Below are 55,686 nucleotides of genomic sequence, written 5' to 3'. Positions count from 1 at the left end.
CAGCAGATGGCGCATCACCTCCCACAGCAGCGCGGCGGTGACGCCGCCTATCAGCGCGTGGCGCAGCGACAGCTTGCCGACGGGCATCACCATGTACACCGAAGTCAGCAGCAAGATTTCACCCACCAGACCCAACAGGTAAAGCAGCACGCCTGAAAAACCGCTGAGCGACCAGCTGTAGCCGAGAAACTCCATACTCTTGTCGCCCAGGGCCTCAAAGCTGCCAGAGACCAATGTCACCATCAGCAGGCCGATGCCCAGGCACAGGATGTAGGCGTAAGGAAGCAGCGCAGAAACCACGAAGTGCCGCCTGCGTATCGCGACGCGATGCAGGAAGATCACCGACATCGCGTTTTCAAGCACGGTGAACGCCAGCGAACTGAAGAACAGCATGGTCACCAGCAGCAGCCAGCCCACCACTTCACGGTGCGCCAGAAAGTTGGCAAGCTCGGCAACAATGAACTCGGACTGCCCCGGGGCCAGCCAGCCGATGTATCGGCCCAACGCCTCCAGCAAGGCCGACTGGTCAATCACATGCGACAGCGCAATCGCCATCAGGATCAGCAGCGGCACGATGGACAGCAAGGCGTAGTAAGCCACGGCACCGGCCAGCAGCAGGCCCTGGTTGGCGCGAAAGCCCAGCAACACCCGCAAGGCGAAGGCGCCGGGGTGGCGAAACACATAGGCAGCTTGGGGTCCGGGGGTCATGGGCGGCCTTTTCTACAATAAAAACTGCCTCAGGCCCTTATCTTACGGGCGCCAGTAGCTATATTTATCATAGCAAATCCTCTCGCGGAGCCCTCACACGTCAATGGCCGCGGCAGATCCGGCCTGCTTGCGCAGCTCGAATTTCTGGATCTTGCCGGTGGCGGTTTTCGGCAACTCTCCAAACACCACGGCCTTGGGCACCTTGAAGCCCGCCAGGTGCTTTTTGCAATGCGCCACGATATCGGCCGCCGTCGTCGTCGCGCCAGATTTCAGCTCGACGAAGGCACACGGAGTTTCACCCCAGCGCTCGTCAGGCTTGGCCACCACGGCTGCAGCCAGCACGTCGGGGTGGCGGTAGAGCACGTCTTCCACTTCGATGGACGAAATATTTTCGCCACCGGAAATGATGACGTCCTTGCTGCGGTCCTTGATCTTGATGTAGCCGTCGGGGTACATCACCGCCAGATCGCCAGTATGGAACCAGCCGCCGGCAAACGTTTCTTCGGTAGCTTTGGGGTTCTTCAGGTAACCCTTCATCGTGATGTTGCCGCGGAACATGATCTCGCCCATGGTCTCACCGTCTTGCGGCACCGGCCGCATGGTTTCGGGGTTGATCACCCGGGCGTCACGCTGCAGGTGGTAGCGCACGCCCTGGCGCGCATTCAGGCGGGCGCGTTCGCCAATGTCCAGCTCGCCCCAGGCCTCGTCCTTGGCGCACACAGTGGCCGGGCCATACGTTTCGGTCAGGCCGTAGACATGAATCAGGTCGAACCCCAGGCGCTCCATGCCTTCGATCATCGAGGCCGGCGGCGCAGCGCCTGCCACCATGGCCTTGACGCCGCGCGGCAGACCTGCTTTCATTTCATCAGGCGCGTTGACCAACATGCCGTGCACGATGGGCGCACCGCAGTAGTGGGTAACGCCGTGGTCCCTGATCGCATTCAGAATGGCGCCCGCCTCCACCTTGCGCAGGCAGACGTTGACGCCGGCACGCGCCGCCACCGTCCACGGAAAACACCAGCCGTTACAGTGAAACATCGGCAGCGTCCACAGGTACACCGGGTGTTTGGGCAGGTCCCATTCCAGAATGTTGCTGATCGCGTTGATGGCTGCGCCGCGGTGGTGATACACCACGCCCTTGGGGTTGCCGGTAGTACCACTGGTGTAGTTCAACGCAATCGCGTCCCACTCGTCGGCAGGCAGGCGCCATTCGAAAGATGCATCACCGCCGGCGACAAACTCGTCGTAGAAGATGCTGCCCAAACGTTCCACCGGCCCGGTGTACTGCGCGTCCTGCACGTCAATCACCAGCAGCGGCGTGGTGGCCTTGCGCAGGGCCAGCGCCTTTTTCATGACCGCGGCAAACTCCGGGTCCACGATCAGCACCTTGGCTTCGCCGTGGTCCAGCATGAAGGCAATGGTCTCGGCGTCCAGCCGGGTGTTCAGCGCATTGAGCACCGCGCCCGTCACCGGAATGCCGAAATGCGCCTCCACCATGGGCGGCGTGTTGGGCAGCATCACCGCCACCGTGTCGCCCTTGCCTATGCCGCTGCGCTGCAACGCGCTGGCCAGTTGCCGGCAACGCGTGAAAAGCTCTGACCAACTCCGGCGCAGGCTGCCGTGCACCACCGCCGGCCGGCCGGGGTAAACCTCGGCAGCGCGTTCAATGAACGACAGCGGCGAAAGTGCCGCGTGGTTGGCCTCGGTACGAGGCAGGTCCTGGTCAAAAATGCTGGGCATGAATGTCTCCTCCGGACAGGTCGCCGGCTTCGCCGGTTGGCCGGCCATGGTAGCCCCGCAGCGGCGCCGAAGGCTGACAGTCTTGCAACAACGTGCGCGGGGCATGGCCCCAGCCTCCCGGGGCACAATACAGCCGTGGCCATTCCCTCATCATTCATCCAGGAGCTGCTTGCGCGGGCCGATATCGTCGATATCGTCGGCCGCCACGTGCAGCTCAAGAAGGGTGGCGCCAATTTCATGGGCCTGTGCCCCTTCCACGGGGAAAAATCACCCTCTTTTTCCGTCAGCCCGAGCAAGCAGTTCTATCACTGCTTCGGCTGTGGTGTCAGCGGCGACGCCATCAAGTTCATGACCGAATACGGCGGCATGACGTTTATCGAGGCGGTGAAAGACCTGTCGCAGCAATACGGCCTGCAGGTGCCGGAAGACGACGTCTCGCCGCAGGACAGGGCCCGCGCCGCCCAGATGCGTGAGCAGCAGGCCACGCTGACCAGCGTGCTTGAGAAAGCCGGTAACGCCTACATCAAGCACCTGCGCAACGCGCCGCGGGCCGTTGAGTACCTCAAGGGCCGCGGCCTGTCCGGCGAAATTGCCAAAACCTTTGGCCTGGGCTACGCCCCCGAAGGCTGGCGCGCGCTGGCCAGCGTGTTTCCCGACTACAACGACCCGCTGCTGGTCGAAAGCGGCCTGGTCATCACCGGCGAGCCAGGTGAGGAAAACGCCCAGGGCGAGGCCAAGCGTTACGACCGTTTCCGCGACCGCATCATGTTCCCCATCCGCAACGTCAAGGGCGAATGCATAGGCTTCGGCGGGCGTGTGCTGGGCGACGAAAAGCCCAAGTACCTCAACTCCCCCGAAACACCGGTGTTCAGCAAGGGCCGCGAGCTCTACGGACTGTTCGAGGCCCGCCCCGCCCTGCGCGAACACGGCTACGCGCTGGTTACCGAAGGCTATATGGACGTGGTGGCGTTGGCCCAGCTCGGGTTTGCCAACGCCGTGGCCACCCTGGGCACGGCCTGCACGGCCGACCATGTGCAAAAGCTGTTCCGCTTCACCGAATCCGTGGTTTTCAGCTTTGACGGCGACAACGCCGGCCGGCGCGCCGCGCGCAAGGCGCTGGACGCAGCCCTGCCCTTTGCCACCGATGTGCGCACCGTCAAGTTCCTCTTCCTGCCGCAGGAGCATGACCCTGACAGCTACATCCGCGAGCACGGCCAGGAGGCTTTTGCCGCCTATGTCGCCAAGGCCGTGCCGCTGAGCAAATTCATGCTCGAAGCCGCCGCCGAAGGCTGCGACCTGGACACCGCCGAAGGCCGGGCCCACATGGCCAGCAATGCGCGCCCGCTTTGGAGCCTGCTGCCCGACGGCACGCTCAAGCGCCAATTGCTGGCCGAAATCGCCGACCAGGTGCTGATCGACAGCCGCGAGTTGCTGCAGATCTGGCAACCGGCCTCAGGGAGCTACAAAAACAATAGCAGCTCGCGCCCGTCCGGAAAGGGCCAACGGCCAAAAACATCTGAAGTTTCAGGCGCAGCGCCGCATTTTGAGGATTTCCACGGCAATTTTGCCGATCTGCATGACGAAAGCGCTTACGCCGCTTCGCTGCCCGCCCTGGCAGGTCCGTCCTCCTTCCCATCGTCTTCTGCCTCCCGCAGCCGTCCCGCCCGCCGCATCGCCGGGCGGGTGCTGCCGGCCAGCCGCGAAGACCGTGTGCTGCGACTGATGCTGACCGACCCCCAAAGCTGGGACAAGCTCAGCGGCGAGGAACACGTGCTGCTTTCAGAATTGCCTGCCCCCCACGGGCCCCTGTTCGTCTGGCTGGAGAGCCAGCTGCATGAACACGGCCCCCAACCCTGGGCGGCCCTGCGCGAGGCCCTGCGCGAGCACCCGCACGAAAAACACGCCGTTGACCAAATTTCGCAGATACATGAAGGTATTGAGGACGATTGGGCCGAGATCCGCAGCATTCTGGACCAGCTCCTCAAGCTCAAGCGCCAGCAGGAAATGGTCGATTTGCTGCCCCGGGTCATGGCCGACCCTGCGGCCAGGCAACGTTATGAAGAGCTTTCAGCCCTTCTGAAAACAAGCTGAAATTTCGCATTTTTATTGCCCAAAAATTAGGCAACAGGGTATAATCCGATTTTCCGCTACGGCAAGCGCGACAGCAGCACCTCCGGCACCCGCCCCCCGCAAGAACGGGACCTCACAGGTTGAAGGGCAACTTCCCCGCAAGGACTGCACACCAAATGTTCGCCCAAACAACTTGCCGTGGAGCCTGTCGGGCTTGAGATAACTCTCAAATCCGGCAGTCTCCTGAATGCCCAGCCATCCGGCGCGGGCATTTTTTGTGCCTGTGTCCTGACCCCCGTCAGGTGCCGGGAACCCAGTCTGTTGAAGGAAGTTTTACATCGGGAGTTCGCCATGCCTGCTCAAAAGTCCAGCAAGTCCGTCAAAGCCGTGCCCAAGTCCAAAGCCGCAGCCAAGCCTGCAGCCCGACCGCCCGTCAAGAAGGCCGCCAGCAAGCTTGAAAAACCCCGAAAAACCGCCATATCCAAACCAGTTCCAGGCAAAAAAGCCGCTGCGTCCAAAGCTCCCCCGAAATCTGAAAAGCCTGTCAAGAAAGTGCCCCCTGTGCCGACCAAGTCTTCCGCCTCCCCCGCCAAAACTGCCAAACCTGCTGCCAAAAAAGAAGCTGAGCTGAAGGTCACCGCGACCGCCGCTGTGGCCGACGTGCCTGTCAAGAAAAAACCCGGCCGCCCGCCGAAAAACCCCGCTGCCGCGGTGGAAGCCGGCGGCGCCAAGCGCGGCCGCAAGCCCAAGGTGGTCATCAAGGGTGAAGGCGACGAAGACATGTCCGACATCGAGGACGATCTGGTTGGCGAGCCGGTTGCGGAGACGACTGAAAAGGTCAAACCGCTGCGCATGAAGATCAGCAAGGCGAAAGAACGCGCATTGATGAAAGAATTCGGCCTGGACGAAACCGTCCTGTCCGAAGAAGACATGGCCAAGCGCCGTGCACGCCTGAAGGCGCTGATCAAGCTCGGCAAAACGCGCGGTTACCTGACCCACGGCGAAATTTCCGATCACCTTCCCGACAAGCTGATCGACGCCGAAACGCTGGACGCGGTCATCGTCACCCTGAACGACCTCGGCGTGGCCGTGTACGAGCAGACGCCTGATGCTGAAACCCTGCTGATCACCGCCAACGCCCCGGCCGGCTCCACCGAAGAAGAAGCTGAAGAAGCCGCCGAGGCGGCTCTCTCCACCGTGGACAGCGAGTTCGGCCGCACCACCGACCCCGTGCGCATGTACATGCGCGAGATGGGCACGGTTGAGCTGCTGACACGCGAAGGCGAAATTGAAATCGCCAAGCGCATCGAAGGCGGCTTGATGAAGATGATGGAAGCCATCTCGGAAAGCCCGGCCACGATTGCCGAAATCCTGCGCCTGGGCGAAGACATCCGCGAAGGCAAGATTGTCATTTCCACCGTGGTGGATGGTTTCTCCAACCCCAACGAAGCCGACGATTACGTGGCCGAGGAAGACTTTGACGAGTTCGACGAAGAAGACGACGACGACGGCAAAGGTGGCTCCAAGGCACTGACCAAAAAGCTTGAAGAGCTGAAAAAAGAAGCGCTGAGCCGCTTCGACACCATCGCCTCCCACTTCGAGAAAGTGCACAAAACCTACGACAAGGAAGGCTACGGCACACCAGCGTATGTGAAGTCGCAAAAGGCCCTGAGCGACGAGCTCATGACTGTGCGTTTCACCGCCAAAACCATTGAAAAGCTGTGCGACCTGCTGCGCGGCCAGGTGCTTGATGTGCGCAAAAAAGAGCGTGAGCTGCGCCGCATCATCGTCGAGAAATGCGGCATGCCGCAAGAAGTCTTCATCAAGGACTTTCCGCCCAACCTGCTGAACCTGAAATGGGTTGAGAAGCAAGTTGCTTCCGGCAAGCCCTGGTCCGTCATCATGGCGCGCAACGTTCCCCCGATCCAGGAACTGCAGACCAAGCTTGGTGAGTTGCAGGCCCGCGTGGTGGTGCCGCTCGGCCAGTTGAAAGACATCAACAAGCGCATGAACGAAGGCGAGACCAACTCGCGCGACGCCAAGAAAGAGATGATCGAGGCCAACTTGCGCCTGGTGATCTCGATTGCCAAGAAGTACACCAACCGCGGCCTGCAGTTCCTCGATTTGATCCAGGAAGGCAACATCGGCCTGATGAAAGCGGTCGACAAGTTCGAATACCGCCGCGGCTACAAATTCTCGACCTACGCCACCTGGTGGATTCGCCAGGCGATCACACGCTCCATCGCCGACCAGGCCCGCACCATCCGTATTCCGGTGCACATGATCGAGACCATCAACAAGATGAACCGCCTGTCGCGCCAGCACTTGCAGGAATTCGGCTTCGAGCCGGACGCCAGCATCCTGGCCGCCAAGATGGAGATTCCTGAAGACAAGATCCGCAAGATCATGAAGATCGCCAAAGAGCCGATCTCGATGGAAACACCGATCGGTGACGATGACGACAGCCACTTGGGCGACTTCATCGAAGACAGCGCCAACACCGCACCGCTGGAAGCCGCGATGCAGGCCGGCCTGCGCGATGTGGTGAAAGACATTCTCGACAGCCTGACGCCGCGCGAAGCCAAGGTGCTGCGCATGCGTTTCGGTATCGAAATGTCCACCGACCACACACTGGAAGAAGTCGGCAAGCAGTTCGACGTGACGCGTGAACGCATCCGCCAGATTGAAGCCAAAGCGCTGCGCAAGCTCAAGCACCCTTCGCGTTCGGACAAGCTGCGCAGCTTTATCGACACGCTGTAAGCGGCATTTCCGGGCCCCGCCCCGGGTTTGACGATCAAAAAGCGCTTCACGCCCTTATATACCGGGCGTGAGGCGCTATTTTTTTGAGAGCAGTAGAACCGATCTGTTCTAGTCCAACGCCTCCAGCGCCATCATGCCGGCGGCCGTGTTGGAAATCGGGATGTGGTAATTGGTGTGCACCTTGCGCACGCGGCCGGGCACGGCAGCGCGCGTGGCCAGCCACATCAGCAGTTCCACGCCCTGGGTACCGGTTTTTTCGACAAGTTCATGGATGCTGTATTGCGCGGCCCACTCGGGTTCGCTGATCAGGCTGTCCATGAATTTCAGGTCAAAGGCCTTGTTGATGAAACCGGCACGTTCGCCATCGAGCTGGTGACTCAGGCCGCCGGTGCCTATCACCACCACCTTTTTGTCGCTGTCCCACGAGGCAATCGCCTCGCCCACCGCCTTGCCCAAAGCCAGGCAGCGTTTGGCGCTGGGCAGCGGAAACTGCACGGTGTTGATGCAGATCGGCACCGTCAGCACCGGGCACGGCCCCTCGGGCCAGAACAGCTTGAGCGGCAGCGTGAAAGCATGGTCCACCAGCATTTCCTGACAGGTCGTGATGTCGAACTCCTTGTCCACCAGCGCATTGATGATGTGCCAGGACAGCGCGGGCACGCCCTTGAACGGCGGCAGCGTGGGGATGCCCCAGCCTTCGTCGGCATTGCGGTACTCGGGCGCGGCACCCACGGCAAAGGTCGGCATTTTGTCCAGAAAGAAGTTCAGGCCGTGGTCGTTGTAGAACACCACGGCAATGTCGGGTTTGACCTCGTCGAGCCAGGCCCGCACCGGCAGGAAGCCGTCAAAAAAAGGTTTCCAGTAAGGCTCCTGCTGGGCTCCCCGGGCGATCGCACCGCCAATGGCGGGCACGTGGGAGGTGGTCAGGCCACCGATGATTTTTGCCATGGTACTTTTCCTCAGGCCAACAGTGTGGCGGGTTGATCGTTCTGCGCGAGCAGGCGCGCCTTGAAGGCTTCCTTGCTCAGACCGGTCTGCGCGGCGCCCAGATCCTGCACGTCCAGCCCCAGGATGCCGGCGAACTTGGCCAGGTAATACACGTTGCCGCCGGCCGCCAGCAGGCCCAGCACGTTGCGCGTACGTATGGCTTGGGCCTGCTGCTCGTTCAGGCCGTAGCGAAGCATGTAACCCACCTCATCGGCCTTGAAGGCCGCACGGCTGTCCGCGTTGTTGAAGGAAAAACACATCTTGTTGAGCGCATAGCCTTTTTGGGCCTGCTCGCCGTCAAACAGCGTGGTACCGGGAATCGGCTTTGGCGGGGAATAGGACATGGAAATCTCCTGGGCTTGACTTGTATCAGTACCCCAGTATTGCCGCCCGATTACAAAAGATAAACCGATGAATGCTGATGAAACCCATGAATGAATCCGATGGATCCGGCCTGGACGCCCGGCTGTTGCAGTTGCTGCTGAGCGTGCTCGAAACCGGCAGCGTGACCGCGGCAGCGCAGCGCCTGGGCGTGACGCAGTCCGCTGTAAGCCACGGCCTGGACAGGTTGCGCGCCGTCACCGGCGACCCGCTGTTTGTGAAGGCCGGCCGCGGCATCGTGGCCACCGCGCGCGCCGAGGCTCTGGCCGCACCGGCGCGTGAATTGCTGGGCGCCCTGGAACGTTTTGCCCGGCTCGGTAACTTCGACCCGGCGCAGTGGCAAACCACCTTCACCATCGCCGCCAATGACTTTCAGCGCGACCTGCTGCTGCCTGCGCTGGCTGCGCGCCTGCGCGCGCAGGCGCCGGGTGTGGTGCTGCGCGTGATTCCGTCAGCGGTGCCGCGGCTGGAAATGCTGCGCAGCGACGACTGCCAGCTGGCCATCAGCCCGCGCCCGCCCGAAGGCAGCGACATTGTGCAAAAGCGGCTGTTCGAGGACCAGTACCGGGTTTTCTACGACCCGGCGGTACGTGAGGCCCCGTGCACCGAGGCCGACTACCTGGCCGCCAGTCACGCCACCGTGGTGTACGAGCCGCGCCGCAGCCTGGAAATCGACCAGGTTCTGGCGGCACGCGGCCTGAAGCGGCACTTCACGGTGATGGTGCCGTCCTTCAGCGCACTGCCCGCGTTTCTGCGCGGCACACCGCTGCTTGCAACCGTGCCCGGCCTGCTGGCGCGCCACACCCTGCAGGGCCTGGCCAGTTGCCCGCCGCCCCTGGCCTGCCCCGGCATGCCCATGTACGCGATCTGGCACATCCGCTACCAGCAGGACCCGGCGCACCGCTGGCTGCGTGAACAGCTGAACGCCGTGGTGGGCCCGGCCCTGGCGCTGGAAAACGAGGCGTCAGCCTGAGAGCGGCTCGCTGCCGCGGTGCGCCTGCCGCCAGCGGTGTGGGCTGAGGCCCGTGCGCCGCTTGAAGAAGCGCGAAAAATACGCGGGGTCTTCGAAGCCGAGTTCCGCCGCCAGATTGGCTGCGGGCGCGGCAATGTACATCAGCCGACGGCAGGCTTCGCGCGTCAGCCGCTCATGAATCAGCTCCAGCGCCGAGCGCCCGCTCTCCGCACGGGCCAGTCGATTCAGCCGCGCCGTAGACAGCCCCAGACGCGACGCGTACTGCTCCAGCGACCAGTGCGCGAGAAAGTGCTCCTCGACCAGCAGCAGGAAGCGGGTGAACAGCGCCTGGTGCCGCCCGCGCCCCTCGCCCGACTGCCGGCCCTGCGCGCGCGCCTGCGCCAGCCGCCACACGACGGCGCGGGCCAGCCAGCCCGCCACTGGAGCCTCGGCGTTGCCAGGCGAAGTGAACTCCGCATGCAGTTCACGAAGCAATGCATCCAGGCGCACCGCAGCCGCCTCGCCATCCTCGAAGCGCAGCACCCCGGGGGTGGAAAAGAGGTTTCGGAAAGCTTCCCCCACCGACTGAAACTCCCCTTCCACCAGAAAGCGCGGGCTCAGCGTCAGAACCAGCCCGTCGGTATCCGGCGCAAACCGAAACCCGTGCACCACGCCCGGCGGTACGACCGTAGCCGCCGGTCCCCGAGCCACCTCACGCCGCTCGTCCAACGCGATGGCGGCCTCGCCGCGCTGCACCCATAACACCTGATAGAGCCCCTGGTGAACGTGCGGCGAAATCTCCCAGTGATAGAGGCGGCTGCGCGACTGCACCTCTTCGATGTGCAGCATCTCCTGCCCAGGCGACGCGGCCTCGCCATACAGGGCGAAAGAGGGGATGGCGGACGAATAGGGCTTGACCACAGTGGGTTCATTTTGAACGAAAAGTGCAAGTTTTCACCAGTCTTTTTGCAGTGCCAAGCCGCTACCCGCACCTTAAAGTTGCCCCACCTGAGGCACATGCCCCCACGCTTCGCTGCCCCCTCCGAGGGGGTTTTTGCCTAGGGGCGGCCCGTCGTCAAAAAAGGAGACAACCATGTTCAGCTTCGACCCCTACTCGCCGGCGGTGGACGCCGATCCCTTTCCCTACTACAAGCGCCTGCGCGACGATCACCCGTGCTTCTGGAGCCCCGAGGCCCAGATGTGGGTGCTGTCCCGGTATTCGGACATCGTGTCCGCGGGACAGGACTGGCAGACCTATTCGTCGGCCAGCGGCAACCTGATGACTGAGTTGCCCAACCGCGCCGGCGCCACGCTGGGCACAACCGATCCCCCGCGGCATGACCGTCTGCGCGGCCTGATCCAGCACGCGTTCATGAAGCGCAACCTGGAGAGCCTGGGCGAGCCGATCCGTGCGATCGCCAAGGGCGCAGCCGAGGAACTGCGTGGGCAGCCACAGTTCGACTTCAAGGACTTCTCGGCCAAGTTCACGGTACGCGTGCTGATGACGGCCCTGGGCCTGCCCACTGGCGACGAAGCGCTGGTGGACGAGCAGACCGTGCGCGAGAAGGCGGTGCTGATGGTGCAGAGCGATCCGCACACCCGCAACAAGGGGCCGGAACACATCGCCGCCTACAACTGGATGCAGGACTATGCCGGCAAGGTGATCGCGCTGCGCCGCGCCGCACCGCGCAACGACCTGATCTCCAACTTCGCCCTGGCTGAGATCGATGGCGACCGCCTCGACGAGCGCGAGGTGCTGCTGACCACCACCACGCTGATCATGGCGGGCGTGGAGTCGCTGGGCGGCTTCATGATGATGTTCGCACTGAACCTGGCCGACCATCCCGAAGCGCGCAAGGCAGTCATCGACAACCCGGCCCTGCTGCCGGACGCGATCGAGGAAAGCCTGCGCTTCAACACCTCGGCCCAGCGCTTCCGCCGCCGGCTGATGAAGGACGTCACGCTGCATGGCCAGACCATGAAGGCCGGCGACTTTGTTTGCCTCGCCTATGGCAGCGGCAACCGCGACGAACGCCAGTATCCGAACCCCGACGCGTATGACATCACGCGCAAGCCGCGCGGCCATCTGGGCTTTGGCGGCGGCGTGCACGCCTGCCTGGGCACCGCGATCGCCCGCCTCTCGGTGAAGATCGCGTTCGAGGAATTCCACAAGGTGTTCCCCAACTACCACCGCGTCGCCGAGCAGCTGGCATGGATGCCCTCTTCCACGTTCCGCAGTCCGCTGGTGCTGGACCTGGCGGTGGACTGAGCCATGGCCAACATCACCTATATCGAAGCCTCCGGGCAATCCACAACCATCGGCCTGGCTGACGGCTGGAGCCTGATGCAGGGCGCCACCGCCAACGGCATCGACGGCATCCTGGGCGAATGCGGCGGGTCCTGCGCCTGCGCCACCTGCCACTGTTATGTCGACGAGGCGCGCTTGGGCGATCTTGCACCGCCCAGTGAGACGGAGCTGGCGATGCTGGAAAACACCGCCGCGCCACGGCGGCCCAACAGCCGCCTGGCCTGCCAGCTCAAGGCCTCGCCCGCGCTTGATGGCCTGGTGGTGCATCTTCCTGAAACCCAGGAATAGAAATAGCCATGGCGCAGGTGAGACGCGAAATCGTGGTGGTCGGCGCGGGCCAGGCCGGCCTGCAAGCAGCCGAGGCCCTGCGCGCAGGCGGCTTCGAGGGGTCTGTCACGGTCCTGGGCGATGAGGCCCATGGACCGTACCACCGACCACCCCTGTCCAAAGCCTGGCTGGCCGGCGAGATGGATGCTGCGCAACTGGTAATGCGCGCCCCCGAAGCGCTGGCCAGAAAAAACATCGCGCTGCGCACGGGTGCGGCGGTGGCCGCCATCGACCGCGGCGCGCACCATGTGCGCCTGGCCGACGGCAGCGCCCTGCCCTACGACGGGCTGGTGCTCGCCACGGGCTCGACGCCGCGCACGCTGGCAATGCCGGGCGCCACCGCCCAAGGCGTGCAGGCATTGCGTTCGCGCGACGACGCGGACGCCATCGCGCAACGCCTGTCCTTATGCATGGCCGGGCAGTTGCCCGTGGTCGTGATCGGCGGCGGCTTCATCGGGCTGGAAGTCGCGGCCACGGCGCGCAAGAAGGGCTTGAACGTGACGGTCCTGGAAGCCGCGCCGCGGCTGCTGGGCCGCGCACTCACCCCGGTGCTATCGGACTGGTACGCCGACCTGCACCGTGGTCATGGCGTGCAGTTGGTGCTCGGCGCCGCGATTGCGGCAATCGAGGCCGGCACCGACGGCGCGGTCACCGGCGTGCGCCTGGCTGACGGCAGCGTTTGCCCCGCAGGGTTGGTGGTGATGGGTGTCGGCGTCTCCGCCAACGACGAGCTGGCGCGCACCGCGGGGCTCGAATGCGACCGCGGCATCGTGGTGGACGCTTGCGGCCGCACCAGCGACCCCGACATCGCCGCCGCGGGCGATTGCACCGCGCGCCGGCTGCCCGACGGCACGCTGCTGCGGCTGGAGTCGGTACAGAACGCCACAGAGCAAGGCAAGAGCGCAGCGGCAGCGCTGCTGGGCCAGGATCGGCCGTTTACCGCCACGCCCTGGTTCTGGAGCGATCAGTACGACCGCAAGCTGCAGATGGCCGGCCTCTCGGCGGGCGCCGATGAATGGGCGGTGCGCGGCGACATGGACTCGGCCAGCTTCAGTGTCTACCACTTCCGACAGGGCCGCCTCATTGCCGTGGACAGCGTCAATGCCGGCAAGGACCACCTGCTCGCGCGCAAACTGATGGACAAGAGCAAGACCCCTACTGCCGCGCAGGCGGGCGATGCAGCCTTTGATCTGGCGGCGCTGCTGGCCTGACCCTTGCTCTTCAAGTCGATTCATTTCCACGACCCCAACAGTCACAGGCTGAAGCTGGCCGCCGCCCCTGCCCTGCCCCGGCATGTCCATGTACGCGATCTGGCACATCCGCTACCAGCAGGACCCGGCGCACCGTTGGCTGCGTGAACAGCTGGACGCCGTGGTGGGTCCGGCGCTTGTCGATGCCGCGTCAGGTCAGGCTCCCAGCCAAATTGGCCGATAGCCATTGTCAGCTGGGTCTTAGTTGCGATTGTTTTTGAAGCAAAAGATTCATCCGCGCGCCAGCCAGTTCGCCAGGGCGGCGCTGACTTCTGCCGGTTGCTCCATCGTGCTCATGTGGCCGCAATGGTCCACAAGGCACAGGCTGGAGCCGGCAATGGCGGCGTGCATGGCCTGGTGTTGTGGCGGCGGGCTCCAGGCGTCGTCACGCCCGCACAAGACCAGCGTGGGACAGGCAATGCCCGGCAGCAAAGGCGCTGCATCAGGCCGGTTCAGCAGTGCGTGGATCTGCGCCGCAAACTGATCCGGATTGCTGCGCTCCAGCATGTCCAGAATGGATTCAAAAAGCGGCGTGTCCAGCTGGTCCGGGTGAACCATGCCGCGCGCCCACTGCTCGCCAAGCGCGCGCATGCCGCGGCTGCGGGCCAGTGTCAGCAGGGTCATGCGCCCTGCCCGCTCCTTCTCGCCAGCCTCACCAGGGGCCAGGGGATGCGTGCCGATGTCCAGCAGCGCCAGGCGCTCGACGCGCTGGGGCGCGAGGCGCATCACCTCCAGAGCAACGCGCCCGCCCATGGAATGCCCGGCCAGCGCAAACCGTTCGGTGGGGGCCTCCTGCAGCACTTGCAGGGCCATGTCGGAAAGGGAACTGCGCAAGCCCCAGGCCGGCACCACACAGCGGGCCGGCAAGGCCGCCACCTGGTGCGCCCAGACGGCGGCGTCGCACATCAGGCCGGGCAGAAGCATCAGCGTGCCTTGCATGCCGCTCAATACGTTTCGGTATCGACTTCGCTCTGCGACTGCGCGCTGTAGCGGTTGCCCGCCACAGTGTGCTGGTTGATCAGTGCTTCCACGCGCGTGAGCAGGTCGGCGTTGAGCTGCACGTCGGCAGCGGCAAGGTCTTCTGTCAAATGCACCACAGAAGTGGTGCCGGGAATCGGAATGATGTGCGGCGCCTTGTGCAGCAGCCAGGCCAGCGCCAACTGGGCGGGCGTGCACCCGGCCTCCGCCGCCAGCGCCTTGTAGCCCGGCAGAAGCCGCAGGTTGGCCGCATGGTTCTCCGCCTCGAAACGCGGCATGGAACGCCGGATGTCTTTCGCGTCCAGGGTGCCGACGTCATGCACCGCGTCGCACAGAAAACCGCGCGCCACCGGGCTGAAGGCCACGAAGGCCGCGCCCAGTTCGCGGCAGGCTTCCAGCACCGCAATCTCGGGGTTGCGCGTCCACAGTGAATACTCGGTCTGCACGGCCGCAATGGGGTGCACGGCATGGGCTTTGCGCAAGGTGGTGGCCGACACTTCAGACAGGCCGATGCTGCGCACCTTGCCTTCACGCACCAGTTCGGCCATGGCGCCTACGCTGTCTTCGATCGGCACTTTCTTGTCCCAGCGATGCAGGTAGTACAAATCAATCACATCGGTCTGCAGGCGCTTCAAGCTGTCTTCGCAGTTTTTCCGGATGGTCTCGGGCCGACCATCGATGACGCGTTTGACGCCGTCCTCAAACTGCACCCCCGCCATGCCACCCTTGCTGGCCAGCGTGAAGCGGCTGCGGTGTTTTGACAGCACCCTGCCCACCAATGTTTCATTGGCGCCGAAGCCGTAAAGCGCTGCGGTATCGAACAGCGTGACACCGGCATCGAGCGCAGCGAGCAACAAACGCTCACCCTGCTCTGCCGATGGCGGCGTGCCGTAGGCGTGGCTCAAATTCATGCAGCCCAGGCCAATGGCTGTAACGTGGAAAGGCCCAATGGTTCGCTTTTGCATCTCTGAAGCTTAACTGGAATCGAAGCTGGACCGTGGCGCCCTCAGCCGCTGGCCGGCCAGTTCCAGCCAGGCGCTGCCGCCATAAGCGGCCACCAGATCATGCGCGGTTTCGGCCCAGGCGGGATGGTTGGCGTCGACGCCCAGCGCCTCGATGAAATGGCCCTGAACGACCATGAACTGGCGACGGTAAGGCAGCAGGAACGCCGCCGGGTCAGCCTCCAGTGCCGCGCGCGCCTGCTCGTACCTGGCCAGCCACAGGTTCAGCAAAATGCCGGTCCGCGGCGCGTGCCAGAACGTCCCCATGTCGTCCTCCCGCGTCGCCAAACCTCCCAGCACGGCCCGCGCGTGCTCCCAGTGCGCAAAGCCCACTTCGCGTGCCACCTGGTTCAGGCAATGGCGCAGGCGAATCCCGTCAGAGTCCGCATCCTCCCGCCGGGCGGCATTGAGCCGAAGCCGCGCCCGTGTTTTCAATTCATCGAGCAGCGCTGTCATGTGAGCTCCAGTACGCTGCTGCGGCACAGCTGTGACAACATGGTCCTCAAACCCTCGCGCGCCGCGGCATCCATGCCCGCCAGCGCTTCCGAGCAAACAACTTCGGCGGTCACTGCAGCCTCGGTCACGCGTGTTCGTCCAGCTGGCCGCACGGCCACCATACGCCCGGGCTCACGCTGGAGATAGCCGGTCTTCTCCAGAGGCGCAAGTTGCCGGAGCACGGTCGACATCCGCACACCCAAGGGGCGCACCAGGCCCGCCAGGGGCAGACGCCCGCCTTCGGCCTGCGACAAGAGCCGCAGCAGAATGAAGTCACCCAGGCTCAGGCCATGGAAGAGGCCCAGAACATCGTCGAGTTTCAGTGTGAGGCTTGCGTGAGCCAGGCTGATCCGCAGGCAATCGTCAAGTGCATTGGTTTTCATACGCCCAGCTCCTCGCGCCACATTGCCAGCAAACCAGCCAGCTCCGCCTTGTAGTCGAAGGCGGGGTCGTCCCGTTGCTTGACGAGGTCGATGACTTCGAAGCGGCAGTTGTCCGGCCCGAACGCCAGCCAGTCTTGTTGCAGTTGTTTGTCGCGGTATGACTTGCGGTCCAGCTCGAAGCGGGCGCGGTTCATCGCCGCGTGCACGTTCATGCTTGCCTCCACAATCATGCGGCCACTGGACAAGCTGCGGATGCTGTAGACGCCCATGGGCGGCGGAGTTTCCCGGTACTGCTTTTTAAGCTCGCTGCGGGTGCGGCCGGCAGAAGCCGGCGCGGAAAGATGGGGAAAAGAAGGGATTGATGCCATGACAAGACTCCAGGGTGCGTTAAAGGCCAATCCCGCGCTTGGCCAACGAACCCGTGATCTGTCAGGTTGAAGAAAAAATTGAAGGAGGGTGAGAGCCTCTTGTGCGGGCAGGCGCCCCTCAGCGCCTGAGCCGCAATTATATGCGCGCTACTTGAGTTGTTGCTCCAGCCGGTGCAGCACCTCATAACACGGCAACACCTTGGCCACGCTGCTGTTCGGCTCGCGGCCTTCGCGAATGGCTGCAAAAAATTCGCGGTCCTGCAGCTCAATGCCATTCATGGACACGTCCACTTTACTCACATCAATTTTTTCTTCCTTGCCGTTGAACAGGTCGTCATAACGCGCAATGTAAGTCGCGCTGTCGCCGATGTAGCGGAAGAAGGTGCCCAGCGGGCCATCGTTGTTGAAACTCAGTGACAGCGTGCAGATGGCGCCATTGGCCGCCTTGAGCTGGATGCTCATGTCCATCGCGATGCCCAGCGTCGGGTGGATCGGACCCTGAATGGCATTGGCTTTCACAATGGGGCTGCCGCATTGGTAAGCAAACAGGTCCACCGTGTGCGCGGCGTGGTGCCACAGCAGGTGGTCGGTCCAGCTGCGCGCCTGGCCCAGCGCATTCATGTTGCTGCGGCGGAAGAAATAGGTCTGCACATCCATCTGCTGGATGTTGAACCTGCCGGCCGAAATTTCCTTGTGCACGTACTGGTGGCTGGGGTTGAAGCGGCGCGTGTGGCCGCACATGGCGACCAGACCTGTCTGCTTCTGCAGGGCTACCACCTCCTGTGCACCTTTGAGGGTGTCGGCCAGCGGAATTTCCACCTGCACATGTTTGCCGGCCTTCATGCAGGCAATGCTTTGCTCGGCATGCATCTGCGTTGGTGTGCACAGGATGACGGCGTCGACCTCTTTCAGCGCCAGGCTGTCGGCCAGCTCGGTGCTGACGTGGCCAATGCCGTATTTGGCGGCAACTTCTTTGGTTTTCTCCAGCTCGCGGCTGACGAGTGAAACAACTTCAACGCCGTCAATGTTCTTGATGCCGTCGAGGTGTTTGATGCCGAAGGCGCCGGCGCCTGCGAGTGCGACTTTGATGGTTTTGGTCATAGGTACTCTCCTTGAGATTCGCTCGCCATGAGCTTGTCGAAGGGTAAGGTTTCGACAGGCTCAGCCCGAACGGGGGGTTATTTGTTTTCGAGAATCAGGTGGCCCACCGCAGTATTGCTGGCAGGCACATGGTAAAAACGGTGCGCCACCTTGGGCGCGGGGCCGCCGGCCACATCAGCCATGGCGCCGCGGGCGATCAGCCACATCACGAGCTCGATCCCCTCCGAACCGGCTTCGCGCACATAGTCGATGTGCGGCTTGGAGGCCAGACCTTCGGGGTCGGCGATCAACTGGTCCAGGAAGGCGTTATCAAATTCCTTGTTGATCAGGCCGGCACGCGGGCCCTGCAGCTGGTGGCTCATGCCGCCCGTGCCCCAGATCTGCACCTTCAGCGGTTTGTCAAAACTTTCAATGGCCTTGCGGATGGCCTTGCCCAGCTCGAAGCAGCGCCGGCCCGAGGGCACGGGGTACTGCACCACGTTAACGGCAAACGGAATCACCGGGCAGGGCCAGGCTTGCGGCTGGCCGCACATCAGCGACAGCGGCACGGTCAGGCCGTGGTCCACGTCCATCTTGTTGACGATGGTCAGGTCAAAGTCCTGCTGAATCACCGACTGCGCAATGTGCGCCGCCAGCTCGGGGTGGCCCTGCACCACAGGCACAGGGCGCGGGCCCCAGCCCTCGTCCGCTGGCGTGAAGGAATCAGCGCAGCCAATCGCAAAAGTCGGAATCATCTCCAGGCTGAACGCGGTGGCGTGGTCGTTGTAGACCAGAAAAATCACGTCGGGCTGGTTGTCCTTGAGCCACTGCTTGGAAAAGTCGTAGCCCTTGAACAGGGGCTGCCAGTAAGGCTCCCCACTCTTGCCCAGGTCAAGTGCTGCGCCAATGGCGGGCACATGGGAGGTGTAAACGGATGCGGTGATTTTGGCCATATTCATGAATTTCGTGTTGCGCCGGCTTTGCCCTGCGGTTGACGGTGGGCCTGCGCGGTTCCGTCTTCACCGACCACGCGGTTGCCCTCGACGGAGCGGCCTCCGCCAATCATCATGTCGCGGTATTCCTCTTCGGTCATGCCCGTCATGCTGCCTGCCATTTGCTGAAAGCTCTTGCCATCGGTGGCACCGATCTTGGCCAGGAAATAAATGTTGCCGCCCGCCTTGATGCAGCGGTTCAGGTCGCGCGCCAGCACCGCCTGCTTCTGCTCTTCGCTCATCGGCCACTCGTCGAGGTAGGCGCGTTCATCGGCCTTGAAACGCGCGCGATTCTCGGCCTTCATCAGCGACATGCAAAACTGGTTCAGGTGATAACCCAGGCGCGACTGCTCGGCATCAAAAATCGTGGTGCCGGGAACGTCGAGGTAAGGTTTATCGAGCGACATAACTGTTTCCTGTCATTTGCTGCATTCGAAACTCGCGGCTTGCGCCGCATCGCCACCGCGGTAACGCGGCCACAGCGGCCATTCGCACAGCGGACGGGCGCGGGTCACCGCGAACGGCGGCACCACCGGCTGATCAAGCAGTTGCAGCCCCGCAGGCGCTTGGCCGCGCTCAACCCAGGCAACCAGTGCCGGCAGGATGTCCGCATTGGCAGGCGCGCCGGCGCCCACGTGGTCCACACCCGGTGCAGTGTAGAGCTTGAAGAAGCGGTCCACGCTGCCCTGCCCCATGCGTGCCACCACCGACTCGTAGTAACGGATGCCCGCGTAGGGGCTTTGCGCGTAGTCGGCCATGTTCTCCAGCAGCATCAGCTTGCCGCCGCGGGCACTGAAGGCGCTCAGGTCAGGGTTGGTGGAATCCATCAGTGCGGAGACCTGGCTGACCCGTGCGGCGAAGTTCTCAGGCTTGTAGTTGCGCACGTCGAAAGCCGGATCGCGCGCATAAAAATGCTGGATCGCGCCGCTGCCGTAAATCCAGGCAATACCATTGGTGGGTTGCGGCGGCTGGGTAGGCGCACTCGTGCCCAGCCACCAGGCGTTCCAGCCGCCGGTGGGGCCGAAAGCGGGCGTTGCTTCACCGGAAACGCCCCAGCCGGGATATTCCGTCACGCCATTGGCCAGTGCAAACGGCATGCGGTAGGTCGAATGCAGGGATTGCACAGCGCGCACCTGGGCATCGCTGAGGCAGCTGTCACCGCCCTGCCCGGCCACGCAACGCAGTTTGGTCACGTCGAAGCGCGCGCGGCAGCCCGCAAAGTCAGACACCACACCATCGGCCAGACCGTCGGCCGCGTCGCACGAAGCCAGCACGGCGTCGTGCACCAGCTTCACCTGCGCGGGCCGCATCCAACCCCCGCCCATCGTCGCCAGGCCGTTGCGGGTACCGGCGTGCTGAAGCGCGGTCCAGTTGATCACGGGAACGCGGCTGAAGATGCCGTCGAAATCATTCGGATAGCGTTGGGCCATGGTCAGGCCTTCCCGCCCGCCTTCCGAGCTGCCGACAAAATACAGCTTCACCGGTGCGCGGCCATAGGCCTGCTGCATCAGGGCCACAGCCACGTCACGCACCTTCTTGTAAGAGGCATGGGCGAAGTTGACCAGCGCTTCCTCATTCGCCGCGAAGGCCTGCGGCGGCACGCCCGGCGCATTCTGGTGACCGGAGTCGGTGCCGTAAGTGACATAACCCTGCGCCAGCGGTGTGGGCTGGTCAAAACGAGCCGCGGGAATCAGGCCCAGGGCATTGATCAATGTTCCGTTGAAACCGCCGCCACCGTATTGCACGCTACGGCCGTTCCATTGCAGCGGCAGATTGACCTGGAACAGGATGGGCGGGGCCTTGGGATCAAGCGGGGCAATGCGGCCCAGCACCTGGCAGTGCGCGGGCGTGACCGGCGTGATGCGCGCCGCAGGCGTGGGGCCGCGCTCGGCCACACTCAGCGGCACCGGCTGCGTCAGGCGGGTCGAGTCAATGCTGGCCGCACCGCTGGGCAGGCCGATGGCGCTGGCAGGAATGGTGGTGCGCAGGCGCGCGCAGGCCGCGGCGGGGTCCGTCCCCAGGCTCACCGGCGCGGATGCTGGCCCGGTGGTGCCGCAGGCAGCCAGCAGCGCGGCTGTTGCCACGGCAGCGCATGTGAGTCGAAGAATAGGTGCATATACGTTCATGGTTTGTCTCCTGCTTTTTATGGTCGGGCTCAGGTCCAGTACAACCCGGTGGGGTTGTCCACCAGCAGCTTGCGTTGCAATTCGGCAGTCCTTGCAATGTGCGGGATGAAGTCCACCAGCAGGCCGTCGTCGGGCATGTGGTCCTTCAGGTTCGGGTGCGGCCAGTCGGTGCCCCAAAGCACGCGGTCTGGGAATGTTTCGACCAGGCGACGGGCAAAGGGCACCACGTCGCGGTAAGCGTTTTGCTCACCCTTCAAGGCCGGCGGGCCACTCACGCTGAGGCGTTCAGGGCAGCTGACCTTGCTCCAGATGTTCTCGTGTTCACGCATCATCTTCACAAACAGCTCGAACTCCGGGCCGTCCACCGGCTTGCTCACATCGGGCCGGCCCATGTGGTCAACCACCACCGTGGTCGGCAGCGCTGTGAAAAAGTCGTACAGCTCGGGCAGGTCCTGCGCCTCGAAATACACCACCACATGCCAGCCAAGTGGTGCGATGCGGTTGGCAATTTCAAGCAGCACTTCGCGCGGCGTGAAGTCTGCCAGGCGTTTGACAAAGTTGAAACGGGTACCGCGCACACCGGCAGCGTGCATGTCTTGCAGCTCAGCGTCGGACACATCGCGCTTGACCGTGGCCACGCCGCGTGCCTTGTTGTTCGAGTGCCTGAGGGCATCGACCAGGGCCCGGTTGTCGCTTCCGTGGCAGGTGGCCTGCACGATCACATTTTTATCAAAACCCAGGTGATCGCGCAGCGCGAACAACTGGTCTTTGGAGGCATCGCATGGCGTGTACTTGCGCTCGGGCGCATAAGGAAACTCCGCACCGGGGCCGAACACATGGCAGTGTGCATCCACCGCGCCAGCAGGCAACTTGAAGCGGGGTTTGCTGGGGCCGGTGTACCAGTCGAGCCAGCCGGGAGTTTTTGTGAAGTCGCCAGTCGCGGTTTTTTCCATGGTGGGCTCGTCAGTCAATATATTTGAGCCCGGCCTTGGCCAGCGGTTCGCGCATGCTGTACATGTCCAGGCCCAGAATGCCGGAGCCCAGCTTGGCACGCTTCTCCCCTTCGTTGGCTTCGCGGGCAGCGGCGGCATCGGCGGTCTTCACTGCCAGCGCGGCCGGCACCACAACCACGCCGTCGTCATCGGCCACGATCACATCGCCCGGGTTGACGCTCATGCCCGCACACACAACCGGAATGTTGACCGAGCCCAGCGTGGCCTTGACCGTGCCCTTGGAACTGATGGCGCGGCTCCACACCGGAAAGCCCATCTCCTGCAATGTCTTCACGTCGCGGCAGCCGCCGTCGATGATGAGGGCCCGTGCGCCGCGCGCCATGAAACTGGTGGCCAGCAGGTCGCCGAAAAAGCCGTCGGTGTTGTCGGTGGTGCAGGCCGCCACCACGATGTCGCCGGGCTGGATCTGCTCGGCCGCCACATGCATCATCCAGTTGTCGCCGGGTTGCAGCAGCACAGTAACCGCCGTGCCCGACACCTGTGCCCCGGCATAGATGGGCCGCATGTAAGTCTTCATCAGGCCCACGCGCCCCATGGCTTCGTGCACGGTGGCCGAGCCGTATTTCGCCATGCGGTCGGCCGCAGTGCGGTCGGCCCTCTTGATGTTGCGGTAAACAACGCCCAGTTCGTACATGTTTATTTCCCCTGTTTTTTGAGCAGCGCGTCAAGGCGCGGGAACACGCGGCGCGTGTTGGCTTCGTAGATCTGGTGCTTGTCGTCGGCGCTCAGGATCGTCGAGGCCTCGATGTAGCGCTTGGTGTCGTCATAGTAGTTGCCGGTCTCCGGATCGATGCCGCGCACCGCGCCAATCATCTCCGAGGCAAACAGCACGTTTTTCACCGGGATCACGGTGTTGAGCAGGTTGATGCCTGGCTGGTGGTAGACGCAGGTGTCGAAAAACACATTGTTGAGCAGGTGGTCCTTGAGCAGCGGCCGCTTCATCTCCTGCGCGAGGCCGCGGAAGCGTCCCCAGTGGTAAGGCACGGCACCGCCGCCGTGCGGAATCAAAAAGCGCAGCGTCGGGAAGTCTTTGAACAAGTCGCCCTGGATCAGCTGCATGAAAGCCGTGGTGTCGGCGTTCAGGTAATGCGCGCCGGTGGTGTGAAAGGCCGGGTTGCACGACGTGGAGACATGGATCATGGCCGGCAGGTCGTACTCGACCATCTTTTCGTAGATGGGGTACCAGAGCTTGTCGGTCAGCGGCGGTGAGGTCCAGTGGCCGCCCGAAGGATCGGGATTGAGGTTGATGCCGACATTGCCGTATTCCTTGACGCACTTTTCCAGCTCGGGAATGCAGGTTTTCGGATCAACACCTGGCGACTGCGGCAGCATGGCCACGGGCACGAAGTGCTCGGGAAAGAGCTGGCTCACGCGGAAGCACAGCTCGTTGCAGATGGCGGCCCAGGTGCTGGAGACATTGAAGTCGCCGATGTGGTGCGCCATGAAGCTGGCGCGCGGCGAGAACAGCGTGATGTCGCTGCCACGCTCTTTCATCAGCTTGAGCTGGTTGGTTTCGATGCTCTCGCGCAGCTCGTCGTCGCTGATCTTGAGGTCGGCCGCTTTGGGCATGACGGACGCGTCCTTGATGCCGGCAATCTGCTGGTTGCGCCAGTTTTCCAGCGCCTTGGGCGCTGTGGTGTAGTGACCATGACAGTCAATGATGAGGCTCATGCTTTCTCCTGTGTTCGTGATGTGGTCAAGCCGGCTCCATGCCCTGGCGCTGCTTCGCTTCGGCGGCCTGTGGCGAGCGCATGTAGTCCAGCATGGCATGAACCCGTTCTGCCTGTTGCGAACCGGCCGCCACGCCGCTGTGTACGCCGGCAGAAAAGGTGGTGATGATCTGGATGGCCGGCGGCAGCGGGCCGACCACGGTGATGCCTTCCACGTGCAACAGCTCGCTCAGCTGCTGGAAGCCCAGCTCAACCTCGCCGCGTGCCACCAGCGTGCCGACGGGCACACCCGGCGGCGCCTGCACCATGCGGCTTTGAATTTCTTCGGCAATACCCCAGCGCTCGAACAATTTGGCCAAGGCCACGCCGCTGGGCCCGGTCGAGTAGCTGATGCTGCGTGCCGCCAGCACGGCGCGCTTCACCGCGTCTTCCGAACTGATGTCGGGCAGCGGCGCACCAGCACGCACGCAGGCGGCGACCCCAGAGTGGACCAGGTCAACCTTGCTGCCCGCCTGAAGATGGCCGGCGGCGATGAGCTTGTTGATCGCGTCAGAGGCCAACACCACAACGTCGAAACTTTCGCCGGCCTGCACACGTTTCGCGGCATCAACGCCGCCCACGGCCTCAATGGCAACCGTGCAGTCTGCCTGCTTCTGGAACCCGGCCACCAGTTCGGCCAGCACCTGGCGGGTGGCCATGGAAGAAATGCCCTTGATGGCGGGAATAGCACTTTGCATGGGGGAGATTCTGGTTCGTTCTGCGCCCGGTGGAAAGGCACCGACCGGACTAGCAGGTATAACATTTGGGCATAATAAGCCAAAGGTTATTCAAAACTTCAAAGCACATCCTCATGGACCTCAAGCAACTCGAGTACTTCGTGCGCGTGGCCGAACTGGGCAGCTTCACACGCGCCTCCATTGCGCTCGACATTGCCCAACCCGCCCTCAGCCGCCAGATTCGTCTGCTTGAAGTCGAGCTGCGGCAAAACCTGCTGACGCGTACCGGGCGCGGGGCGATTCCCACCGAAGCCGGCAAGCTGCTGCTCAAGCATGGGCGCGGCATTCTGCACCAGGTGGAAGTAGCTCGCGAAGAGCTGGGCGCCGTGCGCGGCGGCCTGGCCGGCCGTGTGTCCATCGGCCTGCCGCCCAGCCTGTCCAAGCTCATCACGGTGCCGCTAACCCAGGCATTCAGGAAGCAGCTGCCACACGCCCAGCTGACCCTGACCGAAGGCTTTTCGATCCTGATGCTGGAGGGCCTGCGCGTGGGCAACCTCGACATGGCCGTGCTCTACAACTCCGACCGCTCCCCCGAGCTGGAAACCACCACGCTGCACTCGGAAGAGCTGGTGCTGATTTCGCACAGGGCCAGCGTCAAAGCGGGCGCTGCCAAAAAGAAGATCTCCGACAAGCGGCAGCCCATCAACCTCGCCGATGTCGCCGCCCTTCCCCTGATTCTGCCGAGCCGCCCGAATGCCTTTCGCATCCTGGTCGAAAGCAAAATGATCACCATCGGCTGCAAGCCGCAGATCGCGCTGGAAGTCGACGGACTCAACGCCATCCTGAGCCTGGTCCGGGAAGGCATGGGCCACGCCGTGTTGCCAAGCTACACGCTGAGCAACGTCGACGACCCGACGCACTACACCTTGCGCAACATCCGGTCGCCACGCATCATGAGCGAGCTGATGCTGGTGCGCTCATCGCGCCGCGCCAGCACAGACACCCAAAAAATGGCCATCGAAGTGGTCAAGTCAGTGGTGGTCGAAGCCATCAAGCCTTACATCTGACAACAACAAACCAGCAATAACCCATTTTTGGAGCAAGCCCATGCCTTTTACCAAGAAATTGTTTCTTGCCGCCATCGTTCTGGCTGCTGGCACCGCCGCCGCGCAAAGCAACACCGCCGTCACTACACCCTACCCCACCAAGCCCATTCGTCTGGTCGTGCCTTTCACGCCCGGCGGCAGCACCGACATCCTCGCACGCGCCATCGGCCAGGAGCTGACCAAATCCTGGGGGCAAGCCGTCATCGTCGACAACGTGCCCGGCGCGGGTGGCAGCCTGGGTGCCGACAAGGTGGCCAAGGCCACGGCCGATGGCTACACCCTGCTGATGGGCCACATCGGCACGCTGGCGGTCAACCCCTCGCTTTACCCTTCCCTGCCTTACGACCCCATTAAAAGTTTTGCGCCCGTGGCCTGGGTGGCGCGTGTCCCCAATGTGCTGGTGGTGAACCCGCAGGTGGCGGCGCGTTCCGTGACAGAACTGGTGGCGCTGGCAAAGTCGCGCCCCGGTCAGCTCAACTACGGTTCCGGCGGCAACGGCAGCGCGGCCAATCTGGCCACCGAATACTTCAAGCTGCAGACCGGCACCTCGCTGCTGCACATTCCCTACCGCGGCACGGCGCCAGCGGTTAACGACCTGATCGGTGGACAGATCCAGGTGCTGTTCACCGGTGCCCCTGCCGTGCTGAGCCAGATCAAAAACGGCCAGCTGCGCGCGCTTGCTGTTTCTTCGCCGCAGCGTCTCCCGGCCCTGCCGGATCTGCCCACGGTTGCCGAAGCGGGCTACAAGAATTTCGAAGCCGACCAGTGGTATGGCGTTGTGGCGCCCGCGGGCACACCGCGCGAGATTGTTGCCAAGCTCAATACGCAGATCAATCTGTCGCTGAATTCGGCAGAGCTCAAAACGCGGCTGACCAACGAGGGAGCCGTCGCCACGCCGACCACACCCGAGGCCTTCGGCAAACACATCGTCAGTGAAATTGCACGCTGGAAACCGGTGATCCAGTCGGGTAGGGTCAAGGCTGATTAGGCTTTTGGCTTAGCGGCCAGCAGGCGGTCCGCGTAGTCCTGCCAGCGGGCATCTTTGCCCACGCCAACAAACACACCGGCCTTGGCCTGGTCGGCCACCCACTGCTGCTTGTCGGCAATCGCCGAAGCCATGAAGGGGTCGAACCCCGGCCCGGCTTCGTGCACGGTGTTGGCGGCCTCGCGCATTTCCTCGGCGCGGCGCTGGCCGTGCTGCACCACGCGGCTGAAGAAATAGGCGCCTTGCTTTTCCCAGTCGATGCTGGGGAAGGTTTCCGCCAGCGTCGGCAGCACATGGTCTTCCACGCCGTAGGCCCGGGCGGTGGTGTAGCTCTCGATCACCAGCGCTTCCAGGCCCTTGATCATCACGCTGCGGCACATCTTGATGGCGCTGGCTACACCCAGCTTTTCGCTGACCGCTTTCGCATCCATGCCCCAGGCGCTCAGCACGCCCGACAGCTCAGCAGCCAGTGCGCCGCCCAGCAACATGGGCACACGAATGCCATAAGGCGGCACCGAGGTCATCACACCAGCTTCCACATAACGGCCCCCGGCCGCATCAATCAGTGCTGCGGCCTGCTGCTTGGTTCCGGGTGAAGCCGAGTTAAGGTCCAGAAACACAGTGCCCGACCGGATGTGGGGCGCTGCTGCCTGCGCCACGGCCAGCGTGTTGGAGGCAGTGACGGCCGAGATGACGAGATCGGAACGCGCACAGAGTTCGGCCATGGAAGCACAAGCGGCCACACCCGCCTGCGCCGCATGAGCCAGTTGGGCTTCCCGCAATGCGGGCGCGCCGAACTTGAGATCCCAGGCGCTGATGTTTGCTACCTGGTCTTTGAGGCCGGCCGTGAAAATTTTGCCGACCTCGCCGTACCCCACCATGCCAATGTTTTCAAACTTCACGAACAGGTCTCCTTCACCGGGCAAGCGTGTATGTTTATTGAGTAGGAATTTTCGCGCGAACGATCACCTCGCCCCAGCGCTTGGTTTCGCTCGCCAGCAGTTCAGCTGCCTGCTCGGGCGAACTGGCGCGCGCTTCCACGTTCAGGTCAGCCAGTTTTTTCTTGACGTCCGGCGAATTGACCGCAGCGGCGATCTCCTTGTTCAGACGGGCAATCACGTCTTTGGGGGTTTTAGCGGGCGCAGCCAGTGCGTTCCAGCTGGAAGCGACAAAGCCGGACAAACCGCTCTCTTTGGCCGTGGGCACGTCGGGCAACACAGCGGCGCGTTTTTCACCGGTGACGGCAAGCGCGCGCAGCGCGTTGGCCTTGATCTGCGGCAGCACCGGCCCGAGGATTTCCACTGCCGCATCAACCTGCCCGCCACGCAGTGCGGTGATCACCGCCGGCGTGCCGTTGAACGGAACAATCTGCATGTCCGCGCCAGAGCTGGTCTTGAACAGTTCGCCCGCCAGGTTCTGTGTGCTGCCGATGTTGATGGTGCCGAGGTTGAGCTTGCCGGGGTTGGCCTTGGCAAACGCCAGCAGCTCACCCAGATTTTTGAACTTTGAATCTGCGGGCGTGATGATGGCAATGTCAAAGAAACCCAGAGTGGAAATGGGAGCGAAATCGCGCGCAGTATTGAACGGCAGCGACTTGAAGAGGCCCGCGCTGACTGCCGTGCCGTTGGACATCAGCAGCAGCGTGTGGCCATCGGGCTCGGCCTTGGCCACGGCATCACCCGCCACTACGCCACCTGCGCCCGGCTTGTTGTCGATGACCACGGCCTGACCGAGCGATTCGCCCAGCTTCTGCGCCACCGTGCGTGCCGTCAGGTCGGCCACGCCACCCGCGCCAAAAGGCACCACGATGCGAATCGGCTTGCTCGGAAAAGTTTGCGCCATGGCCACTGAAGCGAAGGTCATGGACACCAGCAGACTGCAGGCAAGGCGTTGAAAAGTCATGGAATGTCTCCTAAGGGTGAATCGTCAAATTCTGGCCGATACCGCAACGCGCCGAAAGCCTTGCACCCCTCTAGCAGCCAGAACAAACACACATAACGCACGCATCACATATGCATGACACATTGATCAAAGCCCCTGCCGGCCAGAATGACCCATTTTCAGTGTTCAGGCAGGAGCTTGCCCACAAAAAGTGGCTCCAGCCCTCAGCACCCGGACGAAGTTAGCTATCTATTCAATAGCACCACGCGAACTGCGCTCCGCCCGCATCAGCCCACAAACTTCACCAGCCACAGCGATATGGGCGGAAAAGCGAGCAGCAGGATGGTGCGCAACACGTCACTGACCAGGAAGGGCATCACGCCCTTGTAGCTTTCCGAGATGGGCACGTCCTTGGCCATGCCATTGACCACATAGACGTTCAGCCCCACCGGCGGTGCCAGCAGGCCGAAACCTACCGTCATCAGCACCATGATGCCGAACCAGATGGCAACGGATTCCTTGGGCATGCCAAAGTCCAGCCCCATCACCACCGGGAAAAAGATCGGGATGGTCAGCAGGATCATGGACAACTCGTCCATCACCGCACCCAACACCACGTAGAACAGCAGAATGCCCGACACAACCAGCACCGGCGCCACGCCCCAGCCCTGGATCACGCTGGCCAGTTGCGCCGGCACCTGGGTCAGGGCCAGGGCGGTGTTCATCATGTCGGCGCCGATGAAGATCATGAAGATCATCGCGCTGCTGCCCGCAGTGGAATAAAAGCACAGCTTGATCTTCTGCAGCGTCAACTCGCGCCGCAGCAGGGCCGCGACAAAGGTGGCCGCCGCGCCCACACCCGCGCCTTCGGTGGGTGTGAACAGCCCGCCGTAGATGCCGCCGAACACGATGGCGAAGATGACAGCGATCGGCGCCACGGCCATCACGCCGGCCAGCGTCATGCGCGGGCGGTCGTCGTCATGCTCAGGCGCATGGCCAGGGAACAGGCGCACATAAACGGCGATGGCGACCATGTACCCGCACATGGCAATGATGCCGGGGATGGTGGCCGCTGCAAACAGCTTGGCGATGTTCTGCTCGGTCAGGATGGCGTAAATCACCAGCGGGACGGACGGCGGAATCAAGATGCCCAGCGTGCCGCCTGCCGCCAGTGTGCCGGTGGCGAGCCGCCCGGAATATCCGTGGCGCTTCATCTCGGGCAGGGCCACCGAGGTGATGGTGGCCGCGGTGGCGATGGACGAGCCGCAGATGGCGCCGAAGGCCGCGCTGGCCATCACGGCTGCCATGGCCAGGCCGCCGCGAAAGCCCCCCATGACCACGCTCGCAAACTGGAACAGGGCCTTGGAAATACCCCCCTGGGTGGCGAAGTTGCCCATCAGGATGAACAGCGGAATCACCGAGAGGTCATAACTCGCAAACCGGGCATACGCCAAGCCATTGAGGTTGTTGAGGAACGGCGCCAAGCCGACCTGGTACAGGTAGCCGAACACGCCGGCGACAAACATTGAAATGGCGATCGGCACACGAACGGCCATCAACACCAGCATGCAGGCAAAAATAAGGCCCGCCAACATCAAGGAACTCATTGGCCCTGCTCCGAAAAATCGCCATACACAGTCTGAGCCAGGGCGATCACCCCGGCCAGCACAATCGGGGGCACCATGAGCGCGTAGACAATCCACTCGGGAAAACCAAGCATCATGGTGCTGGAGTTGGAACTGAGGGCATTGAGCCCCCCCACCGCGGTGCGCCAGGCCAGCAGCAGCATCACCGCGCCCATCAGTGCGCTGCCAAAGCGGTCCAACCCGCTATTGGCTGCGGCAGACAGGCGCGAAGTGAAAAAGTCCACGATGATATTTTCACGCCGCAGTTGGCACCAAGGCAGAAACAGCGCCACCGCGGCACCGGCGGCAGCAGCGGTCAGCTCATAGTCACCGACCAGCGTCGTGCCAATCGTGTTGCGTCCAATCAGGCTGACGCAGGTTATCAATGTGATAACGGTCAGGATGACACCCGCCAGGACCGCGCAGGCTCTGGCCAACAGGGAAAGCAGCTTCAATTCATCACCATGTAAGAGTAAGCCACTCCCCCGACCTTGACGGCACAACGGGAGCAGCGTTTGTAGGCAAAACCGGCAGGCCGCAAGCGGCCTGCGCACCAATTATCGTTGGTGCTTGGAGATCAATGCACGGGCTTCGGCGGCCAGCTTGGCACCGTCGATGTTCTTGCCCTTCATTTCGGCAACCCAGTCGGTTTCCACCGTGGATGCCGTACGGCGCCAGCGCTGCGTCTCAGCCAGGTCAAGCGCAACAATGTTGTTACCCGCTTTTTCAGCGATGGCGCGGCCTGCCTTGTCACCTTCGTCCATGGCACGGCCGAACATGGCGGCGGTTTCGATGCCGGAGTTGGCGTCAATCACCTTCTTCAGGTCAGCCGGCAACTTCTCGTAGGCCGCCTTGTTCATCGAGAACGCGAAGGTCTGCGTGTACAGGCCTTCCTTGCCGGCAAAGGTGGTGTGGTTCTTCACCAGCTCGCTGACCTTGAGCGCAGGCGTTACTTCCCAGGGAATCGTGGTGCCATCGATCACGCCCTTGGACAGCGCGTCGGTCACTGCCGGCACCGGCATGCCCACCGGCGTAGCGCCCAGCTTGGTCAGCATGTTGCTGATCACGCGGGAGCCGCCGCGAATTTTCATGCCGCGCAGGCTCTCAAGCCCTGTGACTGGCGTCTTGGTGTGAAAGAGCCCGGGGCCGTGGGTGTGCACGGCAATCAGCTTGATGTCCTTGAACTCGTCCGCCGCGAACTTCTCGACGTATTCCTGAAACGCACGCGAGGACTGCTCGGCATTGCCGCTCATGAAGGGCAGCTCAAACACTTCCGACTTGTTGAACCGGCCCGGCGTGTAGCCCAGCACCGTCCAGGTCAGGTCCACCACGCCGTCACGGGCCTGGTCAAACAGCTGAGGCGGCGTACCGCCAAGTTGCATGGCATGAAACAGCTGGACCTTGATCTTGCCGCCGGAGTCTTTCTCAACCTTCTGTGCCCAGGGAATCAGTGCCTTGGCCGGAATGGTGGCCTGCTGCGGCAGCATCTGGTGCAGGCGAAGCGTGACCTGTTGTGCAAAACCGGCGCTGGCCGCACACAGGGTGGCGACGGCCACGGCCGTCTTGATCAGGGTTCTCTTGTTCATGTCAGTCTCCAGTTCTGATGTTGAAGGATGAGGGTACCTCTGCGTAGGCAGTTTCCTCATGGGGTCATTGCGGATTGTCGCTTTGCCAAACCGCCGTTGGAACGCCCGGAGACGGTCTAACAGCTATGCATTTTTAATATATCAGTATCCCAGATATCTCCCTAAACTAAACACATTGACTTAATCGCCGGAGGCACGATGACAAAGACAACTGTGAAACTGCTCGCCATGCGCACCGCTTTCGTACTCATCGCGCTGGCCGTGATTCCAGCGGTGAACGCGCAAGAGATCGTGCTGGGCCAGATCGGCCCATTCACGGTGCTTCCGGTGCCCGACGCACCCGAGATCAACCAGGGCATCAAGGCCTATGTCAACGAAGCCAACAAACAGGGCATCCGGGGGCGCAAAATCAGTTTTTTCGAGGCCGATGACCGCTATTCGGCCGATGGTTTTGTCGAGCAGTTCAAAAAGTCACTCGATAAAAAGCCGGTGGCCCTGCTTTCACCCATAGGCTCCAACGCGCTCAAACGCCTGCTCGACGACAAGCTCCTCGACAACGCCGACGTGCTTGTGATGAACGCCATTCCAGGCGCGGAAAGCTTCCGGGCGCCCGGCCACCCCAAACTCTTTCACATCCGTGCGGGCGACAAACAGCAAATCGAGAAAATGGTCACCCATTCGCGCACCATCGGCATGACGCGGCTGTCGGTGCTGTACCAGGATCTGCCCATTGGTACCTCGGGCATGGCCGTGGCGCAGGACGCGGCCAGCCGCACCGCGGGACTGGAACTCAAGGGCGTGAAGTCAGCGCCCGATGCACCGGCGCTGGCGACTGCGAGCCAGCAGATCGTCGCCCTTGGCGGACAGGGTGTGCTGATCCTGGGGGCGCCGCGTTTCATGGCCGAAGGTGTGGCGGCATTGCGAAAAGCCGGCGTCTCGCAATCGATCTTTGTGCTGTCTTATGTGCCTTCGGGGCTGATCGTCAAGCTCGCGGGGGTTGAAGGCGCGCGTGGTGTTGGCATTGCGCAGACCTACCCCAACCCGAATGGCCGCACTCTGCCGATCCACCGCGATTTCGAAGCTGCAATGAAAGGCTCGTTCCCCCAACTCACACAGTACACGTCCTTCCATCTGGAGGGTTACCTTTCAGCACGCACGGTCGCCGAAGCATTGAAGCGCAACACTGAAAAAGAGCCCACTGCTGCGGGGCTGGCGAAGACACTCAGGGCCATGGGCGAGATCGATTTCGGCGGCTTTCGTGTCGATTTTTCCAGAAGCAATATCGGCAGCAATTTTGTGGACATCGCGGTGATCGGAAGCGACGGCAAGCTCCGTTATTGACGGAGCGACTGGTCGAAAGACTGCATCAGCTCAGTCGGCCCGGTAAGCCGAATCCAGCGTCACCGAGCCCACCACGCGCGAAACACAGGCGCAAATGCGGCTGCATTGCTGCTTTTCGTGCTCGCTGAGAAAAACATCGCGGTGGTCGGCCTCGCCTTCCAGCGCCAGCACATCCATGGCGCACAGCCCGCATTCGCCGCGGCGGCAGTCCGACAGGGTTTCCACCCCCGCACTTTCCAGCGCGTCGAGCAGCGTGCTGCCGGCCGGCACCATGATGTCGATGTGCTGGCGCGGCACCAGCACGCGAAAGGCCTGGGCCGCAAAGCGCCCGCTGCTGCCAAAGGTTTCAAAGCGCAAATTGGCCGCCGGCCGCCCCGCCTGGGCCCAGGCTTTTCGCAGGGCTTCCAGCATGGCCACCGGCCCACAGGTGTAAAGCTGCGCGCCCGCAGGCAGCGCCGCAATTTCACCGGCCAGATCCATCACCTCGCCGCGCTCACTGACAAAAGTCTGCAGCGCATCGCCAAGCGCTTCCCGCAGCAGCGGCAAAAACGCCAGCTCTTCCTGCGTGCGCACGCCGTACAGCATGCGCAGCGTGGCGCCCGTCTTCAGCGCATGCGCCCGCAGCTGCTGCGCCATCATCACCAGCGGCGTAATACCTATGCCGCCGGCCACCAGCAGGTAATGCGGCGCCGACAGATCCAGCTGAAAATGGTTTTGCGGCTCGCTGACCTGCAAGCGGTCACCCACGGCCAGCTGCCACATCGCGCGCGAGCCGCCGCGGCCGTCGTCCATGCGCTTGACGGCAATGCGGTAGCTCACGCCGTCGGGCAGGCCGACCAGCGAATAACAGCGCGTCTGCACCTGGCTGTTGACCAGCAGCTGCACCTGCATGTGGGCGCCGGCATCCCACGGGGCGGGCGTGCCCTCTGCAGGACGAATGTCGAACTCGCGCACGGTGGGTGTCAGGTCTCGCGTGGCGACCACCAGGGCTTCTTGCCAGGTCTGGGTGTTTCTCATGATGAGTTGCTCAGGTTGTTTGATTAGCCACGGCGGCGAATGAGTTTCATCGCCCTCATGGACTCAGGCATGTGCGCGCCACCCGGGCCCGACAGCGCGTGGCGCAGGTTGCGCTGGGCCAGGCGCGAGTGTTCACGCATCAGCGCTTCGGCGCGTGTGCCCTCCCCGCGCTCTATGGCGTCCAGCACCTGCCAGTGCTGGTCTTGCGCCACCACCAGCATGTCGCGCGCTTGCGGCGAGTTGGACTGCACCACCACAAAGGCCGAGGCCGAGGCAAAAGGCAGGCTCACCACCCGCTCCAACTGGCGCACGGTGACCGGGCTGTCGGCCATTTCGTAAAGCAGCGCATGGAAACGTTCGTTGAAATCCACATACGCAGAAAACGCCTCATCGGTGAGCGCCGGGTCGGCCAGCACCGCGTCCACCTGGCGCAGGCATTCCTTGGCCTCGGCCAGCACCACGGCCGGCGCGCCGCGCTCTGCCGCCAGCCGCACCAGCAAACCTTCCAGCGTGCCGCGCAGCTCGATGGCGTCGGCAATGTCGCGCTCCGAAAACATCTTCACCGCGTAGCCGCCGTTGGGCAGCGCTTCCAGCAGACCTTCCTGCTCCAGCCGCATCAGCGCCGCGCGTATGGGTGTGCGCGAGACGCCGAGGCGCTCAACAATCGCCAGCTCGGCAATGCGCGTGCCGCCTGCCAGCTCACCGGAGAGAATCAGCTCGCGCAGCTTGAGCAGCGCCCTGACCTGCGCACTTTCTGAACCATTTTGGCCCTCAGCCCCCGCCCCTTCTGCGGTGGTAGCTAACTTTTTGATAGTGGCCGCCATGACTCAGGCCGCCTGCCGGATGGCAATCACGGGCTTGGCGGGCTTCTCGCGCGCAATCATCTTGTCAATCAGCTTGCGCGCCCACATGGAGCCGGCGTCGATGTTGAGGTTGTAAAACTGGTGGTCGGGGTGTTCGTTCATCGCAACCTGCTGCGCCTCCAGCACATGTTCGTCTTCGCGGAAGATGCTGGCCACGCCTTCGCGCAGCTTGTGCGTCAAAGCCTGCTCGCCCAGGCAGTAGTTGCGCGCAAAGGCCCAGAAGTAGTGGCAGCTGCCGTCGGTCTCGGGCGTCACGGTGTTCAGCACATAACCGTTGACGCCTTTGCTGCGGTCGCCCGGCTGGCCATTCTTGGGCGGCGCACCCGAGCCGGCTTCGGCCACACCAACATCAATGTTCACGGTGCACGGCGCTTCGAAGCGGATGATCTGCCAGCGGTCTACCTTGCCCTTGTAGCCGCGTGCGTGTTCAATCTGCCCGGCCCAGAAAGGCGGCGCGTCGATGTCTTCCATCCAGCGCGTCACCGTGGCGCTGCGGTCACCGTGGGTGGCCACAAACGGTGCCTCGGCCACGGCCCGCTGGCCGATGCTGGAGCCGTGCACAAAGGTCTCGTGCGTCAGGTCCATCAGGTTGTCGACCACCAGGCGGTAGTCGCACTGCACGGTGATCAGCTTGCCGTCGCCGGCCCAGGCCGGGTCGTCGTTCCAGTGCATGTCGGGCACCAGCGCCGGGTCGGCCTTGGCCGGGTCGCCGGGCCAGACCCAGATGAAGCGGTGTTTTTCCAGCACCGGAAAGCTGCGCACGCAGGCCGAAGGGTTGAGCGTTTCCTGGCTGGGCATGTGGGTGCAGCGGCCCTGCGCGTTGTACACCAGGCCGTGGTAGCCGCAGGTCACTTCGTCGCCATCGAGCGAACCCATGGAGAGCGGCAGCAGCCGGTGCCAGCAGGCGTCTTCCAGCGCGGCCACGCTGCCGTCCAGCTTGCGGAACATCACCAGCTTTTGCTTGCAGATGGTGCGCGGCAGCAGCTTGCGGGCTACTTCCACGTCATAGGCAGCGGCGTACCAGGCATTCAGGGGAAAAGAGGCTTTTTCGGTCTTCATGAATACGCAGTGTATACATTAATCGGCTTGAATCAAGCTTTTTTGCCTTATTTTGCCATTTTCAGGCCATTAATGTATTCATAGATAGTGTTTTCAGATGCTTTAACATCGACTTTTAGTACCCCTCTTTCCAAAACCCCCAGGAGACCCTGCATGAGCACCCCCGCCCCTCACCTGCCCGCCCGCTACGACCACGTTGGCAGTTTTCTGCGCCCCAAGTACCTGCTGGAAGCGCGCGAGCAAAAAGCCAAGGGTGAGATCACGCCCGAGCAGCTGCGCAAGGTGGAAGACAAGGCGATTACCGAAATCGTCAAGTTCCAGGAAGACGTGGGCCTGAAAAGCATCACCGACGGCGAGTTCCGCCGCACCTACTTCCACATTGATTTTCTTGAGCAAATCGGCGGCGTGAAAACCGACATCCCCGTCACCATCGTGCGGCCCGACGGCTCGCAGGAGCTGGCCCCGCCGGTGATGCGCGTGATCGACAAGGTGCGCCACGTCAAAGACATCCAGCTCGCCGACTTTCAGTACCTCAAGAGCCAGGTGAGCAAGGGCAACACACCCAAGGTAACGATTCCCTCGCCGACCATGCTGCACTTCCGCGGCGGCCGTGCCGGCATCAGCAAGCAGCACTACCCCGAGCTCGACCCCGAGTTCTACCAGGACGTGGCCAACGCCTACGGCGACGAGCTGCGCAGCCTGGCCGCCGCCGGCTGCACCTATGTGCAGATGGACGACACCAACCTGGCTTATCTGTGCGACGAGAAAATGCGCGAAGCCGCCCGCCAGCGCGGTGACGACCCCAACGAGCTGCCGCACCGCTACGCCAAGTTCATCAACCTCGTCGTTGCGCAGAAGCCGCCCGGCATGCTGCTCGCCATGCACCTGTGCCGCGGCAACTTCAAAAGCACCCACGCCGCCAGCGGCAACTACGAGCCCGTGGCCGAGGCGCTGCTCAAAGAGATGAACCTCGACGCCTACTTCATGGAGTACGACGACATCCGCAGCGGCGACTTCAAACCCCTGCGCTTCCTGCCCAAGGGCAAAACCGTGGTGCTGGGCCTCGTCACCACCAAGTTCGGCACGCTGGAAGACAAAGACGAGCTGAAAAACCGCATCGAGCAAGCCGCCAAATACGCCCCGCTGGAGCAACTGGCCCTGTCACCGCAATGCGGCTTCAGCAGCACCGTGCATGGCAACGACATCGCCGTCGAAGCACAGCGCACCAAGCTGCGGCTGGTGATTGAAACGGCGCAGGAGGTTTGGGGTTCTGCTTGATTCGTCTGCCAGGCGCTACATAAAGAAAAGCCGCCGGCAGCTGCCGGCGGCTTTTTTTATAACAGAATCGGCCTCCAGCCCAGTGAATACGGGCACTAGCAGCTATCAAATCATGAGCGGATCGCCACCCTCACCCACCTCGGTCCGGGGCGATGATCTCGGTGTATTTTTGGCTGGAGCCACGTGCGCGGTCCACCGGGTACTTCCCGGCATTGACGGCCAGCTTCAGCCGCGCTGCCTCCATCAGATCAATCTGCAGCTTGTCGCACAGCTGCAGCAAATACAGCAGCACATCGGCCGCCTCTGCGGCCACCTCTGCCTTTTTGGGCGCCGCAAGGTTGCGGCTTTGTTCTTCCGTCAGCCACTGGAAGTGCTCCAGCAATTCCGCCGCTTCCACCGTCAGCGCCGAAGCCAGGTTCTTGGGTGAATGAAATTGCTCCCAATCACGCGCTTTGGCGAAGTCGCGCAGGGACTGGGTCAGGGAGGGGAAGTCGTTGTTCATGAGGCAAGCTTTCCATCGCGGGCTGAAAAAACAATATCGTATGCAATATGCATACTGCAGATCATGGACTCATACAACCCATGCCTTACGTTCAATAAAACGTCGCGTTCACAAAATATGAACGCAGCACATTGCAGTAGTTCCAGAGTTCCTGGACGATGGTGGCTGAGTTGATTATTTCTTAAAAGTTATCGGTGAGTCCCGCGCAGACTGCATCAATCAGCCTGCGGGCCTGCTCCAGATTCAGGCCAGATTGACTGGCAAGGAACAACGGTCCTTGCGCATCGGCTTGCGGCAGCAAGATGCCCAGCACCCGCTCGACGGCGGGCTTGTCCAGCAGCAGCGCAATGTCACGGCCCAACAGCTGCGCTCCGGCTGCCTCGTGATCGTAATCTTCCGCAGTGAACAGGTCGCCATGGTCGCGCGCTGCGCGGTCTATATTGCCGCAGTCCATGTAGCTGCGCAGATACAGCAGCAAGTCATCTGCGTCCCGGCCCGGATGCGTCAGTTTGCGGTCGTGCCAGGCAGTCACCTTGAGCAAGGCCAACGCCGGAATCGACGCAACCTGCACCGTCACCCCCTCCGGCAGCAGCACCGACACGGCCGCGTGGAATGCCTCACGCGCACCAAAGCAATCAAACACCGTGCTCTGGTCTGGCGGCCATGCAATGGTGCGGTCAGCGCGCTCAATGCCTCCAAAAGGCACGATATCCAAAGGCAAACCACTTTGATGACGCAGCCGGTGCGTAGCCGGGCCGGGTCGCTCGGAAAAATCACCGCCCTCAATCAGCGTTATGCGCAGCGCTTCAAAAGACGCCCAGTCGGGCACCATCACTGCAAAGTCCACGTCTCTGGTCTGTCGTCCGGGCTCGATGTTGTGGCCATAACGCAGCATCACGTCGCGTGCTGCAGCGCCCATTAAGAAGAAATCCACCGCCATAGGCTGGGCCACCCGCTGCAAAGCGCCCACCACCTGCGCCAACGGCAACAGATCAGCCTTCTGTGAAAAGTCGAGCGACATAGGCGTCATAAATCATTTTGGCCGTCTCAATGCAACGGGCGTCTCCCGTTGCCAGCAAGTCGGCATATACCAGCAGCGGCGGCACCAGATTGTTGTGGCCCGGGTCAACGGGGAAATTCCAGAAACGCTTGCGCACTTCCACCACAGCCGTATGACCGGGCGCAGGCTCTTTCATGAACTTTTGCCGAGCGGCCAGCAGGCCAGGCATTTTGTCGGCGTAGAGCGTCAACACACCGGGGCGCAGGTAATCTGTCAGCACCGCGGCAGCGGGCTCGCCCCCCCACAAGGCACCGTGTTCGGCCAGTGGCCAGTCTTTCCAGCCTTCCAGCGTTGGCACGTAGTAACGGCCTAGCAATGTACGCGGCCGCAAGACACGGGCATAGGTGGTGACCCACTCGTCCAGCAAACGGTCCAGCTCAAACATCCGGCGCGTACCGCGTTTTCCATTCAGGTCGCGTACAAACCCCTGCTGCTGCAAGTCCGGCATCACGAAACCCACTGTGCCGTGCGCCACGCCGGCCATTTCAGCCAGCTCGCGATAAGGCCGGTTGACCATCTGCGGATTGCACAACAAGGTAAACAACACTTGCAGCCCCGTGGGCTGAAAGGCGCGGCCAGCAGTTTCCGCGGCGGGCTTGGCGGCAGGTTTTTGGCCTTTGACCCAAATAAGAAGCGGCGGCTGCTCAAAGTAGGCATTGCCCGCTGTGTCGAGAAAAGCGATATGTCGCGCCTTCAACTCGTCCGCCAGTGCAGGTGTGACGTAGTCAGTGACCAGCATCGCCTGCTGACCCAGGCGCTCCAGTTGCTGCACCGCGGCACCCAGCGTGGAGGGATGTAGCGTACGGCGCACTTCAACCGCGTAAAGCATTTCGTGCCCGCCGTGGGTGAGACGAACCAGCGCGTCCGCGCGGGTTTGCTCCAGTTGTGGTTCCCGCTGAATGATTTCGAAGGCGATGCCTAGTCCCTGTGCCGCTTCGACAGCGGCATCCAGCAATACATGCTCAGGAGTTAACGGTTTTTTGTCCATTTATTTATATTGTCCATTTTTAGTGGACAAATGTCAATAATGTACAAAAGACTCCATTCATGATCATGAAAAAGCATCCTAGCCCTTGTGGAAAAAGCGCAAGCAGCTATCAAAATACTAGCGTTCAGCAGACTTCATCGACAAGTCAGCTGTAAAACCAATCGGCCGATTGGCCGGTTTGGGCTGCGCCATCAAGGCGCGAATGGCATCAATCACCTCGGCCAGAGAGTTGTCGTGGTGCGAAACGCGCCGCTCCAGGGCGGCCAGTTTTTCGGCCAGGACTTTGTGGTCCAGCAGCACTGCGCGCAATTGCACAAAGGCGCGCACCACGTACACGCTCATTTCCACGGCCCGGTCTGAGTTCAGCACACTGGCGGCCATGATGGCGCCGTGCTCGGTGAAAGCCAGGGGCAACTTGCGCCGGCCGCCCCATCTTGATGTCACAGATTGTGATATCAAGTTTTCAAACTCATCCGCGCTCAACTGAAACATGAAGTCGGCAGGAAATCGACGCGAGTTTCGCTTGACGGCTTGGTTGAAAACCCGCGTCTCCACCTCGTACAACTGCGCCAGATCAGCGTCCAGCAAAACCCGTTGCCCACGGATAACCAGAATGCGCTCCGCCAAAACCTGTGGTGAAAGCATGGCGCCAGATACGGCAGGCGCGCTGGCCGGCGGAATGGGTGGATTGGTCTTGTTCATGGTGCTCCCCTAACCCTTTACAGGCTTGAATTGCACCATATTACTGTTGTTTTGTACAGTATTTTGAGCAGTACGGATCCGAGCTTTGTGCCAGTGCTTATTTACGGATTTTTCTTATAAAGAATCCGGCTCTATCCCAATTAATACGTGCGCAAGCAGCTATTGCTTTTGTAGCGAATGACATCGCTCAAGACACCTTCCGTGCCCAGGCTACGGCTCTCTTGATGTCACAGATTGGGTAGACAAGCCGTCACTTGGTAACTATCATTGGTAGTCATCATCTAAGGAGCCACCATGGACACTGCACGCCTCTTTCAATCCGGCCGTAGCCAGGCTGTTCGGCTGCCCAAGGAATACCGCTTTGCCGGCACCGAGGTGGTGGTCAAGCACTTTGGCAACGGCGTGCTGCTGCTGCCGGTGGACGACCCCTGGCAAACGCTTGCCGCGGGGTTGGCTGCGTTCGAGCCAGGGTTCGAGATCACGCGCGAACAGCCTGACGAGCAGATTCGTGCAGAGATCAGCCCATGATCCTGCTGGACACCAACATCTGCATCTACATCATCAACGCCAAACCACCGGCGGTGCTGGCGCGTTTTCAGCAGTACCGGCTGGGCGACATTGGGCTGTGCAGCGTGGTGGCCGCAGAGCTTGCGTACGGCGTGGCCAAAAGCGGCTCGGCGCGCAACCGCCAGGCACTGGAGATGTTTCTGGCCCCTCTGAGCATCTTGCCGTTTGACGATGCGGCCGTCTGGGCCTATGGCGACTTGCGCGCTGACCTGGAGCGCCGTGGCACCCCGATTGGCTCGCTCGACACCATGATTGCCGCACACGCGCTCAGCCAGCAGGCCCTGCTGGTCACCAACAACACCCGCGAGTTTGCCAAGGTGCCCGGCTTGCAGCTCGACAACTGGGTCACTGCCGGCTGATTTGCGGCTGCCAGCGGCCCAAGCCGAGGCAGAGGAAGCCTTGGCCCGAGCTCCGTCGCCCTGTAATTGCTACGCTTTTAATAGCTGCTTGCGCATATTCCACAAGGGCTAGAGGCCAGTTTGGCGTAGAAAATACCGCCACGGCCGGGTTTTGGCCATCCAAACCTTCTGTTCAAGCCAGTTTTCATACTTGCGCTTCGTATTAAAGATTGGTTTAGTGTGATTTCGTCAAATTAAAGAACTCTTTCACACCATGCGCAGCACCAGGTGCGCCAGAAGCTGGCCACCAGCTTCCCCACCGCTACGGCGGCGGTCAAGGTTCTGGAAGACTTGGGCATCGTCACCGAGCTGACCGGGCAGAAAAAAAACCGCAACTACAGCTACACCGCCTACATTGCACAGTTGGCCGGGTGAACGAAAAGACAACAATGACCGAAGACCAACTCGAACAGGAAGTCCCGGTCTGGCTCCGGGATGTGGCTGCGTAGCGCCACCGTTGGCTACACCACCGAACTGGGCATGCGTCTGCGCTTGTGGTGGGTCGGGCTCTTCTAGGCCAGCCACCTCTGGCGGCCATGAACGGCGTAACTGAAATTTCTTTAAGTAAAATTAGCCTTTGGCCCAATAGATACGGGCGCAAGCAGCTACTAAATCAGTAGCAACTCAGATGAATAGTGTCGCTACGTGCAACGCATGCTAAGGCACCTTTAGCTTTTGTAGTTTGCCAGTGTCACCCAATCACCTGCTGCATTTTCGATGTACCAGAATCTCCATCCATTTATCGCCCGCGGCCCCACCAAGGCTTTTGCCGCGCCAGACGCAGAGGTGTACTTATTTCCCTTGAACGTGATGATGCCTTTGGGATTCAAAGTAGCCGTATAGTCTTCGCCTTTGTAGGTACGATACAACTTGGTTGTGTGAGGTACCAAGCCCTCGAGCTTTTCCGGCCGTCCAGTTGCATGGCGAAAGTCCATTTTCTGAACTGCACGTTTTGGGGTAAACAAAGCCGACAACACCTGCTTTTGTTTCAACTCGATCGAACGCCGAAGATCTTTGGCCAACACTCCATTAGATCGGCCTTTGGGGATAACTCGGTTCCCCTTGGGATTTGCTATGCGAACCAGAAGCGACTCAATTTCATGAATGTGATCAGCCTCGCGTACTAGATAGAGACTGAAATGAGTCCAGCTCGCAAGGTGCCGATCTTTTAGATGAATTTTTACGCGCTTGCGCAAATCAGTAGATTTGCCCACGTAGTACAACTCCGTTCCATCATAAAGAGCATAAACACCTGGGGAGTCACCAACTAACGCCGTGATCTGCTCATAGTATTCTTGGAACACATCTTTTGATACGTTCTCAATTCGATCAAGAACCAGTGAATTTGACTCTGCGCTATACCTTTTCACCATCCGCTTATTCCTCCTGAGTTATTTCGCCCAAGCGTCCGACAGCCGCTCCGCCTGCTCCAGCACCAATCGAATGGCCTCTTCCTGCATATCAGGCGGGTATTTATAGCGTCGCAGAGTGATGCGCACCAAGTTTCGCAGGCGAGCACGGACACTCTCGCGTTTTTGCCAATCCACCGATGTACTGTTGCGCAGTTTTTCGGTAATTTCTATCGCAATCTTCTTCAGCACATCGTCACTCAGCTCGCGCACTGCACTTTCGTTATCAGTCAGCGCGTCATAGAACGCCAACTCCGAGGTATTGAGCCCCAGCTTGTCGCCACGCAGCGCCGCCTCGCGGAACTCCTTGGCCATGACAATCAGCTCTTCAATCACCTGTGCGCTCTCCACCGCGCGGCTCAGGTAGCGGTTCAACGCGGCCTGCAGACGTTCACTGAACTTGCGCTCCAGCACCACGTTCGCCCGCATACGTGACTTCACTTGATCGCTCAACAGCTTTTGCAGCAGCTCGACCGCAAAGTTGCGCTGCGGCAGCTGACGTACTTCCTCCAGAAACGCGTCCGACAAGATGCCAATGTCGGGCCGGTCGAGCCCGGCTAGCTTGAAGATGTCTTGGACCCCCTCAGCCACCACCGCGTTGTCCAGAATCTGCTTAAGTACCGCGTTACGGCCTTCCTCCGAAAGCTTGGCATCCGAAGTGGTGGCCTTGGCAATCACTGCCTTGATGGCTTGGAAGAAGGCAATTTCTTCGCGTAACTCCGCCGCATCGTCCAAAGTGCCGCACAGCGAAAACGCCTTGGTGATGGCCAGCACCACATCAGCCCAACGTTTTTTTCCCTCATCCAGTCCCAGCACAAAGTTGGCGGCGGGCAACAGCAGCGTGGTGGCCTGCGTGCGGTAGGCGCTGAAATCAAAGCCGTGCAGCAGGTGGCGCGCCACTTCCATTAACTCTTGCAGCTTGGCCAACGCCTCGGCGGCGTCCAACGTGGGCTGACCTTTGCCCTTGCTCTCGGTGTAGGTGCGCAGCGCCTTGCGCAACTCGGCGGCAATGCCGATGTAGTCCACTACCAGGCCGCCTTCCTTGTCGCGGAACACGCGGTTTACGCGGGCAATGGCCTGCATCAGGTTGTGGTCGCGCATCGGCTTGTCGATGTACATGGTGTGCAGGCAGGGCACATCAAAACCGGTGAGCCACATGTCGCGCACGATCACCAACTTAAGCGGGTCAACCGCATCTTTAAAGCGGCGCTCCAATAGCTTCTTGGCGGCACTGTTGTAGATGTGCGGTTGCAGCAGCGCTGTGTCCGCGGCGGAGCCTGTCATCACCACCTTGATAGCGCCCTGCGCCGGGTCGTCGCTGTGCCAGTCGGGGCGCAACGCAACAATAGCCGTATAGAGTCGGGCGCAAATCTCGCGGCTCATGGCCACCACCATTCCCTTGCCCGCCACCGCCGTGTTGCGCGCCTCAAAGTGCTGCACGATGTCTGCAGCCACCAGTTCTACGCGCTCTTTGGCGCCTACCAATTTTTCCAGCGCGGCCCAGCGGGTTTTCTCTGCCTCTATCAACGCGGCGTCTTCTTCGTCTTCAAAGACGTCTTCCACATCCGCGTTGAGCTGCTCCATCTGCACCTGGTTCAGGTTCAGCTTGGCCAGGCGACTTTCGTAGAAGATGGGAACCGTGGCGCCGTCGTCCACCGCGTCTTGAATGTCATAGATGCTGACGTATTCGCCAAACACCGCGCGGGTGTCGTGGTCACCCACCTCAATGGGTGTGCCGGTAAAGCCGACAAAGGTAGCGTTTTTTAGCGCATCGCGCAGGTGCTTGGCAAAGCCGTATTTGTATTTGCCAGTCTTCTTGTCCAGCAAGGCGCGAAAGCCGTACTGCGAGCGGTGGGCCTCATCGGCCATCACCACGACATTGGTGCGGTCAGATAGCAGGGGGAACACCTCTTCCCCCGCATCAGGCGTGAATTTCTGCACCGTGGTAAAGATGATGCCACCCGAGGGTCGCCCCGCCAACAGCGCGCGCAGCTCATCGCGGCTGCCCGCCTGCTGCGGCTGCTCGCGCAGCAGGCTGCGCGCCCCCACAAAGGTCTGAAACAGCTGACCGTCCAGGTCGTTGCGGTCGGTCACTATCACCAGCGTGGGGTTGTGCATTTCAGGATGCTGCATTAGCTTGGCAGCAAAGCACACCATGGAAATGCTTTTGCCCGAGCCCTGCGTGTGCCACACAATGCCACCCATTCGCGAGCCCGGCTTCACCCGATCGGCATAGCTGGCCCATTGTTCCTGCACCACATTGGCGGCAGGCGGGGTGGCGGCAATGACTGCTGCCTTCACTGCTGCGCGCACTGCGTGGAACTGGTGGTAGGCCGCAATCTTCTTCACCACCTGGCCATCTGCCATTTCAAACAACACAAAGTAACGCAGGTAGTCCAGCAGCAACGCGGGCGCAAAGAAACCGCGCACAACCTTCTCCAGCTCAAATTCCAACAGCGGGCGATCGTTTTCGTTCTTGACCGTGCGCCACGGTAAAAACCGCTCGAAGTTGGCCGTGAGCGAGCCTATGCGCGCATGTAGTCCGTCAGAAGCTACCAGCGCCTCGTTGAATACAAAGAGGTCAGTCACCTCGTCCTTGTAGGTCTGCAACTGGTGGAATGCGTCTTTGATGCCCACCTGCTCCGCCGCAAGATTTTTCAGCTCAATCACGGCAATGGGCAGACCGTTGATAAAACACACGAGGTCTGGCCGACGCGGCTGCCTGGTACCTTGCACGGTGAACTGGTTCACCACCAGAAATCGATTGCGCTCAGGCGTATCAAAGTCCACCAGCACCACACGGTCGCCGCGGCGCTCGCCATTGATCTCTACCTCTACCGGTACACCACCCACCAGTGCCTCATGGAACGTCCGGTTGCGCTGGATTGTCGAGGGATGGTTTGACGTGGCCAACTGGTGCGCCACATCGTCCAGCACGGCGGCGGGTATTTGCGGGTTCAGCCGTGCCAATGCTTCGCGAAGCTCATTCTGCAACAGCACTTGGCGGTAGTCGCTACGCTGTGGGCTGTCACTGTCGGGAGCAATGTCTTGCCCAGCGCGGTAGTCCCAGCCGGTGTCTTGAAACCAGGTAAGGGCGAGTTGTTCGAGGTCGTTTTCAACCATTGCGTCTACTCCTCAACCCTTGAAGACAAAGCGCTTTTCGGCGACGTCCGCGACCAAATCTACAAGACGTTCGACTAACACATGCTGCCCGTTCGGGTACCAGACCGGCTGAATGTTCAGCTCCAGAAGCTGTGCTTCCTTTTGTTGACGCCCGACCGCTGAGCTCGGTTCTTCCACTATCGCGTAGTGGTTAGGCACTTGATAGGCATCACTTTCTTTGGCTGCCTTAAACAAATCGAGGGTCCAGTCCTGCTCCAGCCCGCAACCGAGGAATAGCAAGGATTGCGAGATGTATATCTGCCTTAGTGCTTTTGGTAAGGGTTTCTGAAAATCGAACCCAGGGGGCAGGCCATAGGCAAGCTCGTACTGCTGCTCCGTGAGAATGTGAGTGGCATCGCTTTCCGCATCACCATGCAACTTCAAGAGACAACGATCGCCCCGGACCATGCGCGAAAAAAAATTGTGCTCTTGTGTGCCGTGCATGTAGGCTTTGAAATCCATGGGCTTGCCGTGGTGGATCGCCTCTTCATACGTTTTTTCAATGGCATCATCAAAATTGGTGGTGACAATGCACCCCCGGGCAAAGCGCGGAAGATGCTGCAGCGGCCCAGCGTTAAGACGGAGCCTTTGAGCCCGGTAGGTGTTACGAATAAATGCTGATGTAACAGCGGCATCATGCGCGGCCATGCGCTGCGCTGCCAGAAGGTATTGGCCAGCATCGATCAAAGGTCGTATTGCAGCGACATTGGCACCATGCAGCCGGGTCAAAAGCAGCCCAAGTGCTTCTCCCCATAAGGGCATGCCCAACGGCTTGGACAAGCCTGCGCCAACAAACGGGACAACCCGACCCCGATCCGCAGCCTGAAGTAGATCCATAAACTGTGGAACGCATGCGTTGTCTTGAAGTAGCTTGATCGCATCTTCATGCTTTGCTTCAATTGAGTCACTCTCCCATGCGACTTTGTCAGCCTCATAGCCTTCAGGATCAACCCAAAACAGCACTTTGCTCCGCGGATAGGCAGAGGTCCCCAGCGCGATCGGATCCTCACTATCAAGGTATTCGTTGAAGTCCTTGTTTGCGTCATAGCGGACTGTCAATAAGTCAATGGCATGTCCCAACAATGATTCGTCAGTTTTGACTTCCTTCATGAGAGCTCCGCTTCAACTACCACCGCAACGTTACCTGACAGCAGTTCAGGCAGAAGAGCTGTCCTGACATTGGACAAACCTCCAGCCTCGAGGCGATTGCTAATCGTCATCTCAATTAGCGGCATCAGCACTTTCGTCATTTCATCCAAAAGCTCCATGGGGGGACATAAAACCTTAGCCTCAGACAAATGCTTTCTTTGGATGTGCCCCATCGTGGTGGCCTTATTGGCTGCAATGTCACGGAAAAAACTCAAGTGGAACCTCGTCCATAGGAAGTAGAACCACTTGGGATACTCCCCGGATGTGACCTTAAACAAGTGCTGATTCAGTGCCCCTCTTCCACCGCACCAGATTTCAACCTCCAGACTACCCGACCATGAGAACAATACGTCGCCGTTTTCAATCACGTAAGGCGCAGGAACTTGAGTGCTGGCTTTGTCGGCAGAAAGCGTGTGACCGGCACGCAACTGGGCAATCTTGATCACCGGCAGCCAGTCCTTTCCTTCCAATGCAGGATACTTCTGCAAGGCCAACCCATTGAGGTAGTTCGCAACATCGTCGAGCCCTCGCACAGTCCAGCCATTGGGAATCTCACCAAGCTCCGAGTTCCCGAAGCTGTCTGGGAACAGCGCGAGGAGTTCGGGGGTCAGGCCCCAGCGTTGACAGATGGATTTGGCGCTGTCGCCGTTGGCCTTGGCGCGCACCGGGTCGAAATCGACGAACCAGGACTGGAAGAGGGTGCAAGCCATCGCCTCCAGAGTTTCGTTCAGGCGACCGTTGAGTTCGATCTTGTCGTCGATAGAGCCAAGGACCTGAACGATAGCCTGCTGCTCTTCCAAGGAAGGAACGGGTATCGGTATGGTCTCCACAACGGATCGAGGAGCAATGTTGACTTGCACCGTACCGTGCGATGCTTGAATCAGCGCTCGCTGACCTGTATCACCTCCGAGGAAATAGCCAAGGAACTTCGGAAGCACCTTGGACACATCAGGACGGAGGATTAACAACGCTTGGCTGATGATGCCCAGTGGATCTCCCTCACGGATTGTGGAGATACGGCCAACAGTTCCGGAACAACTGATAATTAGGTCATTGGCCTTCACCGCGAAACGCTTCAATTCATCAAACTTTTCTTGGCCAACATAGAAGCGAAACTCTCGCGTTCCTGAGATTGCATGCTGCTGCTCGTATACGGGAATGCCAAAACTTTGAAGTTCTTTTCGTACCAAGGCTGAGCCGAACGGCCCGCGGATGTATCCTCGCTCGCCCAGGAGGCTTCCCAATGGTTCGTTCACAAAACTACTCATTCCCGCCCACCAACTCCTCCACCGCCTTATAGAAGAAGGCCGCAATCTCCGCCTTGCCCGGCAGCTGCACATGGTAGCGCGACACGAAGAGCTGGTTGCTCATGCCCGCCAGAGGGTGCTCCACCAGGTTGGAGAAGTGGAAGGCGGTTTTTGCATTCACGGCATCAGACTTCATAACCCAGCCCCGCCAGATTTTTGCGAATCTCTACTTCCAGGCGAGCGTTCTCCTTAAACTGCTCCCCCAAGGAGGTAGTCAGACGGGCCATCTTTTCTTCAAAAGGCTCTGCATCGGGCTCTTGCGCTGCGGCGCCCACGTAGCGGCCCGGGGTGAGCACGTGGTCGGCCTTGCGGATGTCGTCCAGCGTGGCAGTTTTGCAAAAGCCTGCTTCGTCAGCGTAGTTCGTACCGCGTTGCCAGGCGTGAAACGTGGCGGCCACCTTGGCGACGTCTTCGGGTTTGAAGTCGCGCAACACGCGGTCTTTCATGTACCCAAGCTGGCGGGCGTCGATGAACAACACTTCACCATGGCGGCGACGGCTGATACCTTTTTTGGCGCGCTCGGCCTTACTGCGCGTGAGAAACCAGATGCAGGCCGGAATTTGCGTGTTGGTAAACAGCTGGCCGGGTAGGGCCACCATGCACTCCACCAGATCGGCCTCGATGAGGGCTTTGCGAATTTCGCCTTCGTTGTTGGTGTTGCTGCTCATGGAGCCATTAGCAAGCAGCAGGGCCATGCTGCCGTGAGGTGCCAGGTGGTGAATCATGTGCTGCATCCACGCAAAGTTAGCATTCCCGTCGGGCGGCACGCCGTACTTCCAACGCGGGTCGTCATCTCGCACGCCCTCTTTCCAAGCCTTCATGTTGAAGGGTGGGTTGGCCATGATGAAGTCGGCGCGCAGGTCGGGGTGCTGGGGCCGGGAGTAGGTGCTAGCGGGCTCTTTGCCGAAGTCAAAGTCCAGGCCGCGGATGGCCATGTTCATGCTGGCCAGGCGCCAGGTGGTGGGGTTGAACTCTTGCCCATAGATACTGAGCTGGCCGATCTTGCCGCCGTGCTCCAACACAAAGCGCTCGCTCTGCACAAAGAAACCACCCGAACCGCAGCAAGGGTCGTACACGCGACCCTCAAACGGCTCCAACATTTCCACAATCAGGCTGACGATGCTCTTGGGTGTATAGAACTCGCCGCCGCGCTTGCCAGCAGCAATAGAGAACTCCCCCAGGAAGTATTCGTAGATGTGCCCCAGAATGTCTTTGGCCTTGAGCGCGCCGCGGTTGAACGGGATTTTGGAGAACTCGTCTATGAGACCGGGCAAGGCTTCGTCTACACGCCAGCGCGCGTAACTTTTGTCGAGCACGCCTTTGAGTTTGGGGTTGTCCTTTTCCACCGCTTCGAGGGCGTCGTCCAGTAGGCGGCCTATGCCTTTGAACTTGTACTGAAAAGTTTTTCCGTTTTTAACGGTGAGGACTGTGTCGATGGCGACTTTGGCGCTGTCTTTGAGGAAATCCCAGCGGGCCAGGGCAGGCACCCAGAAAACGTTGGTCTCGGTGTAGTAGTCGCGCGCTTCAAGCTCCTGCTCGATTAACTCTGCCGAATCTTCGCCCAGGTAGTAATCGTTAGCCGGATCATTGAAAGCAGCTTCAAGTTCCAAACGACGCTCCTTGAATGCATCGGAGATGTACTTGAGGAAGACCAACCCCAAGACAACATGCATGTATTCGCTGGGATTGACGGCGGCACGCAAACGGTCGGCTGCGGCCCAGAGTTGCTTGTCGAGGTTATTGAGAAATTGTTGTTCTTCGGTGTTCATACTCTTTAAATAGCGCGTCAATGTTGACCCCGGCTTTAGGCTCTGGCGTCATTAGTCTTCCCTCTGGCCCATTCTAGGTGAGCACCTGCAAAGAACCCTCCTCCAATGAGAGGACACGCTACAAGCGCCCTGTTAGCTGCCTCAGAATACGTTTTGAATGTCGAATCTTCCCCTAATCCATATACGGCGGTCGCAAGAAGCTATTGAATTCATAGCGATTCAGCAGGCTCACCCCGCCAAACCGCCAGTTGCATCTGTCAGGCAAGCCCTTCCACTTTGTATAAGAATCACAAAGCTCCCACCCCACAGGAGGTTCCCATGGTTCTGTTTAACCGACGCAACATGCTCGGCGCCCTGGGCGCAACGGCGCTTGCCGGCACCCTCACCTCTCCCGCGCTGGCGCAGCCCGGCAAGATGCAGTCGTGGAAGCTGGCCACCTCGCGGCGCACCGGCATTCATGACCTGGCGCCTGCGCCTGATGGCGGCGTGTGGTTTACGGCGCAGGCCAGTGGCCACCTGGGCTGGTTTGAGCCCAAGACTGGCCGCACGGAACTGATTGCCCTTGGCTCGGGCTCTTCGCCGCATGGCGTGATTCAGGGGCCGGACAAGGCGGCGTGGGTGACTGACGGCGGGCAGAACGCCATCGTGCGGGTGAGCTGGCCCGACCAGAAGGTGCAGGCCTTCCCCCTGCCCGCGGGCACGCCTTACGCCAACCTCAACACCTGCGCCTTCGACGGCGCGGGCGATTTGTGGTTTACCGGCCAGAGCGGCTACGTGGGCAAGGTGGCGGTGAAGACGGGTGAGGTGTCTGTGAAGCAGGCCCCGCGCGGCCGCGGGCCTTACGGCATTTGCACCACGCCAGCCGGCGAGGTGTGGTGGTGTTCGCTGGCGGGCTCGTTCATTGCGCACATCGACAGGCGCACGGGTGAATCCACCGTGGTGGAGCCGCCCACACCCAAGCAGGGCGCGCGCCGCGTGTGGAGCGACAGCAAGGGCCGCATCTGGGTGAGCGAGTGGAACAGCGGCAATGTGTCCATGCACGACCCGCAGGCCAACACCTGGCGTACCTGGAAGCTGCCCGGCGACAGCCCCAAGACCTACGCGGTGTATGTGGACGAGCGCGACACGGTGTGGCTGGCCGAATGGGGCAGCAACGCCATCGTGAGCTTTGACGCGCGCACCGAGAAGTTTGAGCGCTACCCGATGCCGCGTGAGAGTACGAATGTGCGGCAGATTCTGGGGCGGGCTGGCGAGGTGTGGTTGCCTGAGAGTGGGACGGAGCACATCTCGGTGATTCGCACGGCGTGAGTTTGGCGGGAGGCTTCGACGGGCCCTTGAAGGCATTCAAAGGGCATTAAAAGGCGTTTGGCCGTTTTTATAGAGACAAATTGGCCGCCAGCCCTTATTCCACGGGCGCAAGCAGCTAGCAAATCAATAGCGCACGGGAGTTACTGGCATTGTTCTGCAGAGGCAGCGATACTGCGCAGATGCAGAGCCCACTTCCCCCTTTGGTCGATGCGCACCCGGCTCGGTGGCTGCGAAGGCTGCTGGCCAGCGGCATCGCCTTCGCGCTGTTGATTGGCAGCACCATCACCCTTGCCGCCAACGCCCCCAACGACACGCTGCGCATAGGCTCCAAGCGTTTCACCGAGTCTTACATCCTGGCGCAGGTGCTGGCGCAGACGGCGGCGGCGCACACACCCACGCCGCCTTCGGTGTTGCAGGGGCTGGGCAATACGGCCATTGTTTATGAGGCGCTGCGCTCGGGCAGCATCGACCTGTACCCCGAATACGTGGGCACCATCAGCCTGGAGATTCTCAAAAGCCCTGCCCCGATGACACTGGAGGCGATGAACGCGGCGCTGGCGCCGCTGGGCCTGGGCGTGGCGGTGCCGTTGGGTTTTAACGATGGCTACGCGCTGGCCATGCGTGAAGACAATGCGCAGCGGCTGGGCATCAAATCGCTGAGCGACCTGGCGAAACATGCGGAGCTCAAGCTGGGCCTGTCCAACGAATTCATTGGCCGCGCAGATGGCTGGCGCGGGCTGGCGCAGCGCTACGGCGCCACGCAGGTACCCACCGCGCTGGACCACGGCCTGGCGTATGACGCGATTGCACAGAAGCAGGTGGACGTGATCGACATCTACACCACCGACGCAAAAATCAAGCACCTGGGCCTGCGCGTGCTGGCGGACGACAAGGCTTATTTTCCGCGTTATGACGCGGTGCTGCTCTACCGGCTGGACGTGCCGACGCGCTTCCCCCAGGCCTGGGCGGCGCTGCAGAAGCTGGGCGGCAGCATTGACGAGAACGCGATGATTGCGATGAATGCGCGGGCCGAGCTGCAGGGCGTGGCGTTTGACGTGATTGCGCGCGACCATCTGGCCGGCAAAGCTGCAGGCGGCACGGCAGCCGCGGCCGATCCTGCCCAGCGCGGCTTCTGGGCCAAACTCTTCGGGCCCGACCTGGCGCGGCTGACACGCCAACACCTGGCGCTGACATTCATCTCCGTGGGCCTGGCGGCGCTGATTGGCATTCCGCTGGCGGTGCTGGTGTTTCCGCACCCGCGGCTGCGCGCCGTGGTGCTGGGCGCCACCGGCCTGCTACAAACCGTGCCTTCGCTGGCGCTGCTGGCCATGTTGATCTCATTGATGGGCGTGATTGGCACCGTGCCCGCGCTGATTGCGCTGATGCTTTATTCGCTGCTGCCCATCATGCGCAACACGGTGGCGGGCCTGGGCGAGGTGTCAAGCGGCCTGCGCCTGGCCGGCGAAGCGCTGGGCATGACGGCGGGCCAGCGCATGCGCCTGATTGAGCTGCCGCTGGCACTGCCCACCATCATCGCCGGCGTGCGCACGGCCACCTCGATTGCGATTGGCACCGCGACGATTGCCGCCTTCATAGGCGCGGGCGGTTACGGCGAGCGGATCGTCACCGGCCTGGCGCTCAACGATGGCCAGCTGCTGCTGGCCGGCGCCCTGCCCGCCACCTTGCTGGCGCTGCTGAGCGAAGCGCTGTTTGAGGCGGTGGAGTACGGAATGCGGCGACGCAGGGCCTGAAAAAGAGAAAGGCCCCAAACGGGGCCTTTGCAGCTGTTTTGCCGATTTTATAGAGCCAAATCGGCCTCTAGCCCTTATTCCACGGGCGCGAGCAGCTATTAATTCAATAGTAAAAGCGCTGCAGAGCTCAAACCACCGGAATCGCCTGTTGTTCCATTTATTCGTCGATTACAAACATTCGACGAACAAATGGAACATCGCCGTCCCACATTGGCCGTATGAAATGCAAACTCATCAAACGTACGGCCAATGGGCTATCTCCCTCAGTCCGACATTGCCAGTTCCTGGCATCTACAGCCGGTTATCAGTCCAGCTTGATGCCGGCAGCCGCCACCACTTCGGCCCAGCGCTTGCGCTCCTGGGCGAAAAAGTTGTCCTGCTCGGTGGGCGACATGGTCGCCACTTCGGCGCCCTGCCCGCTGAGCCGGGCGCGGATCTCGGGGCTGCGGATGACCTTGATGAGTTCGGTGTTGAGCCGCGCCACGACAGCTGCTGGCGTGTTCTTGGCGACCAGAACGCCCTGCCAGGTGCCGGACTCGAAACCGGTGATGCCCTGCTCTTGCAGCGTGGGCACGTTGCCAATCAGCGGCATGCGTGTGGCCTTGGACACGCCGAGGATCTTGAGCTGGCCGTTCTGCACAAAGGGCAGTGTGGCGAGCATGCCGTTCATCAGCACCTGGGTTTGGCCGCCCACGGTGTCGGTGATGGCTTGCGAGCCGCCCTTGTACGGAATGTATTGCCACTTGGCTTTGCTGGCACGCTCCACAGCCACGCCGGCCAGGTGCGGTGCGCTGCCCATGGCGGTGACGGCGAAGTTGAGCTGCTTGGTTTGCGACAGTGCCACCAGTTCCTTCAAGTTGTTGGCAGGCACCGAGGGGTGCACCACCAGCAGATGCGGTGAATAGGCCAGCATGGTCACGCCGCGCAGGTCTTTGCTCGGGTCGAACTGGAGCTTGGTGTAGACCGATGGGCTGATGGCCAGCGCGCCGGTGTCGCACAGCAGCAAGGTGTAGCCATCGGGTGCGGACTTGGCCACAAAGTCGGCGCCGAGGTTGCCGTTGGCACCCGGCTTGTTTTCAACAATCACGGGCTGCTTGAGTGCGTCAGACAGCGGCTGGCTGATGGCGCGGGCAATGATGTCTGACGAGCCGCCTGGTGGGTAAGGCACGATGAGGCGAATCGGCTTGGCCGGCCAGGCTTGCGCCTGAACGCCGGAGGCGGCCAGGCCCATGGCCAGGGTGGAAGCAAGAACTTTGCGGCGATTGAGAGTCATGATGTTTCCTGTCGATGTTGGGTACTAAAGCAAAAAGCAATGCTGCCGGGGCCATGCCCGGCAATGCGCGGCAACGCCTGCGGAAGTTCAGGCTTTGGCGACTTCGTGGTTCGCCATGAGCTCGAGCGCACGCACCAGCGCCGAGTGGTCCAGGTCCTGCATGCCGTTGGCGCTGCAGACCTGCATGAGTTGTGCGGCACCAGCGGTTTGCGGCAGTGCCACGCCCAGCGTGCGGGCACCGGCCAGCGCGAGGCTCAGGTCTTTCTGGTGCAGGCCGATGCGGAAACCCGGGTTGAAGGTGCGCTTGATCATGCGTTCGCCATGCACCTCCAAAATGCGCGAGGAAGCAAAACCGCCCATCAGCGCCTGGCGCACTTTGGCGGGGTCGGCACCGGCCTTGCTGGCAAACAGCAGGGCTTCGCCCACAGCGGCAATGTTCAGCGCCACGATGATCTGGTTGGCCACCTTGCAGGTTTGGCCGTCGCCGTTGCCGCCAACTAGGGTGATGTTTTTGCCCATCAGCTCGAAGAGTGGCTTGACGCGCTCGAAGGCCGCTTCGGGGCCGCCGATCATGATGGTCAGGCTGGCGGCCTTGGCGCCGACTTCACCGCCGGAAACCGGCGCGTCGAGGTAGTCGCAGCCCAGGGCGTTGATTTTCTTCGCGTATTCCTTGGTTTCCATCGGCGAGATGGAGCTCATGTCGACAACCGTCTTGCCCTTGGCGTTGCTCTTCAGGCCGTCGGCAACGCCCTTCTCGCCAAACAGCACCTTCGCCACATCAGGCGTGTCGGGCAGCATCATGAAAATGATGTCGGCCTTCTCGGCAACTTCCTGTGACGAACTGCAGGCCACGGCCTTGCCGGTCAGCAGATCTGCGGGCACCTTGCTGCGGGTGGAAAGAAAAACTTCGTGGCCGGCCTTGATCAGGTGCGCCGCCATTGGTGCGCCCATGATGCCGAGGCCGATAAAACCCAGCTTGCTCATAAAAATACTCCTTGTTCGTTTAAAAAATAGCTGTGGCCCACACCACCCTTCAGCAAGCGGGGCATGGATCCCGGATCAAGTCCGGGATGACAGAAAAAAAATCAGGCGAGGTACTTGTCGCGCAGTGCTTGCGTGGCGCCGCGGAACACGCCGAGGTCGCTGCCGACACCGACAAAAGTCGCACCCATTTCCATGTAGCGGCGCGCGTCGGCTTCGACCGGCGCGAGGATGCCGACCGGCTTGCCATGCGCCTTGGCGGCGGCAAAAATCTTCACCATCGCAGCCTGCACTTCGGGGTGACTCGCATTGCC

The 55,686-nt window shown here is 61.5% G+C and carries 55 protein-coding genes (2 of these 55 running past the window's edge); 16 read left to right on the top strand and 39 right to left on the bottom strand.

Going from position 1 to position 55,686, the window contains the following annotated elements; all coding sequences use genetic code 11:
- On the bottom strand, nt 1-708 hold the 5' portion of the coding sequence (locus tag B0B52_RS02010) for a YihY/virulence factor BrkB family protein (RefSeq protein ID WP_077591935.1). Its footprint begins 189 nt before the window's first position; 708 of the gene's 897 nt are visible here — the first part of the coding sequence; the start codon lies at nt 706-708; its stop codon lies beyond the left edge, outside the window.
- A gap of 93 nt (nt 709-801) precedes the next feature.
- Nucleotides 802-2,448, bottom strand: a complete 1,647-nt coding sequence (locus B0B52_RS02005; protein ID WP_077591934.1) for an acyl-CoA synthetase — start codon at nt 2,446-2,448, stop codon at nt 802-804.
- A gap of 135 nt (nt 2,449-2,583) precedes the next feature.
- On the opposite strand from B0B52_RS02005, the gene dnaG reads away from it, so the two are divergent.
- Together dnaG and rpoD are read left to right on the top strand one after the other, a co-directional pair.
- On the top strand, nt 2,584-4,539 hold the full coding sequence (dnaG, locus tag B0B52_RS02000) for a DNA primase (protein WP_077591933.1): 1,956 nt from the start codon (nt 2,584-2,586) through the stop codon (nt 4,537-4,539).
- Nucleotides 4,540-4,869: 330 nt separating this feature from the next.
- Nucleotides 4,870-7,278, top strand: a complete 2,409-nt coding sequence (gene rpoD / locus B0B52_RS01995) for an RNA polymerase sigma factor RpoD (protein WP_174575461.1) — start codon at nt 4,870-4,872, stop codon at nt 7,276-7,278.
- A 108-nt stretch (nt 7,279-7,386) separates the two neighbouring features.
- Here the strand turns inward: rpoD and B0B52_RS01990 are convergent, their stop codons facing one another.
- A complete protein-coding gene (locus B0B52_RS01990; protein WP_077591932.1) occupies nt 7,387-8,226 on the bottom strand; it encodes a class III extradiol dioxygenase family protein in 840 nt (279 codons plus the stop codon).
- Between the two features lie 11 nt (nt 8,227-8,237).
- On the bottom strand, nt 8,238-8,609 hold the full coding sequence (locus B0B52_RS01985; RefSeq protein WP_077591931.1) for a protocatechuate 4,5-dioxygenase subunit alpha: 372 nt from the start codon (nt 8,607-8,609) through the stop codon (nt 8,238-8,240).
- A 77-nt stretch (nt 8,610-8,686) separates the two neighbouring features.
- On the opposite strand from B0B52_RS01985, the gene B0B52_RS01980 reads away from it, so the two are divergent.
- Nucleotides 8,687-9,619, top strand: coding sequence for a LysR family transcriptional regulator (locus tag B0B52_RS01980; protein WP_077591930.1), 933 nt, complete (start codon nt 8,687-8,689; stop codon nt 9,617-9,619).
- On the opposite strand, the gene B0B52_RS01975 is transcribed toward B0B52_RS01980, so the two are convergent.
- On the bottom strand, nt 9,611-10,519 hold the full coding sequence (locus tag B0B52_RS01975) for a helix-turn-helix domain-containing protein (protein WP_077591929.1): 909 nt from the start codon (nt 10,517-10,519) through the stop codon (nt 9,611-9,613). The genes B0B52_RS01980 and B0B52_RS01975 overlap by 9 nt on opposite strands.
- 172 nt (nt 10,520-10,691) lie before the next feature.
- Between B0B52_RS01975 and B0B52_RS01970 the strand changes: the two genes are divergently transcribed.
- The 4 genes from B0B52_RS01970 (at nt 10,692) to B0B52_RS22770 (ending at nt 13,667) form a co-directional block, all read left to right on the top strand.
- Complete coding sequence (locus B0B52_RS01970) at nt 10,692-11,867, top strand: cytochrome P450 (protein ID WP_077591928.1); 1,176 nt, start codon at nt 10,692-10,694, stop codon at nt 11,865-11,867.
- A gap of 3 nt (nt 11,868-11,870) precedes the next feature.
- On the top strand, nt 11,871-12,194 hold the full coding sequence (locus B0B52_RS01965; protein WP_077591927.1) for a 2Fe-2S iron-sulfur cluster-binding protein: 324 nt from the start codon (nt 11,871-11,873) through the stop codon (nt 12,192-12,194).
- An 8-nt stretch (nt 12,195-12,202) separates the two neighbouring features.
- Nucleotides 12,203-13,444, top strand: coding sequence for an NAD(P)/FAD-dependent oxidoreductase (locus B0B52_RS01960; RefSeq protein WP_077591926.1), 1,242 nt, complete (start codon nt 12,203-12,205; stop codon nt 13,442-13,444).
- Between the two features lie 88 nt (nt 13,445-13,532).
- The gene (locus B0B52_RS22770; RefSeq protein WP_256387512.1) at nt 13,533-13,667 is read left to right on the top strand and encodes a hypothetical protein; all 135 of its coding nucleotides are present in this window, start codon (nt 13,533-13,535) and stop codon (nt 13,665-13,667) included.
- 47 nt (nt 13,668-13,714) lie between these two features.
- Here the strand turns inward: B0B52_RS22770 and B0B52_RS01955 are convergent, their stop codons facing one another.
- The 13 genes from B0B52_RS01955 to B0B52_RS01895 form a co-directional block, all read right to left on the bottom strand.
- A complete protein-coding gene (locus tag B0B52_RS01955; protein ID WP_077591925.1) occupies nt 13,715-14,422 on the bottom strand; it encodes an alpha/beta fold hydrolase in 708 nt (235 codons plus the stop codon).
- A 5-nt stretch (nt 14,423-14,427) separates the two neighbouring features.
- Entirely contained in the window at nt 14,428-15,426 is a 999-nt protein-coding gene (locus B0B52_RS01950) for an aldo/keto reductase (RefSeq protein ID WP_077591924.1), read from the bottom strand.
- 9 nt (nt 15,427-15,435) lie between these two features.
- Complete coding sequence (locus B0B52_RS01945; RefSeq protein WP_077591923.1) at nt 15,436-15,918, bottom strand: hypothetical protein; 483 nt, start codon at nt 15,916-15,918, stop codon at nt 15,436-15,438.
- On the bottom strand, nt 15,915-16,340 hold the full coding sequence (locus B0B52_RS01940; protein WP_077591922.1) for a MarR family winged helix-turn-helix transcriptional regulator: 426 nt from the start codon (nt 16,338-16,340) through the stop codon (nt 15,915-15,917). Before B0B52_RS01940 ends, B0B52_RS01945 begins: the two co-directional genes overlap by 4 nt.
- Entirely contained in the window at nt 16,337-16,708 is a 372-nt protein-coding gene (locus tag B0B52_RS01935; protein WP_077591921.1) for a GIY-YIG nuclease family protein, read from the bottom strand. Before B0B52_RS01935 ends, B0B52_RS01940 begins: the two co-directional genes overlap by 4 nt.
- A gap of 147 nt (nt 16,709-16,855) precedes the next feature.
- Nucleotides 16,856-17,809: a Gfo/Idh/MocA family oxidoreductase gene (locus tag B0B52_RS01930; RefSeq protein WP_077591920.1), complete on the bottom strand. Its 954-nt coding sequence runs from the start codon at nt 17,807-17,809 to the stop codon at nt 16,856-16,858.
- 77 nt (nt 17,810-17,886) lie between these two features.
- A complete protein-coding gene (locus B0B52_RS01925; RefSeq protein WP_077591919.1) occupies nt 17,887-18,741 on the bottom strand; it encodes a class III extradiol dioxygenase subunit beta in 855 nt (284 codons plus the stop codon).
- A gap of 2 nt (nt 18,742-18,743) precedes the next feature.
- Nucleotides 18,744-19,187 carry a protocatechuate 4,5-dioxygenase subunit alpha gene (gene ligA / locus B0B52_RS01920; RefSeq protein WP_077591918.1) on the bottom strand — a complete coding sequence of 148 codons (444 nt, stop codon included), beginning with the start codon at nt 19,185-19,187 and terminating at the stop codon, nt 18,744-18,746.
- Between the two features lie 12 nt (nt 19,188-19,199).
- Complete coding sequence (locus tag B0B52_RS01915) at nt 19,200-20,906, bottom strand: tannase/feruloyl esterase family alpha/beta hydrolase (protein ID WP_077591917.1); 1,707 nt, start codon at nt 20,904-20,906, stop codon at nt 19,200-19,202.
- A gap of 29 nt (nt 20,907-20,935) precedes the next feature.
- A complete protein-coding gene (locus B0B52_RS01910) occupies nt 20,936-21,859 on the bottom strand; it encodes an amidohydrolase family protein (RefSeq protein WP_077591984.1) in 924 nt (307 codons plus the stop codon).
- A 10-nt stretch (nt 21,860-21,869) separates the two neighbouring features.
- Nucleotides 21,870-22,553: a 4-carboxy-4-hydroxy-2-oxoadipate aldolase/oxaloacetate decarboxylase gene (ligK, locus tag B0B52_RS01905; protein WP_077591916.1), complete on the bottom strand. Its 684-nt coding sequence runs from the start codon at nt 22,551-22,553 to the stop codon at nt 21,870-21,872.
- 2 nt (nt 22,554-22,555) lie between these two features.
- Nucleotides 22,556-23,590, bottom strand: a complete 1,035-nt coding sequence (locus B0B52_RS01900) for an amidohydrolase family protein (RefSeq protein ID WP_077591915.1) — start codon at nt 23,588-23,590, stop codon at nt 22,556-22,558.
- Between the two features lie 25 nt (nt 23,591-23,615).
- Nucleotides 23,616-24,326, bottom strand: a complete 711-nt coding sequence (locus tag B0B52_RS01895) for a substrate-binding domain-containing protein (RefSeq protein ID WP_254425609.1) — start codon at nt 24,324-24,326, stop codon at nt 23,616-23,618.
- Nucleotides 24,327-24,439: 113 nt separating this feature from the next.
- Here B0B52_RS01895 and B0B52_RS01890 point away from each other — a divergent pair, with 113 nt between their 5' ends.
- Nucleotides 24,440-25,372 carry a LysR substrate-binding domain-containing protein gene (locus B0B52_RS01890; protein ID WP_077591914.1) on the top strand — a complete coding sequence of 311 codons (933 nt, stop codon included), beginning with the start codon at nt 24,440-24,442 and terminating at the stop codon, nt 25,370-25,372.
- Between the two features lie 40 nt (nt 25,373-25,412).
- Complete coding sequence (locus B0B52_RS01885; protein WP_077591913.1) at nt 25,413-26,399, top strand: tripartite tricarboxylate transporter substrate binding protein; 987 nt, start codon at nt 25,413-25,415, stop codon at nt 26,397-26,399.
- Here B0B52_RS01885 and B0B52_RS01880 read toward each other — a convergent pair.
- The 5 genes from B0B52_RS01880 to B0B52_RS01860 all read right to left on the bottom strand — a co-directional run bounded on the left by B0B52_RS01880 (nt 26,396) and on the right by B0B52_RS01860 (nt 31,488).
- The gene (locus B0B52_RS01880) at nt 26,396-27,277 is read right to left on the bottom strand and encodes an NAD(P)-dependent oxidoreductase (RefSeq protein ID WP_077591982.1); all 882 of its coding nucleotides are present in this window, start codon (nt 27,275-27,277) and stop codon (nt 26,396-26,398) included. The genes B0B52_RS01885 and B0B52_RS01880 overlap by 4 nt on opposite strands.
- Nucleotides 27,278-27,332: 55 nt before the next feature.
- On the bottom strand, nt 27,333-28,298 hold the full coding sequence (locus B0B52_RS01875; protein ID WP_077591912.1) for a tripartite tricarboxylate transporter substrate binding protein: 966 nt from the start codon (nt 28,296-28,298) through the stop codon (nt 27,333-27,335).
- A gap of 266 nt (nt 28,299-28,564) precedes the next feature.
- Nucleotides 28,565-29,884, bottom strand: coding sequence for a TRAP transporter large permease (locus B0B52_RS01870; RefSeq protein ID WP_077591911.1), 1,320 nt, complete (start codon nt 29,882-29,884; stop codon nt 28,565-28,567).
- Nucleotides 29,881-30,357 (bottom strand): TRAP transporter small permease, encoded by a 477-nt coding sequence (locus tag B0B52_RS01865; RefSeq protein ID WP_077591910.1) that lies wholly within the window; start codon nt 30,355-30,357, stop codon nt 29,881-29,883. The genes B0B52_RS01870 and B0B52_RS01865 overlap by 4 nt, the downstream gene beginning before the upstream one ends.
- A 102-nt stretch (nt 30,358-30,459) precedes the next feature.
- Complete coding sequence (locus B0B52_RS01860) at nt 30,460-31,488, bottom strand: TRAP transporter substrate-binding protein (protein ID WP_077591909.1); 1,029 nt, start codon at nt 31,486-31,488, stop codon at nt 30,460-30,462.
- 198 nt (nt 31,489-31,686) lie between these two features.
- Between B0B52_RS01860 and B0B52_RS01855 the strand changes: the two genes are divergently transcribed.
- A complete protein-coding gene (locus B0B52_RS01855; protein ID WP_254425608.1) occupies nt 31,687-32,829 on the top strand; it encodes an ABC transporter substrate-binding protein in 1,143 nt (380 codons plus the stop codon).
- A gap of 30 nt (nt 32,830-32,859) precedes the next feature.
- Here the strand turns inward: B0B52_RS01855 and B0B52_RS01850 are convergent, their stop codons facing one another.
- The 3 genes from B0B52_RS01850 to B0B52_RS01840 are packed head-to-tail and all read right to left on the bottom strand — an operon-like array spanning nt 32,860 to nt 35,768.
- Nucleotides 32,860-33,846: a PDR/VanB family oxidoreductase gene (locus tag B0B52_RS01850; protein WP_077591908.1), complete on the bottom strand. Its 987-nt coding sequence runs from the start codon at nt 33,844-33,846 to the stop codon at nt 32,860-32,862.
- Nucleotides 33,847-33,869: 23 nt separating this feature from the next.
- Complete coding sequence (locus B0B52_RS01845; protein WP_077591907.1) at nt 33,870-34,670, bottom strand: GntR family transcriptional regulator; 801 nt, start codon at nt 34,668-34,670, stop codon at nt 33,870-33,872.
- A 3-nt stretch (nt 34,671-34,673) separates the two neighbouring features.
- Nucleotides 34,674-35,768 (bottom strand): aromatic ring-hydroxylating dioxygenase subunit alpha, encoded by a 1,095-nt coding sequence (locus B0B52_RS01840; RefSeq protein ID WP_077591906.1) that lies wholly within the window; start codon nt 35,766-35,768, stop codon nt 34,674-34,676.
- 153 nt (nt 35,769-35,921) lie between these two features.
- On the opposite strand from B0B52_RS01840, the gene B0B52_RS01835 reads away from it, so the two are divergent.
- Nucleotides 35,922-37,046, top strand: a complete 1,125-nt coding sequence (locus tag B0B52_RS01835; protein ID WP_077591905.1) for a 5-methyltetrahydropteroyltriglutamate--homocysteine S-methyltransferase — start codon at nt 35,922-35,924, stop codon at nt 37,044-37,046.
- A 130-nt stretch (nt 37,047-37,176) separates the two neighbouring features.
- On the opposite strand, the gene B0B52_RS01830 is transcribed toward B0B52_RS01835, so the two are convergent.
- From B0B52_RS01830 to B0B52_RS01815, 4 genes are all read right to left on the bottom strand, one after another.
- Nucleotides 37,177-37,548, bottom strand: a complete 372-nt coding sequence (locus B0B52_RS01830) for a nucleotide pyrophosphohydrolase (protein WP_077591904.1) — start codon at nt 37,546-37,548, stop codon at nt 37,177-37,179.
- Between the two features lie 181 nt (nt 37,549-37,729).
- Nucleotides 37,730-38,569, bottom strand: a complete 840-nt coding sequence (locus B0B52_RS01825) for a nucleotidyl transferase AbiEii/AbiGii toxin family protein (RefSeq protein WP_168173458.1) — start codon at nt 38,567-38,569, stop codon at nt 37,730-37,732.
- Nucleotides 38,541-39,596, bottom strand: a complete 1,056-nt coding sequence (locus B0B52_RS01820; RefSeq protein ID WP_077591902.1) for a type IV toxin-antitoxin system AbiEi family antitoxin — start codon at nt 39,594-39,596, stop codon at nt 38,541-38,543. Before B0B52_RS01820 ends, B0B52_RS01825 begins: the two co-directional genes overlap by 29 nt.
- Before the next feature lie 117 nt (nt 39,597-39,713).
- The gene (locus B0B52_RS01815; protein ID WP_254425607.1) at nt 39,714-40,298 is read right to left on the bottom strand and encodes an ORF6N domain-containing protein; all 585 of its coding nucleotides are present in this window, start codon (nt 40,296-40,298) and stop codon (nt 39,714-39,716) included.
- Nucleotides 40,299-40,592: 294 nt separating this feature from the next.
- Between B0B52_RS01815 and B0B52_RS01810 the strand changes: the two genes are divergently transcribed.
- The 3 genes from B0B52_RS01810 to B0B52_RS21975 all read left to right on the top strand — a co-directional run bounded on the left by B0B52_RS01810 (nt 40,593) and on the right by B0B52_RS21975 (nt 41,638).
- Nucleotides 40,593-40,826 carry an antitoxin gene (locus tag B0B52_RS01810; RefSeq protein WP_077591901.1) on the top strand — a complete coding sequence of 78 codons (234 nt, stop codon included), beginning with the start codon at nt 40,593-40,595 and terminating at the stop codon, nt 40,824-40,826.
- Complete coding sequence (locus B0B52_RS01805; RefSeq protein WP_077591900.1) at nt 40,823-41,224, top strand: type II toxin-antitoxin system VapC family toxin; 402 nt, start codon at nt 40,823-40,825, stop codon at nt 41,222-41,224. Before B0B52_RS01810 ends, B0B52_RS01805 begins: the two co-directional genes overlap by 4 nt.
- Before the next feature lie 267 nt (nt 41,225-41,491).
- Nucleotides 41,492-41,638 carry a hypothetical protein gene (locus B0B52_RS21975; RefSeq protein WP_254425606.1) on the top strand — a complete coding sequence of 49 codons (147 nt, stop codon included), beginning with the start codon at nt 41,492-41,494 and terminating at the stop codon, nt 41,636-41,638.
- A gap of 293 nt (nt 41,639-41,931) precedes the next feature.
- On the opposite strand, the gene B0B52_RS01800 is transcribed toward B0B52_RS21975, so the two are convergent.
- Genes B0B52_RS01800 through B0B52_RS01775 form a run of 6 tightly spaced genes read right to left on the bottom strand, consistent with a single transcriptional unit; the run spans nt 41,932 to nt 50,059 of the window.
- Complete coding sequence (locus B0B52_RS01800; RefSeq protein WP_077591899.1) at nt 41,932-42,636, bottom strand: DUF2924 domain-containing protein; 705 nt, start codon at nt 42,634-42,636, stop codon at nt 41,932-41,934.
- An 18-nt stretch (nt 42,637-42,654) separates the two neighbouring features.
- Nucleotides 42,655-45,795 carry a type I restriction endonuclease subunit R gene (locus tag B0B52_RS01795; protein ID WP_077591898.1) on the bottom strand — a complete coding sequence of 1,047 codons (3,141 nt, stop codon included), beginning with the start codon at nt 45,793-45,795 and terminating at the stop codon, nt 42,655-42,657.
- A 12-nt stretch (nt 45,796-45,807) separates the two neighbouring features.
- Nucleotides 45,808-46,944, bottom strand: a complete 1,137-nt coding sequence (locus tag B0B52_RS01790; protein ID WP_077591897.1) for an SIR2 family protein — start codon at nt 46,942-46,944, stop codon at nt 45,808-45,810.
- Complete coding sequence (locus tag B0B52_RS01785) at nt 46,941-48,239, bottom strand: restriction endonuclease subunit S (protein WP_217349767.1); 1,299 nt, start codon at nt 48,237-48,239, stop codon at nt 46,941-46,943. Before B0B52_RS01785 ends, B0B52_RS01790 begins: the two co-directional genes overlap by 4 nt.
- Nucleotides 48,240-48,243: 4 nt before the next feature.
- Complete coding sequence (locus B0B52_RS01780; RefSeq protein ID WP_217349766.1) at nt 48,244-48,411, bottom strand: hypothetical protein; 168 nt, start codon at nt 48,409-48,411, stop codon at nt 48,244-48,246.
- Between the two features lie 4 nt (nt 48,412-48,415).
- Complete coding sequence (locus tag B0B52_RS01775) at nt 48,416-50,059, bottom strand: class I SAM-dependent DNA methyltransferase (protein WP_077591894.1); 1,644 nt, start codon at nt 50,057-50,059, stop codon at nt 48,416-48,418.
- A gap of 318 nt (nt 50,060-50,377) precedes the next feature.
- On the opposite strand from B0B52_RS01775, the gene B0B52_RS01770 reads away from it, so the two are divergent.
- Together B0B52_RS01770 and B0B52_RS01765 are read left to right on the top strand one after the other, a co-directional pair.
- Entirely contained in the window at nt 50,378-51,367 is a 990-nt protein-coding gene (locus tag B0B52_RS01770) for a lyase (protein ID WP_077591893.1), read from the top strand.
- Nucleotides 51,368-51,546: 179 nt separating this feature from the next.
- Complete coding sequence (locus B0B52_RS01765; protein WP_077591892.1) at nt 51,547-53,118, top strand: glycine betaine ABC transporter substrate-binding protein; 1,572 nt, start codon at nt 51,547-51,549, stop codon at nt 53,116-53,118.
- A 304-nt stretch (nt 53,119-53,422) separates the two neighbouring features.
- Here B0B52_RS01765 and B0B52_RS01760 read toward each other — a convergent pair whose 3' ends face one another.
- The 3 genes from B0B52_RS01760 to garL all read right to left on the bottom strand — a co-directional run.
- A complete protein-coding gene (locus tag B0B52_RS01760; RefSeq protein ID WP_077591891.1) occupies nt 53,423-54,391 on the bottom strand; it encodes a tripartite tricarboxylate transporter substrate binding protein in 969 nt (322 codons plus the stop codon).
- 87 nt (nt 54,392-54,478) lie between these two features.
- On the bottom strand, nt 54,479-55,381 hold the full coding sequence (gene glxR / locus B0B52_RS01755; protein WP_371327352.1) for a 2-hydroxy-3-oxopropionate reductase: 903 nt from the start codon (nt 55,379-55,381) through the stop codon (nt 54,479-54,481).
- 95 nt (nt 55,382-55,476) lie between these two features.
- On the bottom strand, nt 55,477-55,686 hold the final stretch of the coding sequence (gene garL, locus B0B52_RS01750; protein ID WP_077591889.1) for a 2-dehydro-3-deoxyglucarate aldolase. It continues 573 nt past the right edge of the window; the window shows 210 of its 783 coding nt (coding positions 574-783); its start codon lies beyond the right edge, outside the window; its stop codon occupies nt 55,477-55,479.

The sequence above is a fragment of the Polaromonas sp. A23 genome (genome assembly GCF_002001015.1).
In the GTDB taxonomy this organism is placed as follows: domain Bacteria; phylum Pseudomonadota; class Gammaproteobacteria; order Burkholderiales; family Burkholderiaceae_C; genus Polaromonas.
This window is presented reverse-complemented; position numbering and strand designations above follow the sequence as displayed.

Coding starts and splice junctions, on each gene's coding strand:
- B0B52_RS02005 (WP_077591934.1), bottom strand. CDS start 2,448: ATGCCCAGCATTTTTGACCAGGACCTGCCTCGTACCGAGGCCAACCAC.
- rpoD (WP_174575461.1), top strand. CDS start 4,870: ATGCCTGCTCAAAAGTCCAGCAAGTCCGTCAAAGCCGTGCCCAAGTCC.
- B0B52_RS01990 (WP_077591932.1), bottom strand. CDS start 8,226: ATGGCAAAAATCATCGGTGGCCTGACCACCTCCCACGTGCCCGCCATT.
- B0B52_RS01985 (WP_077591931.1), bottom strand. CDS start 8,609: ATGTCCTATTCCCCGCCAAAGCCGATTCCCGGTACCACGCTGTTTGAC.
- B0B52_RS01980 (WP_077591930.1), top strand. CDS start 8,687: ATGAAACCCATGAATGAATCCGATGGATCCGGCCTGGACGCCCGGCTG.
- B0B52_RS01970 (WP_077591928.1), top strand. CDS start 10,692: ATGTTCAGCTTCGACCCCTACTCGCCGGCGGTGGACGCCGATCCCTTT.
- B0B52_RS01965 (WP_077591927.1), top strand. CDS start 11,871: ATGGCCAACATCACCTATATCGAAGCCTCCGGGCAATCCACAACCATC.
- B0B52_RS01960 (WP_077591926.1), top strand. CDS start 12,203: ATGGCGCAGGTGAGACGCGAAATCGTGGTGGTCGGCGCGGGCCAGGCC.
- B0B52_RS22770 (WP_256387512.1), top strand. CDS start 13,533: ATGTACGCGATCTGGCACATCCGCTACCAGCAGGACCCGGCGCACCGT.
- B0B52_RS01955 (WP_077591925.1), bottom strand. CDS start 14,422: ATGCAAGGCACGCTGATGCTTCTGCCCGGCCTGATGTGCGACGCCGCC.
- B0B52_RS01950 (WP_077591924.1), bottom strand. CDS start 15,426: ATGCAAAAGCGAACCATTGGGCCTTTCCACGTTACAGCCATTGGCCTG.
- B0B52_RS01945 (WP_077591923.1), bottom strand. CDS start 15,918: ATGACAGCGCTGCTCGATGAATTGAAAACACGGGCGCGGCTTCGGCTC.
- B0B52_RS01940 (WP_077591922.1), bottom strand. CDS start 16,340: ATGAAAACCAATGCACTTGACGATTGCCTGCGGATCAGCCTGGCTCAC.
- B0B52_RS01935 (WP_077591921.1), bottom strand. CDS start 16,708: ATGGCATCAATCCCTTCTTTTCCCCATCTTTCCGCGCCGGCTTCTGCC.
- B0B52_RS01930 (WP_077591920.1), bottom strand. CDS start 17,809: ATGACCAAAACCATCAAAGTCGCACTCGCAGGCGCCGGCGCCTTCGGC.
- B0B52_RS01925 (WP_077591919.1), bottom strand. CDS start 18,741: ATGGCCAAAATCACCGCATCCGTTTACACCTCCCATGTGCCCGCCATT.
- ligA (WP_077591918.1), bottom strand. CDS start 19,187: ATGTCGCTCGATAAACCTTACCTCGACGTTCCCGGCACCACGATTTTT.
- B0B52_RS01915 (WP_077591917.1), bottom strand. CDS start 20,906: ATGAACGTATATGCACCTATTCTTCGACTCACATGCGCTGCCGTGGCA.
- B0B52_RS01910 (WP_077591984.1), bottom strand. CDS start 21,859: ATGGAAAAAACCGCGACTGGCGACTTCACAAAAACTCCCGGCTGGCTC.
- ligK (WP_077591916.1), bottom strand. CDS start 22,553: ATGTACGAACTGGGCGTTGTTTACCGCAACATCAAGAGGGCCGACCGC.
- B0B52_RS01900 (WP_077591915.1), bottom strand. CDS start 23,590: ATGAGCCTCATCATTGACTGTCATGGTCACTACACCACAGCGCCCAAG.
- B0B52_RS01895 (WP_254425609.1), bottom strand. CDS start 24,326: ATGCAAAGTGCTATTCCCGCCATCAAGGGCATTTCTTCCATGGCCACC.
- B0B52_RS01890 (WP_077591914.1), top strand. CDS start 24,440: ATGGACCTCAAGCAACTCGAGTACTTCGTGCGCGTGGCCGAACTGGGC.
- B0B52_RS01885 (WP_077591913.1), top strand. CDS start 25,413: ATGCCTTTTACCAAGAAATTGTTTCTTGCCGCCATCGTTCTGGCTGCT.
- B0B52_RS01880 (WP_077591982.1), bottom strand. CDS start 27,277: ATGGTGGGGTACGGCGAGGTCGGCAAAATTTTCACGGCCGGCCTCAAA.
- B0B52_RS01875 (WP_077591912.1), bottom strand. CDS start 28,298: ATGACTTTTCAACGCCTTGCCTGCAGTCTGCTGGTGTCCATGACCTTC.
- B0B52_RS01870 (WP_077591911.1), bottom strand. CDS start 29,884: ATGAGTTCCTTGATGTTGGCGGGCCTTATTTTTGCCTGCATGCTGGTG.
- B0B52_RS01860 (WP_077591909.1), bottom strand. CDS start 31,488: ATGAACAAGAGAACCCTGATCAAGACGGCCGTGGCCGTCGCCACCCTG.
- B0B52_RS01855 (WP_254425608.1), top strand. CDS start 31,687: ATGACAAAGACAACTGTGAAACTGCTCGCCATGCGCACCGCTTTCGTA.
- B0B52_RS01850 (WP_077591908.1), bottom strand. CDS start 33,846: ATGAGAAACACCCAGACCTGGCAAGAAGCCCTGGTGGTCGCCACGCGA.
- B0B52_RS01845 (WP_077591907.1), bottom strand. CDS start 34,670: ATGGCGGCCACTATCAAAAAGTTAGCTACCACCGCAGAAGGGGCGGGG.
- B0B52_RS01840 (WP_077591906.1), bottom strand. CDS start 35,768: ATGAAGACCGAAAAAGCCTCTTTTCCCCTGAATGCCTGGTACGCCGCT.
- B0B52_RS01835 (WP_077591905.1), top strand. CDS start 35,922: ATGAGCACCCCCGCCCCTCACCTGCCCGCCCGCTACGACCACGTTGGC.
- B0B52_RS01830 (WP_077591904.1), bottom strand. CDS start 37,548: ATGAACAACGACTTCCCCTCCCTGACCCAGTCCCTGCGCGACTTCGCC.
- B0B52_RS01825 (WP_168173458.1), bottom strand. CDS start 38,569: ATGTCGCTCGACTTTTCACAGAAGGCTGATCTGTTGCCGTTGGCGCAG.
- B0B52_RS01820 (WP_077591902.1), bottom strand. CDS start 39,596: ATGGACAAAAAACCGTTAACTCCTGAGCATGTATTGCTGGATGCCGCT.
- B0B52_RS01815 (WP_254425607.1), bottom strand. CDS start 40,298: ATGAACAAGACCAATCCACCCATTCCGCCGGCCAGCGCGCCTGCCGTA.
- B0B52_RS01810 (WP_077591901.1), top strand. CDS start 40,593: ATGGACACTGCACGCCTCTTTCAATCCGGCCGTAGCCAGGCTGTTCGG.
- B0B52_RS01805 (WP_077591900.1), top strand. CDS start 40,823: ATGATCCTGCTGGACACCAACATCTGCATCTACATCATCAACGCCAAA.
- B0B52_RS01800 (WP_077591899.1), bottom strand. CDS start 42,636: ATGGTGAAAAGGTATAGCGCAGAGTCAAATTCACTGGTTCTTGATCGA.
- B0B52_RS01795 (WP_077591898.1), bottom strand. CDS start 45,795: ATGGTTGAAAACGACCTCGAACAACTCGCCCTTACCTGGTTTCAAGAC.
- B0B52_RS01790 (WP_077591897.1), bottom strand. CDS start 46,944: ATGAAGGAAGTCAAAACTGACGAATCATTGTTGGGACATGCCATTGAC.
- B0B52_RS01775 (WP_077591894.1), bottom strand. CDS start 50,059: ATGAACACCGAAGAACAACAATTTCTCAATAACCTCGACAAGCAACTC.
- B0B52_RS01770 (WP_077591893.1), top strand. CDS start 50,378: ATGGTTCTGTTTAACCGACGCAACATGCTCGGCGCCCTGGGCGCAACG.
- B0B52_RS01765 (WP_077591892.1), top strand. CDS start 51,547: ATGCAGAGCCCACTTCCCCCTTTGGTCGATGCGCACCCGGCTCGGTGG.
- B0B52_RS01760 (WP_077591891.1), bottom strand. CDS start 54,391: ATGACTCTCAATCGCCGCAAAGTTCTTGCTTCCACCCTGGCCATGGGC.